This is a genomic window from Bacillus cereus group sp. MG16 (genome assembly GCF_040459875.1).
GTDB lineage: Bacteria > Bacillota > Bacilli > Bacillales > Bacillaceae_G > Bacillus_A > Bacillus_A paranthracis.
The window spans coordinates 4842672-4900342 of the sequence record NZ_JARVHE010000001.1; the positions used below are offsets into that span (position 1 = coordinate 4842672).

The following is a 57671-nucleotide window of genomic DNA, read 5'->3' on the forward strand; positions in this document are numbered from 1 at the left end:
ATGCACCCTTTACATACAACATCATTTTTCTAAATTATACAGGGGGAACGAACATGACCATTGAAAATCAATTTATCCAAAAGGTTTACTATAAAACATTTTTAACAGAAGAAACTTCTACTCCAGTATCAGAAGTACTCGGTGAAGCATATATAAATGAATCTACAAATGAATTCTCCAACATTTCTAATATTCGCTTTGCTCAAGGTGAATTTTATTACCAAAATAAAGACTTTGAAGCAGCGATATTTAAATGGGAGAAAGTAAATAACGAGCTTGCACTTTGGGCAACCAAAAATATTGCAGATGCTTATTTTGAACTAGGATTCTTACCAAAAGCAGAAGAAATGTATCAATCTATCCAAACGGAAGATACAACTCTTACAATGGAAGTTTCCTTACAACTTCTTTCTCTTTATATCGAACAAGATCGTTTAGGTCTAGCATTTAAGACGATTAGTGAAGCTGTTGCATTTCAACCTGACTATCCAAATATTACTTCAATTGCTCGCTCGTTCTATGAAAAACAAGAAGATTGGAATAATGCCATCGAACTTGCCGTTCAAGAAGGAATTCGAACAAAATCATTACACTGGTTCGATACTTTAATTAATTATGTGAATCAAGGATTTACGAAACAAATCAAACCAGAATATTTCTATGAATCTTTAAAAGCTTTATATGCAATTGATCAAGTCCAATTTAAGGAATTTGTTATCGCTCTTTGGAACAGCTATCAAAATGAAAAATCACATCTACCTTGGATTCAAACAATCAATCATTTATTCTTACATATTGAGACAGACAACAATGACGATTGGCATGAAATTGTTGAACGCTATCAAGATACGTACTTTGAATTAATTACTGGTGAACATTTCATGCATGAAATGCAAGGACTTGTACCTGACTTATTAACAAATTGGTTTAGTTTAACGAGAGCAAAAGACGCCCTATTCGTCTCTGCTGCAGTGTTAGCGTGGAATGAAGTTTCACCTACAACTTTAGAGTCATTACTCGTAAAAAGTGCGGGAGCCCTACTCTCTAATTCAACAGCTGAAACAAATGTGAATATGGAAACTGTTTCTCATTTATTCGAAACAATTGCTGTATGGGCTGAAAAAAATGATGTAGATTTAAGTCATCAATTTACGTTACTCGTTCATGAACTATGTGATTTAAATGTTACAAAATTACTAATTTCGGGAACTAGTGACCATGATAAATTATCATTCGTCAATTCAATATTAGGAGAGAACATCTTAACTGAAACTATAACAACTCCTATTCTATTTAAAGATGATAGCCAAACTGAAATAACAGAATTCACTGCGTTAGATGTGCACAATATACCGAACTTTGATGAATTCCATCAAATAATGGCTACACCTGAACAATCAGAACTTGAGAACAAATGTATAGAAATTAAATTACCAAGTAGATTTTTGAGAAAGAATAAATTTGCATTTCTTGTTACACCATCTGTTCGAGGACAAGTGGATAAAAACAGCTCATATTTTGAATACTTACAAGCCGCAGATAGCCTTATTTACGTATTAAATTCTGCTTCATCGTTACATGGTGAAGAACTTGATACATTACTTTATTTACGTGAACAAGTACCAAACTTACAAATTCATTTCGTATTACATACAAATAGTGCGGATACGAATGAAAAACTAATGAGTAAGATGAAAGTCCATTTCCCAAATGCGCAGTTCTTCCCATACTCTCCTTCACAAGAGGGAAGCCAGCAACTTGGGGACGTGACAGAGTCTATTCTTTCTAATCTAGCAGAACGCGATATAGAACAAGAACGTATCGAAAAACTAATATGGTTTACTCAAAAGACAATCGCATACCTTGTAAATGAACGTGTGGAATTAGAAAATACATTAGTCAAATCAGTACGCTGGAATAAACATATCTCAGTAAAACTAAACGGATTTATTAACAATCTTACTGCTCTTGAAAAAGATAAAATTCGTTCTATTACAGAATCTTATCTTTTAACGAAAGAAGAAATCACAAGAGATATCCATTCTCAAATTCCTGAATTATTACAGAGCTGCTCTGACCTTGTTCAAGAAGATAGTGATTTCAAATTAGTTCATGAAGAATTAAATACTGCGATGAACGAACGAATTCAAAAACATGTACAGCAAGTGCTTCTCCCTAAATTTACTGAGTTTATTCAAGAGTGGATTGAAACAGCGCATAATGAATTTATTCAAGCTCAATCTTATTTAGATGAAATGAGTGAAACGTTTAATAAATTATATAAAGAAGAACGTATGAAACTTCCTTGCGATTTCAAATTACTAGATGATTGGCATCGAGATGTTGTACGTATGACAAATAGAATTACAGTATCGAATATCAATATTTTATTACGTTTTACACCGACACAATTTTTCTTAAAGAGTGCAGGAAAACTATTTGGTAACATGCAAAAAAATCAATCTATGCTTGCAAATAAATATAAACAATACATTGAAACGGAAGACTATACGGAAATTGCTCAAACGATTTCAAAACAATTCTTCCTTCAATTTGAAGTATTTGAAGGCGCATTAGAACGAGATATCATGATGTTCTTTAAAGATCCACTTAGCATATTGAAACAAAATGTAGAAGCCGCTCAACTTGAAATACAGGAAGACGAGCAAACATTAGCAACGTTAAGAAGCAATCCAGAAACTTATCACGATCCGTTAGCATTCTTTAAACTGCAACTATTGCAGCACAAATTCGTTTTAAGTACGCACAAAAACAATGAAGACGTCTATGAATTTAATGAGTCTCCTACGATTTAACATAAAAAACCAAGCAAACTGAAGTTTGCTTGGTTTTTTTACTTTAATTTATTATTTTCATATGTTCAAATGGATAATAAATTGCCGCTAATTCTCCTAATACATCAGCCTTATCAATGAGTCCTAAACCATTTCTACTATCTCTGCTTATTAAGCGATTATCTCCCATAACAAAAATCTTATTTTTAGGAACTGTAATCGGTCCAAAGTCTTCTGTTAAATTCATAAGTTTTTTTTCAGCTTGTTTTTTATTACTTTGCAAATACGCTTCCTCTATTACTTCATGATTCACATATAATTGATCATTTCTCACCTCAATGACATCGCCAGGCAAACCAATAACCCTTTTTACATAAAAGTTATCCGTCTTCACAACAATAATATCTTCTCTTCCATAACTTTCAAATTGCTTTGCCAACTTATTCACAATTACCTTATCCCCATCTTGTAACGTTGGCTTCATGGACGCTCCTTTTACAGTCGTAGGAAAAAACACGAAAATTTTTGCCAAAAACACCAACAAACATGCAATTGCAATTGTTCCAAAGAATTCACGCCAACGTTTTTTCTTTTGCATCATTCCACCATCTCATCATCTTTTTACTTTTATTATAAAGACTTCAACCGTATATTTTCCACAAGATTCTGAATTGTTCAATTCTAATATTACAAAAATACAAATAATAATATTCAAGAATGTATTATTTTGATATACTATACCTTGCATTTATCATTATATTTTTAGTTACTTAGGAGGACTTTTTCTATGAAAGTTATGCTTAAAAATGAAAATACCGGTCAAATTAAACAAGCAAAAATTGGTTTTAGTTGGACTGTATTTTTCTTTGGTTTCTTCCCTGCTATATTCCGTGGAGACTGGAAATGGTTTTTAATTATTTTAGTCGCTAGTATGTTTACATTCGGATTCTCTAACTTAGTCTTCTGCTTTATTTACAACAAGCTTTACATCAATGATTTATTATCCCAAGGTTATAAAGCAGCAGATGAATACAGCCTTTCTGCTCTACAACAAAAAAACATTGTAGCATAGTAACAAAAAAGATACTCTTCAAATAGTCTATCCACTATTCGAAGAGTATCTTTTTATATTCCCACATATACAATACACATTTGAGCCGCTACATATGTAAACCAAATCCAAAGTGGTTCATACTTTAATTTGCGCCCTCCAATATCTGTCACGCCAATAATAAAATCAGAAATCACAAATAGTAAACCACCAAAAGCTGGTATCCACCATATTCCTGTATTCTCATAGTATAAGGCGAATGCAAAGCAAGCCATTCCTCCAACCCACAATCCGTAAATTAGCGCTCCTATCGTAAACAATTTATCTTGTTTCTCATTTCGAATAAAAAAGAACCATCCTATAATTAGAAAGAGCCCATATACGAGTAAGCCAATCCAAAAACCATTCCATGAAATGCCTGTTTGCAAAAATGCTTTTACATAAAAACAATGCGCAAGCGCAAAAGTAATCATCCCTCCAATTAGCCTGTGACCAATTGGAATTAAACCTGCCATAAATAAATCCCCTACAGTTGATAACGTCATTCCTAGTGCAACCCACGTACTATAATCTACTGATGGATCTTGTAACCATATCCAAATTGCACTTGCTGTTAAAGAAAAACTAAGAATAAGACGCACCGCTAAAGGTAACGGCATATTATTTCTTTTCTTTTTTGTCTGTCCTATTGCATAAATTACACCAATTAAAAAAAGAATGATTTGTGCAATTAACACCATGTAAAGTAGATTCATAACACGTTCTCCCCAATAAATGCTTTTTGTATCTTTTTTCGTTATACCTAGTCTATTATCCTTTTTCTACATAAAAAAAGAAGAACAGTACTGTTCTTCCATTGTAATCGGTTTCCTGTTATTTATGCTACTTGTTTTTCTTGCTCCATTTTCTGCTTAGCTGGCGTACGATTCACCACGATAATTCCCGCGGCTACACATGCTAAACCAAATAATACAAATGAATGAATTGCTTCTCCTAAAATCATGCTCGATAATAACACACCAAATACGGGTATAAAGAACATGTACATTGATACTTTTCCAACTTTGTTGTACTTCATAATTGTATTCCAAATACAAAAGCCTGCTGCGGATAAGAAAGATAAGTAGATAAGCATAAGTATTGCATGTACACTGAATGTAAATGGCATAACTCCGACTTGCAAACCCCCTATACATAATAGCCCGATAGAACCAAAAATCATTTGGTATGCTGTCATATAGCCAACATCTAATGTTTTACTACCTTCTTTCGCCAATATATTCCCATACGAGTACAACATTGCTGCACTCAGAAGTAATAAACTACCAATTCCGAAATGGAATGACAAACTACCATCACTCGGTACATTTACTAAAACGACACCACAAAATCCGATAGAGACTCCAATTATTTTTTTCATATTGAGCGCATCGTCTTTATATAAGAAGTGCGCAAGTAAAATTTGAAAGAATGATGATGTTCCTGAAATGATAGCTCCTTCAATGCCAGAACTATAACTCATTCCAATATAAAAACATATATATTGAAGAAATGTTTGAAATAAGCCAATTTGTACTAACTGCTTCCCCGTTCCTTTTTTGAAGCTCATATCTTTTCCTAACGCTTTAAAGAAGAATAAAAGCATAACCCCAGATAAGAAGAAACGATAACCAGCAAATAATATTTGCTCCCCAACTTCTTGTGGCTGAATTCCAAGTTCAGCATAACTTAATTTAATAAAAGGGAATGCGCTCCCCCATAAAAAAGTCGCTACTATTGCAGCAATAAATACGCCAATCGGATGGGTAAAAAATTTCTCTGTCTTCACTTGTTGTCTTCCTTTCCGATCTTTTTTACGAACAATATTCATATATACCAAAGGAAGTGTGAAAACACAAGTTTTCAGTTTATATGCAAACAAAAACATATCATCTAACGAAAACATATGCTATACTATAGAATAATTACAACATAATAACTGTTAAAAACAGATTCAACAGAAATGCTGCTATCCATTATGGATGGCAGCTTTCGTCGTTTTATAGGGGTTTCGATTTTGATTATTTTTCTCAATAAGAATTTGGAAGGAGCGAGTAGTAATGAACTCAGAAGTAAAAACATTACAAGTACAAAAGTCTATTTCTCATCCCTCTTTATGGGATACATTAAAGAAACATTATGAACTTATATTTGCAATCGCATCTGGTATTTTCATTTTAGCTGGTTGGTTATTCACAAAGAACGATGTAATGAATGTAGGCATTACTTGCTATATCCTTGCTTATATAGTTGGTGGATATGCAAAAGCAAAAGAAGGTATTCAAGATACAATTGAGGAGAAAGAGCTAAATGTCGAAATGCTTATGCTCTTTGCTGCTATCGGTGCTGCAATTATTGGCTACTGGGCAGAAGGCGCCATTTTAATCTTTATCTTCGCACTAAGCGGTGCGATGGAATCTTATACATTAAGTAAAAGTCAAAAAGAAATTTCAGCGCTTCTTGATTTACAACCGGAAGAAGCATTACGTATTTCAAATGGAACTGAAGAACGTGTTCCTGTTGGACGATTACAAATTAACGACATTATTCTAATTAAGCCAGGTGAGCGCGTTCCTGCTGACGGTACGATTCATAGCGGTGAAACAAATATCGATGAGGCGGCAATTACTGGTGAACCTATTCCAAATGAAAAAAAATATGGTGATGAAGTATTTGCTGGTACTGTAAATTTACGCGGTGCTATCGAAGTTACAATTACGAAGCCGAGTGATCAAACATTATTCCAAAAGATTATTCGTCTCGTTCAAAGTGCACAAAGTGAAAAATCACCATCACAACTATTCATCGAAAAGTTTGAAGGAACATATGTAAAAGGTGTACTACTCGTTGTTGCGCTTATGATGTTCGTCCCTCATTTCTTACTAGATTGGAGCTGGAATGAAACGTTTTATCGCGCTATGATCTTACTTGTAGTCGCATCTCCTTGTGCACTCGTTGCTGCCATTACACCAGCAACGTTATCTGCTATTTCTAACGGCGCAAGAAACGGAATTCTCTTTAAAGGTGGCATACATTTAGAGCGTCTCGCTTCAGTAAAAGCAATTGCTTTTGATAAAACAGGAACATTAACAGAAGGAAAACCTACTGTAACAGATGTATATGTTCGAGAAAATATGACAGAAAAAGAAGTACTTTCTATTACAGCAGCAATTGAAAGTCATTCTACACATCCTTTAGCTGAATCTATTGTGAAGTATGCACAACATGCGTATGACATTACATTAAAAAAACCAGAAAACGTTGAAGATGTAACTGGTTTTGGGCTAAAAGGAACATTCGAAAACAAAGCTTATAAAATAGGTAAAGCTGATTTTATCGGTGAAAAAACAAAGACATTTCATAATGGTATTTCTGCTTCACTTGAAAAAGAAGGTAAAACTGTCGTTTATATTAGTGACGAGGATGGCATCCTTGGGCTTATCGCTTTAAAAGATACACTTCGCCAAGAAACGATAGCTGCTATTCGCGAATTACAAAGCATCGGTGTCGAAGCAATTATGATTACTGGTGATAATGAAGAAACAGCAAAAGCTATTGCCTCTGAAAGTAATATAAAGGAATATTACGCATCATGCTTACCAGAAACAAAGGTTGAAACGATTAAAAAGCTAAAAGAAAAATACGGGACAGTAGCAATGGTCGGAGATGGTATAAATGATGCCCCTGCACTCGCTACTGCTAGCATTGGTGTAGCGATGGGAGAAGGAACAGACGTAGCTTTAGAAACGGCAGACGTTGTACTTATGAAGAACGAGTTATCTCGACTTTCACAAGCAATTCGTTTATCAAAACGAATGAACCGTATTGTAAAGCAAAACGTAATCTTTTCACTAGCTGTAATTGCAATGCTCATTTGTTCAAACTTCTTACAATTTTTAGCTCTTCCATTCGGTGTTATTGGGCATGAAGGAAGTACGATTCTTGTTATTTTAAACGGGTTACGATTATTAAAAGGAAACAATTAAAACGGGTCCCTCATAAAGGACCCGCTTTTTTAATGGTAGCTATTATGTCCGTTCGCACTACCACTCGTCTTATGCTTTGGATGCGAACTGCTCTTTTGTTTATTGTTATTTTTATTGTTGTGATTCTTTTTATTATTACTCATGAAATATCCCCCCTGTTCCTTATTATTATGGAACAAGAAGTCACTTTTCATTACGGGAATTATTGTCACCCGTCCTATAATGATGGAGTAAACCATTAATTTCACCGCCAAGTAAAATTACCCATCCAGTTAAGTAAAACCATAACATTAAAATAATAATACCACCGAGACCACCATATGTATTGGCGTAATTCGCAAACTTATCTACATAATAAGCAAATGAGTACGATACCACAATCCATCCTACAGTAGCAAATGTTGCTCCTGAAATGACTTCTCTTCTTTTTAATTTTCGATCTGGTGCAAATGTATATAAAAAACTAAACAATGCAAATAACACGAAGAAACTCGCTACTAAACGCGTAATACTCCACACGTAAGAAAAACTATCCGATAAACCAATTGCTTTAAATACAGCTGCCCCAATGACTTGTCCAAACACTGGAACAATTAGTGCAAACACAATCATAAAAATAATCGCTAATGTAAATACAATTGATAACGCCCTCGTTTTAATAAAAGAACGTGTTTCTGTTACATCATACGCACGGTTAAAAGCATTCATCACCGCATTTACACCATTTGAAGCAAACCATAGCATTGATAATAAACCAAATGATAATAAACCACCATTTTGCTCATTTACAACTTTATCAACGTTTACTTCAATTAAAGACATTGCATCTTCGGGTACGTACGGTTCTAATAAGTTGAGCACACTTTCTGTTTGAAGGTCAATGAATCCAAGAAGCGTAATTAAGAAAACAAGCCCAGGAAAAATCGCAAGCAAGAAGAAATAAGCGAGCTGTGCTGCCAAGCCCGCTACATCATCGCGCATCGTTCGGTCATATAAATCTTTACCAAACGAATAAGTACGATTTCTTCTCACCTTTTCTAAAATTTTTCTCATATATGTTTAAACGCTTTTCTTCTCTTCTTTATCTTGCTTCAACTCAATGTACGCTTCAGTTTTTTTTTCCTCTACATTGGAGTCTTTCATAAATAGTTCACGCGCTTCTTTCATACCGCCATCTTCAGCAACTACCGGCTCTTCTTCTGCTTTCAGTTCATCTACTTTTGGAGAAACAGCTTGAATTTCAATCGTTTCTGGCTTCTCTGCTGGCTCAACCTTTTTCTTACTAAAAATTTCTTTCGTTTCTTTTAACGTCTCTACAACAGACGGCGTCAATTTTTTAATTTCTGCTACTTTTGCTTTCACTACATTTAAATCAGCAAGTTCGCGTCCTTTATCTGTAACAGTTTGCACTTTTTCTTTGATCTTTGCATTTTCACCAATTTCAATCATCTTTGTTTTTGCTTTTTCTGCAGTATTTTTTACTTTTTCACGGTTTTCTTTCTTCAACATAGATACAGCTACACCTGCAGCTACACCAATCGCAATGTTTCGAGCAATATTATTTTTCTTTGCCATATTCCTTCACCCTTTCATTTCTTATGTTAGAAAGTATTTCTTTCTAAGCTTCCTCATATTCCTTGTTCTTTTCGAATGAAAGCTAATAGCTTTGCACACCCTTCTGTTACAAGGTCATATACTTCTTGGAAATTCCCTGTATAGTAAGGGTCGGGAACGTCTGTCCAGCCACCGTCTGGAACAAAATCGGACAGCCTACCAATATAGCCTCCAGTTTTACCTAAACTTTTTAAATCTGCTATATTCTTGTTGTCCATGGCAATAATATAATCAAACTTTGTTAAGTCTTCTTTTTCTACTTGCCTTGCTTTAATTCCTTCAAAAGTGACTGCATTTTCTTTTAAAATTTTTTGTGTTCCTTTATGTGGCGGATGGCCAACATGCCAATCTCCAGTTCCTGCAGAATCAATGACAATTTTCTCTTCGAGTCCCTCTTTTACGACAAGATCTCGAAAAATCGCTTCTGCCATTGGAGAACGGCAAATGTTCCCAAGACAAACAAACAATACTTGAACCATATTTTTGTTTCTTCCTTTCTTGGTGCATTTCTTTATATATACTTATAGTATAAACAACCAATTATTAAATATAAAGGAAATCCCTACTAATTTAATAGGATTGAAAAGATTCATTAACGAAAATGATAAAAAATGTTAAGATAGCCTTATGTTATTTTAAAGGGGGACACTTCGGTGGATTTATCCGTAAAGTCAGAAGAAAACGTTGAATATATGGTCGAAGCTATTAAAGAAAAATTACGTATGGTTAATGCTGGAGCGATGAGAGCTGCTAGCTTTAATGAAGAAATGTACGAAGACTTACGTGACATTTATGAGCATGTTATGAAACGTGAAACATTCAGCATTAGTGAAATGCAAGCTATTACAGAAGAATTAGGTACATTAATTAAAAAGTAAAGGAGCCTCGTTTATGAGGCTCTTTTTTATTTCCAACAAATTCATGACAACTCTTCTCTTTCCCTCAAGCAACCGTAAAATATTGTACAATAGAAGTAGAACCTCACCTTAGATTTTTTCTCCATACATACTACTCACAAATAATAGCAACACTACCATTGCTAACTGTTTTTACTGGAGGTGCTTACTTATGAGCAATTGGTACAGTAAGACGAAAGATCAAACATTAATCGACTTAGAAACAAATGAACAACACGGTTTAACAGAAGAAATTGCAAGTGAACGTTTAAAGCAATATGGTTTTAATGAATTAGCTACAAAACAAAAACGCACTTTATGGCAACGTATTTTCGCCCAAATTAATGACGTCCTCGTATATGTCCTTATTATTGCTGCTCTTATTTCAGCCTTTGTAGGTGAATGGGCTGATGCAAGTATTATTGCACTCGTTGTAGTTTTAAATGCTGTTATCGGTGTCATCCAAGAATCGAAAGCAGAACAAGCTTTAGAGGCATTGAAAAAGATGGCGACACCTAAAGCTATCGTCAAGCGAGATGGTGAACTAAAAGAAATTCCATCTGAGCACGTCGTTCCAGGTGATATCGTTATGCTCGACGCCGGACGATATATCCCATGCGATTTACGCCTGATCGAAACCGCAAATTTAAAAGTTGAAGAATCTGCTCTAACTGGTGAATCTGTCCCTGTTGATAAAGAGGCAATCTACCACCCTTCCATGCAAAGTGATGAACAAGTACCACTCGGTGATCAAACAAACATGGCCTTCATGTCTACCCTTGTAACATATGGAAGAGGCGTCGGTGTTGCTGTTGAAACTGGTATGAAATCACAAATTGGTAAGATTGCAACCCTTTTACATGAAGCAGACGATGATATGACACCACTTCAAAAAAGCTTAGCACAAGTCGGAAAATATTTAGGATTTGTCGCTGTAGCGATTTGTATCGTTATGTTTCTCATCGGCTTTTTCCAAGGCCGGGATACGTTAGAAATGTTTATGACTGCTATTAGTTTAGCTGTTGCAGCTATTCCAGAAGGTTTGCCAGCTATCGTTTCCATCGTTCTTGCAATTGGTGTGCAGCGTATGATTAAACAAAATGTTATCATTCGGAAGCTACCAGCTGTTGAAGCCCTCGGTTCTGTTACAATTATTTGTTCAGATAAAACAGGTACGTTAACACAAAATAAAATGACCGTTACTCACTTTTATAGTGATAACACATACGATCACTTAGAAAGTTTAAATGTAAATAATGATGCACAACGTCTATTGTTAGAAAATATGGTGCTATGTAATGATGCGTCTTACAACAATGAATCACAAACAGGGGACCCGACTGAAATTGCTCTTCTCGTTGCCGGAAGCACTTTTAACATACAAAAAGATCATTTAGAAAAAATACATGAACGTGTTAATGAGCTACCTTTCGATTCAGATCGTAAAATGATGTCAACCGTGCATACATACGATAAAAGCTACTATAGCATGACGAAAGGTGCTATCGATAAACTCTTACCTCTATGTACCCACATATTTAAAAACGGTAAAATCGAGGTTCTAACAGATTCTGATAAAGATCAAATATTAGAAGCTGCCGGGACAATGTCTCAAGAAGCTTTAAGAGTACTTTCATTCGCATTTAAACCATACAATTCAAACGATGTGGATATAGATCATCTCGAAGAAAATCTCATCTTTATTGGGCTTGTCGGTATGATTGATCCACCGCGAACTGAAGTAAAAGATTCAATTACAGAATGTAAAAAAGCCGGTATTCGCACAGTTATGATTACTGGTGACCATAAAGATACCGCCTTTGCAATTGCCAAAGAACTTGGCATCGCTAAAGAAACATCTGAAGTGATGATTGGAACTGAATTAGATAACATTTCAGATACAGAACTAGCAAGCAAAATTGATCACTTACATGTATTTGCTAGAGTCTCTCCAGAACATAAAGTAAAGATTGTAAAAGCATTACGTGCAAAAGGCAATATCGTTTCTATGACTGGTGATGGCGTCAATGACGCTCCATCTTTAAAACAAGCAGATGTTGGCGTAGCGATGGGCATTACAGGAACAGACGTTGCAAAAGGGGCAGCGGATGTCGTATTAACGGATGATAATTTCTCATCTATCGTGAAAGCTGTTGAGGAAGGTAGAAACATTTATCGTAACATAAAAAAATCAATTCTCTTCCTACTCTCTTGTAACTTCGGAGAAATTATCACTTTATTTTTAGCCATTTTACTCGGCTGGGCAACACCACTACGACCTATTCACATTTTGTGGGTAAATTTAATTACAGATACGCTGCCTGTATTATCACTTGGGGTTGATCCTGAAGATCCTGATGTGATGAAGGAAAAACCGCGACATGCGAAAGAAAGCTTATTTAGTGGTAGCGTTCCTTTCCTTATTTTCAATGGGGTTGTCATTGGACTTTTAACGCTAATAGCCTTTATTGCCGGAGCAAAGTTCTATACTGGAGATACAAATTTATTCCCTCTTTTCCCAGAGCGAATTGATGAGGACGCTCTATTACACGCTCAAACGATGGCATTTGTCGTTCTTAGTTTTTCTCAGCTCGTTCATTCATTTAACTTGCGTTCAAGAACGAAATCAATTTTTTCAATTGGGATTTTTACAAATAAATATTTAGTCTTCTCCCTTCTTATCGGTGTTCTTATGCAAGTTTGTATCATCTCCATCCCGCCCCTTGCAAATATATTCGGTGTGCATGCATTAACGCTGCGAGATTGGGGATTTGTTCTCTTATTAAGTATCATTCCGCTTGTTGTGAATGAAATCATTAAATTAGCGAAGAAAAACTAAAAGGCAATGAGGACTATTCCTCATTGCCTTTTCATTTATCCCACTATTCACCGGGCAGTAAACATCCGATCGGTGAAGGCTAATAATCAGCGGGAATGAACAAAACCCCACTGATTAAAGTTTCACTTTATCCTTGTAATTCTTTTTTAATGTTCTCAGTTAATGTAGCCATACGTTTGCGACTTTCTTCACGCTCACGTTTGTTTTGCTCTTCAATTTGTTGTGTTTCTTGCATACCTCTTGAAATAATGTTCCAAGTTTCCTCAAGCGTTTCCATCTTAATACTAGAAGAACCTGATAACCTCGCTACTTCCACACTTTGCGTCGCGATATTTTGTGCATTTTTCTTCAGTAATTCATTTGTACGGCGATCAAGTTCAGCCATAGAATCTGCAACAAGCTTTTGACGCTTCGCATTTACCGCTTGAATGATACCATTTTTAAAGATAGGAATCGTCGTAATAAATGCTGTATTGATTTTACCAATTAATTTATTATTACCACGTTGAATCATACGAATTTGTGGTGCTGTCAGTAACGCGACCATACGTGCTTTTTCTAAATCATCGATACGTTGTTCTAAAATTTCAACAGAGTTTTTAAGCGACTCTAATTCAATACCTGCTAATTGATCATTATTACTTACACGCTCTTCATACATCGGAACTAACTCTGTATTTAAACGCTCTAATAACATTTCTCCTGCTACTACGTATTTTTCTAAGTCTAAATAATATTTTAAGTTTTGCTCATATAAACCATCTAACGTACCAATTGATTTTTTCATTTCATCTTGATACTTCGTAATTTCCACATACACCTTGTCAATTTCACGGCCCATCGTTTGATACTTGCTAAAGATTTGTTCAATCATTTTATCCGCTTTTTTGAACATACGTGAGAAGAAACCACTTTTCTCTTCCGCAAAGTCTTTACTATCGAATCGGTCCATAATTTTACCAAGTTGTTTTAATAATTCACCCGAATCTTCTATTTTTGATAATGACATTGTATGTAAAATTTGATCAGCAAAACGTGAAATTTCCATAGAAGGTTCTTTTCCAAGTTCAATTAATTCTAATTGATCTTTAATATCTACCGCATTATAAATACGTTGTACATCCGCATCCTGTCTAAGCTGCAAGCGAACATCTTGTGCTGTTTGCTCATTTAATTCTGTTTTCGAATCTAGTACGACTGGGTTATTCATATGGTATTCTCCCTTTCCTTATAAAAATGGACGAAATAGTCCTTTTATTGTTTGTGATAAATTTTTATAGGCTGATGAACCATGAAACTCAAGATCGAAATTAACTTCTTCAAGCCAATGTGAATCAAATGCCTCCGCTTCAATATACGGTTCAATGTCGTTTCTTCCTGTTGGATTGAAGTGGAATACATCTACTCCTATTTGATTTAAAAATAGTAATAAAACAGCATCAGAACGAGTCAATTCTCCACTCTTCTCATTATTAAATATAACAATTTTTGGTACATCTTGTGAATAATCAAATTTCTCAAGCTGCTCTAAAATATTCGGTGGTATTTGAGAAAGTTGTGCAAAAACATATAGCGCTACATCTTGTTTCGTCTCTTTTGCAATTGGTTTACACATTTCACTTTCACACGTATGGATGATTGCCTCTGCAATACCATGTTGTAATCCTTCTGGCAATCGTTTATGCGGCCACCAATGACTATTCATAATTAAATCTGGATGTAATTTCCCCCCGCGGTCTAACGCGTCTCGGTAATGATATTGGAAATTTGCTTTCTGTTCTTTCGTAAACGGAAATGTATTAATTAATAAACTATTATCAAATGATGTAACAGCCTTTAATCGTTGAAAATACTCTTTATCATTCTTTGAAACACCTGATATTTTCGCAAATAGAGATGGAATATAAATGTGTTTATTTTCAACAAAGAATGTCGGGCGTACGAACGCCTTTTCCTTCGTAATTAAAAAGAGTTCATCGTATGTTGTTTTTAATGTACGAGCTACAGGCGTATAGGAACGAAATTGCCACGGCTTGTACAGCAGTGAATTATCGTGGTGAAGTACTTGCTCAATTTCTTTTGAAGCTTGATACGCTACTGTTGCCACACGCTCGCGACGGCGGTCTGGAAATGGTTCAAGAGAAATGCGACCTGGATGAGACACAATAAAAGTTCTTCCTTCTTCATCAACATTCTCAAATCCATCTTTTCCTTCTGGATGATAATAAAGTACATCGCAGCCGAGCATAATAAGAAAATATAAGAAATATATACGGCTTTCTTGTGCATCACCGTACCAAACGATACGCGGCATTTGTTTCCTATAGTTAATCGTAGAGAACCACTTCGCTACGTAATTTTCGCTTAATTTAATCATGTCGATTAAGAAACGACGGAAGCCTTCTGTCTTTAAAGATTGATTATGTTGTTTCTCATATAATTTCAATACAGAAATAAATGTTGTATGTATATAATGTTGTAAATCAGGATTGTCTACTTTCGGCAAAAGTTGTTTCCCAGATAAGTGTGCCACTAGCCTATTTACTGTCAGACCATTCGGTGCTTCTTGATGTAATCCGAACACTTCTTGAATGTGACGAAGTTTTTCCGAATCAATCACTTTGTTTAAATTTTGTTCATGTAAAACTTCGATCCCTTTCGCTTCACTATAATCAAACAGCTCATTAAAATATTCATCTACATCATTAGGAACGCCAAGGATTCGACATGCTATATAACTAAATTTCATCTCATTCTCTGTCAGCTCATATTGTGGACGTTTTTCTAAAAGTGTTTCAAATTGCTTTACATCTGATTCATCTTTTAATGCATATGGTTGAAGTGTAAAACGTGAAAACACAACAGTTCACCTCCAAAAACATTTACGTTTTTTCTAAGTCTTTCTTCTATTATAAACTATTTTTGGTTATAAAAAATGGGCGCTCGTAAAACGAGCAAACCCATTTCAATTATTTATTGTCTTCCTTAGTAGCTGCAACTTCTTCTTTAGCTTGTCCAGAATTCTTCATGTAGTGAAGTATAAATGTTGCTCCAAATGCTACAACTAAAATAATGAAGAACACTGTATGGCTTATTTCAATATGAATAACAGACAATAACATTTTTGCTGCGATAATTAAGATTAAAATATATGCTGTCGTTTCAAGTTCTGGAATACGCTCTAACAACTTTAAGAATACACCAGCGATACCACGCATCATTAAAATACCGAGCATTCCACCTAATAATAGAATCCAAACTTCATTTGATACACCAAATGCAGCAAGTACGCTATCTACAGAGAATGCGATATCCATTAATTCAACCATCGCAACTGTTCCCCAGAAGACACCAAACATTCTGAAGAGAATACTGTTTTGGTTCATACCATGAGCTTCCTCTTCTTCTGCATTACCTTTTCGTTTATCAATAAAGTATTTAACTGAAAGCCATGCTAAGTAAAGTGCACCTAACACTTTTACCCATGCTAATTTAATTAAGAACATTCCAATTCCAATTGCGATAAATCGAAATACATAAGCTCCAATAAGTCCATAGAATAATGCTTTTTTACGTTTTTCTTCCGGAAGGTGTTTTACCATTACCGCTAATACAAGTGCGTTATCAGCAGATAACAATCCTTCAAGTACAACAAGTGTACCTATTAATCCCCAAGATACTGGATCCTGCAACACTTTAATCCACATGTCCAAATCGAAAAATTGAGCATACGTATCAAGGATTCCTTGCAAAATACTCATCTTACCTATATCCCCTATTCTTTGCTAGATTTATAGAAAGGTCAAAAAAAGGAAACGAATGTCGTTTCCTTTCTATGCATCCAAGCCATACGCTCTTACAAGCGCACCTAAACCACCTTGGAATCCACTTCCTACTGCATTAAACTTCCACTGTCCATTATGACGGTATAATTCACAAAAGACAACTGCTGTTTCAATGGAGAAATCTTCACCTAAATCAAAACGAAGAACTTCTTCATTCGTTTCTTCATTCGCTAAACGAACGAACGCATTTCCTACTTGTCCAAAGTTTTGACTACGGCCTTCCGCATCATAAATCGTAACTGTAATAGCAATTTTGTGCACATCTGCTGGAACTTTCTTCAAATCTACAACAAGTTGCTCATCGTCGCCTTCACCTTCACCTGTACGATTATCTCCTGTATGTAGAACAGATCCACAAGGAGACTGTAAATTGTTATAGAAGATAAAATCAGTTTCCTTCGTACATTTTCCGTTCACATCTAATAAAAAGGCAGATGCATCTAAATCGAAATCAGCTCCACCATCATAAGACTTAATATCCCACCCAAGACCAATTACCGCCTTTGTTAAACCAGGGCTTGTCTTACCTAAATCAATCTTCTGTCCTTTTTGTAACTGAATAGCCATTTATGTTCACCTCTATATTTTTATCTTAAAAAATATATCCATCAGTAAACATCTGTTTTACCGATGGATATATCAATCTATTACTCTACATCTAAACCGAAATTATTACATAGAGACGCTAATCCACCTTGGAATCCACTTCCGATTGCATTGAACTTCCATTCACCTGCATGACGGTATAGTTCACCTACTACTACCGCTGTTTCAATAGAGAAATCTTCTCCTAAATCGTAACGAATTAATTCTGCATTCTTTTCTTCATCTAAAATACGTACGAAAGAGTTAGAAACTTGTCCAAAGTTTTGGTTGCGTCCTTCTCCATCGTAAATTGTGATTGTGAAGCAAATACGTTCAATATGTGCAGGTACGTTTTTCAAATCCACTTTGATTGATTCGTCATCGCCTTCACCTTCGCCAGTTCTGTTATCTCCTAAATGCTCTACAGCACCATTCGCACCTTTTGGGTTATTATAGAAGACAAAATCCTCTGCTCCTGAAACTTTACCGTTAGCACCTACTAAAAAGATACTAACATCTAAATCAAAATCAGCTTGTCCATCATAACGATTCGTATCCCAACCAAGTCCTACAAGAACTTTTGAAAGACCTGGATTCGTTTTTGTTAAGTCTACCTTTTGTCCTTTTTTCAATGAAATTGATGCCATATACAATTCCTCCTCAGTTTATATTATTGATAACGTGATACAATCTCACTTAAGTTTTTATCTTGCGTGCCTTCTCCAACAGCTGAAAACTTCCATTCACTTCCGTAGCGATACATTTCACCTGCAATTAGAGTCGTTTTGCCAGCATAATTATCCGATAAATTATAGCGTGCTAATTCTTCGCCTGTTTGCGGGTTTTGAATACGAATATATGCATTACGAATCATCCCGAAATCTTGACGACGATTTACACAGTCATAAATATTTACAACGAATACTAAACGATTAATACGGCTCGGAACTTTATGTAATTCTACGAAAACTGTTTCGTCATCACCAGCGCCTTCGCCTGTTAAATTATCTCCTGAATGAATAATACTACCACAAGTAGAAAGCTTGTTTCCGAAGTAAACTAAATCGTTTTTATTTAAAAAACGATCCCCTTCTAACATAACAACAGATGCATCACAATCTACATTTGGTTTACTTCCAAATAATGAAGACAGAAATCCACCTGATTGCCCAATTGGATCCCAGCCTAAGCCAACCTGTAGTTTTGCTACTTTTGGTTGTCCTTTCGTTAAATCGATCTTTTGACCTTTTTCTAAAATAATAGGCATGCAGTTTCTCCCTTTCTACAAAGCATTTTCCAAATCGGAAAATATTGTATTCTTCCCTTATATTGTAGCATTATTTACCTAGTGATAAAAAGGATAAATTCTCAGTTATATGAAAACATTCATATAATTTACTTATGATGATGTAAGAAGTGGTAAATAGCACCAACCATTCCTGCACAATTACCGTTTTGCGCAAGTTCAATCTCACAATTACTATAAATCTCTTTATTTAAGTATTTACTAACCTCTTCTTTTACTTCTTTTAAAAACTCATTTCCTCTAGCTGTAATTCCTCCACCAATAATAATTGTTTCTGGATTAAAAATATAAGCAAGATTACTAATTCCAATCGCTAAATGTTTAAAGAACACCTCAACTACTTGCGTAACTTCCCTATCTCCTTCATCATACAGTTCGAAAATCGTTTTCCCATTCCAATCACCTTCTCCTTTATATTTTCGGACAAGATGAATTAACCCTGAAACGGAAGCAACCTCTTCAAACGCTTTTCCTTCTATTAACATATTTCCCCACTCACCAGCACTAAACGAATGCCCTCTATATAACTCTCCATCTATAAAAATCGCTCCTCCAATACCAGTTCCAAGGGTGAGCATAATAAAGTTTCCTTTCTCTCTTCCACTACCATTCCACTTTTCTCCAAACGCTGCACAATTCACATCATTATCAATGGATACAGGAACTTTTAATACATCTTGCAATCTATTCATAATAGGAATCATACTATAGCCCGGAATATGATCCACACCTCCCGTCACAATCCCTTTATTAACGTCAACAATTCCCGCCGTACTAATACCAATTCCCCAAACCTTATGTTCCCCCATTAATTTTTTTGATAAAAGAATGAGTTTTTGAATGATTTGTTCTCCGCCCAAATGAATTTCTGTTGGAACTGTTTTATGCTTTAGTACTGTTCCTGTTTCTGAAACAATTCCATATTTAATGTGTGTACCACCAATATCAAATGCAATATACTCTTTCATCTGCTGTCACTTCCTCTACTGTAATGGGTGTGAAATTCCCACTACTCTACTATTATAAAGAATTTACACTAGCTCTTTTCTCTCTTTAGAAATACACCACCTTTTTCTATATATAGTTTTTTTTGTATAAAACTCTTTTTCCTATGAAATATTACAAAGGGATGTATTTTAGATGGAATATTAATTTTTCAGGAGGAAATCAATGACGAAAATTTTCATTTTAGCATCAACTCTTTCTTTATCTTTTTTTAGTGGTTTAAATATTGGTAATGCAGCAACAGAAAACTTCTCTCCAGTAACAAATGCGATTGTACAAAATAACGATCATTTCGCAGAAGGTAACTCAAAAGATAATAATAAACCACCAGGAAACGGTGGTTCTCAGGACGATAGTGGTTCTGGTGGCAATGGTTCTGGTGGCAACGGTTCCAGCGGTAGTGGTTCTGGTGGCAGTGGTTCGGGTGGCAATGGTTCTGGCGGCAACGGTTCTGATGGCAATGGTTCTGGTGGCAATGGTTCCGGCGGTAGCGGTTCTGATGGCAGTGGTTCTGGTGGCAATGGTTCTGATGGCAGTGGCTCTGGTGGCAACGGTTCTGATGGCAGTGGTTCGGGTGGCAATGGTTCTGGTGGCAACGGTTCTGATGGCAGTGGTTCTGGTGGCAACGGCTCGGGTGGCAACGGTTCGGGTGGCAATGGCTCTGATGGCAGTGGTTCGGGTGGCAATGGTTCTGGTGGCAACGGTTCCGGCGGTAACGGTTCTGGTGGCAACGGTTCGAGTGGCAATGGCTCTGATGGCAGTGGTTCGGGTGGCAATGGTTCGGGTGGCAACGGTTCGGGTGGCAATGGCTCTGACGGCAACGGTTCTGATGGCAGTGGTTCTGATGGCAATGGCTCTGGCGACAATCATGGTAAAGGCGATAGCAGTTCTCAAGGGGGAAATGACTCTCATGGAGGTAACCGTGTTAAAGGCGATAGCAGTTCTCAAGGAGAAACTGACTCTCAAGGTGGTAACGTAAAAGATAACGCGAAAAAACAAGGCGATAAGTTACCGAATACTGCAACACATTATCCTGCATCTATTTTAATGGGACTTTCAACATTCCTAATTGGTATGTTACTATTCATTCGCCGTAAAAACGCAAAATAAAAACATATCATTCCATCTTAAAAATACATGAAACAAATTATAAAACTAAAAAGGACTTTGGATTGCATTTTATTATGCAGCCCAAAGTCCTTTTCATCCTTCCTATCCAAAAGAGCATTAATACGCTTTTCCCCAATACACCATTTGTTTCGCTTCTTTACCACAACAAATACATTCGTCAGCTAAATGCTCTTGCTCAAAAGGCATACAGCGAGAAGATACTCCGACTTCTTCTTTTAATTTCTCTTCACAAGCTAGTTCCCCGCACCACATCGCCTTAATAAATCCTTGCTTTTCATCAGCTACTTTTTTCATCTCTTCAAACTTCGTCACACTATACGTATTTTCATCACGAAATACTTTTGCTTTATTAAATAAAGACTTATGAATTTCCTCAAGTAGTGCTGGAATGCGTTCTTCTAATTGATCCATTGCTATAAACTCTTTTCCCTTCGTATCTCTTCTTACGAGTACAACTTGATTCTTTTCAATATCTTTCGGACCAACTTCTAATCGAATTGGAATACCTTTCATTTCATACTCATTAAATTTCCAACCTGGTGTTTTATTGCTAGCATCTATTTTTACTCGTGCAACGTTTTGAATACGTCCTTGTAATTCTGTTGCCTTTTCTAACACACCTTCTTTATGCTGAGCAATCGGTACAATAACAACTTGCACTGGTGCGACTTTAGGAGGCATTACAAGCCCATTATTATCACTATGAACCATAATCAGTCCACCTATCATTCTCGTTGATACGCCCCAAGATGTTTGGTGTACATATTGCCACTTACCGGTACGATCTAAAAATTTAATATCAAATGCTTCAGAGAAATTCGTTCCAAAGTTATGGGATGTTCCTGTTTGAAGTGCTTTCCCATCATGCATTAAGCTTTCAATCGTATAAGTTGCCTTTGCTCCCGCAAATTTTTCTTTTTCTGTTTTTTGTCCTTTAATTACTGGTATCGCTAAGTAGTCTTCACAGAAAGAAGCATATAGGTTTAAAATATTTAACGTTTCAGCTTGAGATTCTTCTGCTGTTTCATGAATTGTATGTCCCTCTTGCCATAAGAATTCCGTTGTGCGAAGAAATGGCCTCGTTGTCTTTTCCCAACGAACTACTGAACACCACTGATTATATAACTTTGGCAAATCATTATAGGATTGCACAATTTTTGAAAAGTGCTCACAGAATAAAGTTTCAGATGTAGGGCGTATACAAAGTCTTTCTGCTAATTTTTCATCCCCCCCATGTGTCACCCATGCTACTTCAGGAGCAAATCCTTCTACATGATCCTTCTCTTTTTGTAATAAGCTCTCTGGGATAAACATTGGCATATACACGTTTTCATGACCGGTTGCTTTTAACTTCTCATCCATAACTTTCTGCATATTTTCCCATAAGGCATAGCCGTACGGGCGTAGAATCATACATCCTTTTACACTTGAATAATCAACAAGTTCTGCTTTTTTTACAATATCTGTGTACCACTGTGCAAAGTCCTCTTCCATCTTCGTAATCGCTTGTACTTGTTCTTTTTCCATAGCCCGTCTTCCTCCTTCTAGAAAATACAAAAAAGCCCGCGTCCCTAAATAGGGACCGAGCTTTGCCGGCGTTACCACCCTGATTCATGCACAAAATTGCGCATGCTCTCTTTTTGATAACGGGAAATTCCCGCTGCATATGCAGAACGCAAAGGTAGGTTCCATGTTGTCTTTTTAAGAATCTTTCAGCCTGACGGATTCTCTCTCTGCTAAAAAGGTTGAACATATACTAGTCCTTTTTCATCGTTATAACAAAATAAATTTGTTGAATATCATAATATAAATTTCACTTCAAAACAAGAGTGAATTTTCTTATTTTTATATATTCTTTTCATTTTTTACAGTTTTATACGTAGCTTTTTCGTGATATTTTTAAAAGTTGATGTGCAATCATACCAATAAGTGTACCAAGTAGGACGAAGAAACCAATAAACCCATACCCCATTCCTTCCCATCCACCAATAACCATCATTGTAACAGGAAAGGATGCTAAACAAAGAAGTATTAAACTAAGTGAAAATATAATATCAAACTGCTTGTCTGAAAACCGTTTTTTTAGTAAATACGAAATAGCAAATACAAGAATAATCGTAATTCCGCCAATGATGTAAAAGATACCAAATCCATCTAGCAGATCCACAGTATTCCCTCCTTTCATTCATTCCCTTATACTTAATTATATGTTTAACTTTTCTGAAAATAAATAATAAATTTTATTTAAAAACATATTTTTATTACTAGGTATTAATAGTAATATATAGTAATAGGTTTTATATAATTAGGAGGATTACTTTATGGATAAAGCATTAACGAATCGTGTCATCATTTTATCATTCGACTGTTTATCAGCTTTAGATTTTCCTATACTACAAAAATTACCTCACTTCCAATCTCTAATCAAAAAGGGCACGGTTGTCGAAAAAGTAGAACCAATTTATCCTTCTGTAACATACCCAAGTCACTCAACAATCGTAACTGGTAATTACCCTAATAAACATGGTGTTGTTAGCAATACGTTACTTCAACCTGGACGTGAATCACCCGATTGGCATTGGTACCGAAAATCAATACAAGGAACAACGTTATATGATGAAGCACATAAAGCAAATTTAACGACTGCTGCCCTTCTATGGCCTGTTACCGGCAGAGCAAATATTGATTACAATTTACCAGAAATCTTTCCAAATAGACCGTGGCAAAATCAAGTTTTAGTTTCATTATTTAGCGGTAGCCCGCTATATCAATTAGATTTAAATCGTCGTTTCGGTCATATACGAAATGGACTGTCACAACCTGAACTTGATGATTTCGTACTTGCTTCTGCTGTGCATACAATCCAGACGAAAAAGCCTAATGTCATGTTTGTACATTTCACCGATTTAGATACCCAAAGACACTATCACGGCTTTGAATCCAAAGAAACAATAGCCGCAATTCATAGACATGATGAGCGACTAGGGAAAATTATTCAAGCTTTAAAAGACAGTGGACTATACGAAGAGAGCACTATTATCGCTCTTGGTGATCATAGCGCTTTAAGTGAAAACAACGCCATTCAATTAAATGTACTATTTCATCAAAAAGGGCTTATCTCTATAAATTCAAAAGGAAAATTAGTAGATTGGAATGCTTATTGCCAAAGTTGCGATGGGTCCGCCTATGTATATGTGAAAGACAAAAACGATACCGATACAATTCGAGAAATACAACTACTCCTTGAAGAACTGCTTCAAAATAAACAAAACGGTATTGAATTTATACTTCATGATGAGGACGCGAAGGAATGCGGTGCAGATGGCAATTGTTTATTCATGTTAGAAGCACGAGAAGGGTATTATTTCACTGAAAACTATACAGGAGATTTTATAAAAGAAATTACTGAAAAAGATGTTACGCCTAGTAAAAAATATACATTTGGTACGCATGGATACTCTCCAACAAAACCTAACTATGAAACAATTTTTATAGCTGCCGGGAAAGGAATAAAAAGCGGCATTACCATACCGTATATGAGACTTATTGATGAAGGCCCAACTATCGCTAGACTACTCGGTTTACACTTAGGTGAAACAGACGGATCAATTGTAGAGGATTTACTCCAATTGTAAAGAACTGTGTATATATGTAAAAGTTATGTAAAATTCATCATTGTTTCTCTTTTTATAATTTTTATTTTTGTACACTGTTAGTAGAACAAATTTGAGGGGGAACATTATATGAAAAAAATGTCCAGACAAGAAAAAAGCTGGATATTATACGATTGGGCGAACTCCGTATATTCGCTCGTCATTACAACCGCATTATTCCCAATTTACTTTAAAGCAGCTGCAAAAGAAGCCGGGTTATCTGGTGCAACTTCAACAGCATATTGGGGATATGCAAACTCGTTCGCAACACTTTTAATTTCTATACTTGCTCCTATTCTCGGCACAGTTGCTGATTATAAAGGATTTAAAAAACGATTTTTCACATTCTTCTTTGGACTCGGTATCGTATTTACAAGTATGCTAGCAGTCGTTCCAACATCTCAGTGGTACTTATTACTAGGATGCTATATGCTCGCATTAGTCGGTTTTGCTGGTGCAAATATTTTTTATGATGCATTTTTAGTAGATGTCACTTCTGAAGATAGAATGGATCGAATTTCTACGAGAGGTTTCGCTTTAGGCTATATTGGGAGTACTATTCCATTTATCGGTTGTATCACTCTTATCATTCTTGCTCAAAAAGGAACTATCCCTTTATCAGTTGGCATTGCTAGTCAAATTTCATTTGCGATCACAGCTCTTTGGTGGGGATTATTTACAATTCCAATGCTAAAAAACGTAGAACAAACGCACTATATTGAACGTCACCCAAGACCAATTACAATGAGCTTCAAACGCCTTGCTGATACTTTTAAAAATATTAAAGAATATAAAACGGTCTTTATGTTCTTAATTGCTTACTTTTTCTATATTGATGGGGTCGATACAATTATTACTATGTCCACCGCTTATGGAACAGATCTCGGCATTAGTGCAACAAATCTATTAATCATATTATTCGTCACACAAATTGTAGCTTGTCCATTCGCTTTATTGTACGGAAAACTATCGGAGACATTTACCGGTAAAAAAATGCTATATGTCGGTATTATTATTTATATCATTATCTGCACATATGCTTATTTCTTAAAAACGACACTCGATTTCTGGATTTTAGCAATGCTAGTTGCTACTTCTCAGGGCGGGATTCAAGCACTTAGTCGTTCCTATTTTGCAAAACTAGTACCTAAAGAATCTGCAAATGAATTTTTTGGATTTTATAATATATTTGGCAAATTCGCCGCGATTATGGGTCCAGTATTAGTCGGTGTTACAACGCAATTAACGGGAAAAACAAACGCTGGTGTCCTTAGTATTATTGTGTTGTTTATTATCGGTGGATTTTTATTAACTAAGGTCCCTGAAAATAATACATCCGTTACACCACCTAGTCCAAAAACTAAAACGCTATAAGAAAAAGATCCTCTTCATGCAAGAAGAGGATCTTTTTTATCTATAACGTCTTACAATTAAAAACTCAACAGCCGGCTTTACAACTATCGCAGCACATAACGCAAACAAAAGCGGTATGTTATGAAAATCAATCCATCTATTAAACCCTACCGATGCGAAAAACAAGCCAAAAATTAATACAACGAGTACATAATATGTAACATTGGCACTTGTTTTTAATACATGTTTTTCTAAATCCTCTTTCTCCTCAGTATCCCCTTCGACGCTATGTGATGCCAAACTTTTAAATAGATAATGTAACGCGATGCTACAAATAAATAGTGCATACCAGTTTACTTGAAGTTCAGTTAACCAATAGTAAAGTGCATACACTAACGTACCTATAGCAACTAATATAGTAACGAAAAGGCTTATCTTTTCTTTCCCCAACAACTACTCCCCCTACTGCTTGTACAAAAATAGTTTATCAACAGTTGTTCCTAATACTTCAGCTAAACGAAAAGCTAACGCTAAGCTTGGATCATATTTATTATTCTCAATTGCATTTATCGTTTGTCTAGAAACCTTACATTTATCAGCTAATGCGCCTTGTGAAATATTATTTTCAGTGCGTAATTCATAGATTTGATTTTTCACACCATTTCTCCTAACCTGTAAAATCGTTTTTACATCATCAGTATATAATTGGCTCATATAGTTGTCAAAAGTTCGCCAAAGAAAAAGGGAGCACTTCTGCTCCCTTACAATAGTTATTTCGACGCTAACGAATTTGTTAGTTCCTCTTTATTAGTGACATCTTCTTTCTTTATTTGCATGCGTAGAACTGGCCCTATTGCTAATAAAATAAGTGCCATTGCTATACAAAATACTGTAACTATTGAGGTCAGCTCCTTCAATCCTCCAGCTATTGAAGTTCCAATTAACATTGCTCCCATAAACAGCGGTAAAATTGTTCCATTTACTCTTCCAACCATATTTTCTGGTACAAGTTGAATCATAAGCGTACCGACAACGATATTAACACAGGCTAAACAAATACCTGTTCCAAATCTCATGAAACTAGTAATCCAAAATGATGTAGATAGCCCTTCTACTAAAAATGACATCGCTAATATGCCCATACCGAATACGAACATCTTTTTCGGGTTCACTTTTGAAGCGAAAATCGCAGCAACAATACCACCAATTAACATACCTATTCCATCAGCTGCAGCTAAATATTGAACTGCTTCCTTTTCCATTCCAAGGCGTTCTATTACAAGAAACACTTCTAATGGCGTTGTTAATCCAACAGCTAAGCCTATAATGGTGAAAGTAATTGTAATCATACGTAAATTTTTCGTATGAAGAACGTATTTCCAACCCTCTTTTATATCATTTTTTAATGAATCTCTTGCCACTTGCTCTTGTTCAACCCATTTCGGTAAAAATGAAAGAGCGATAGCAGATAACAAAAATAAAATGATTAAGCTATATAGCGACGTAAATAAACCAAGTTGTGTATACACAAGCGATCCTACCACTGGTCCAAAGATCAAAAATAATGACTGTAATGTTTGGTTAAATGCAATCGCATTTGCTATCTGTTCTTCTTTCACGTAGCGCTTAAATATACGCGAAGATGATGGCTGAGAGAACTGACCTACAATTGCGGAAATGAGTGTTGCAAAAAATATAGCCTGCCAATAATCCAGTTTTAACAACAAGACAATACCTATAATAGATAGTACACTTAACACATCTCCAGCAACCATCGTTCTTTTCGGATTCCAACGATCAGCTAGCGCACCACCGATAAACGAGAAAATAAAAATAGGTGCATATTCCATAACCGATAACAATGAAACGGAAACTGGATCATTATTCGTTCGCTCCATTATGAAATACAAAAGGGCCATATTTCTAATCCAAATTGCAAATTGTTGTAAAATATCAGACGCCATAACGAGCATAAATGCTCGGTTTTTAAATAAAGCGTTCATTTTCATTCCCCTTTCATAAACCGACCGTTCGGTCTAATTTATTTTATAGAAAAGCAACTGACTTATTATTCAGCTGCCATTCCTTTTAACAATACATCTATTGCCTTTTTATAAATACGTTTCAACTCTTTATAATCTAACTCGTAGTAAAGTACTCCAAGCCCTGATAATAATCCATGCACAATATACATAAGATCGCGCGTATTATCTTCACGAAACTCTCCAGACTGTATGCCTGCTTCAATTAGTTTCTCAAACATAACATATGATTCTCTAGTTAAATCTAATAGTTCATCCAAAATCTCTTTACTTACAACTTGGCTCATAGAGAATTCCTCTATTGCATTTGAAATTGGTTGCTGTATGTCCTCTACATGATATTCCGCGAGACCATATAATTTTTCAGTATTCGTACTATACGACTTCTCTTTTTCATTCCATTTTTCAAGCCAATCATACGTATGCTGTTTTACCACAAATAAAAATAATTCTTCTTTACTTTTAAAGTGATAATAAATACTTCCTTTACTTCGCTCTGTAATTTCACAAATCTCTTCCATAGATGTAGCTGCATAGCCCTTCTGTGAAAACAGACTTTCTGCTTTATATGCAATTTCTTTCTTTATCTCTTCTGCACTTCTTCTCATATTCACACCTCTTTAAACCGACCGTTCAGTCTAATAATAACAAATTAAAAACCTCTATTACAAGAGGCTATATTTCTTATTTAAGAAAACGTACTCTCAAACCACGTTCGAATCATATGTATAATTCCAATTTTAAATCCTAATTTAACAAGAAATACGCCTCCCGCAGCTAATAAAAATAACATTACTTTCCCCTTGTTTTTCACTTTCGGCTCCCTTTTCATTTCCATTCCCCTTAGTATATTAAAAATATTTAAACAAACGTTTGTTTAACTGTTTTTATGCATATGTAAGCCAACTAATTAAACGTTTGTTTAAAAAGAAATACGCCTATATAAGGCGCATTTTCATCAATCACCGCCACCTCCGCCACCATCGCAACTGCCTCCGCTATCTCCACCAGAAGACCCTCCACAATCATGTGAACCTCCATGCGAGCTATCATTATCAGATCCCGCAAAGAAAAATAATGGTGATGAGTTGTTAGATGAATTATGAATGTTATTTTGTTTTGTAAGATTTACCTTCTTTTTGTTTGATCGAACTGCTGTTAAGATTGTTCCAACTACAACAAATAATAGTATGAAAATAATAAATTCCATATAAAAGCCTCCCTTATTCCTCGAATAATTGAATGGTTCTCTCTAGATTTTCAAGCGAAATGAAGCGCGATTCACGAAGAATCTCTTTTCCATTATGAAATAATAAAATTGTCGGTCCAGTAAATACTGCATATCGCCCTGCAACCTCTTGCATGTCTTGCAGTAATATCTCTATTTTCTCTACGTAATCATAATTCTCTAATACGTAATTTACTTTCCTTAACATGACATCACAAACACCACAATTTTCCGTTTTAATAAACAGAAGTACTAATTGTTGTTCTTCAATATATGTTACTAATTCTTCTATTGTTTCAAAGTTTTTCATCTTATCCCTCTTAACGTAGTTTATGAAATACTTTATCTTGATACATACGAAATGCTGAACTATCTTTAATCTTTCTTTTTTCCATTACTTGCTGAAAACGTAGCGTTTTTGCCGTTAACTCTTCTTTTAATTTTTTTCTCTCTTCTTCATCATAACAGCAAGCAATTAAATCCTCTATTTTTAATATATCTTTTTGTAGTTCCATTTCTGGTGGAATCATGCCCGCGTTTTTTAAAATTTTATAACTCATTCTAAGTTCTGGAGGTACCATTGAAAGGTCTTCTAATTGTAGTGGTTTTCCTTTTCCCGGAATATGATCAAGGTCTCCATTCCGTATTGCTTGTCGAATTTTTTCTTCGGCAATATTCAAAAACACATCCACATTACTCCCTCCCTTACATATTTTTACTATTATTTTACATGAAATTTCATTATCTTGCTACGCTATTACAAATTGACCTCATACAATTTTTTCTCAAATTTAACTCCAAGAAGCCCTTTCCTCTCTAATCGATATTTTATTTTCATGTGTAATCTGTATTAGAGCCATTTCATATTGAGAAAGTCTTTTCGAATTCAATAAAGCGTTTACACCAAATCTTACATTTGATACGATTTAATCAGCTTCAGCTCCTTGTATAGACTTCGTGATGTCTGATCATTTTTTTCTAGATTCATTTTGATTTATTGGCGCATGCCTTTAAATATATCTTTTATTTTGAAAGACCTGCGGTAGTATGTCAACTGAAAAACAACAGAATTTTTAGTTATCAAAGTACTATTTATTTAAAAAAGACATCACGAAACTAGACCAGTAATACATGTAATTTACTGGAAATTAATTGAAAGGTAGCGATGACAAGTTTTATGTCACACTTTCACGCACCTTTCTGGCGTAAAGAGTTGGTGACTACGTAGTAGCGCATCCACCAATCGCACAAGTTTTCTTGCGGTTAGAACGAGTGCACGTTTGTGTTGATGTTTTGGTACTTCATTATATTTTTTCACGTAATATTCTTGGTAATCAGATACATGCCTTCTTACAGAGTTGGCGGCTTCAACTAAGTAATACCGCAAGTAATGATTTCCATTACGAGATAATGAAGTGTTTTCTGCGGTGAATCGACCAGACTGGTGCGTACGCCAATATAATCCGGCATATTTTGCTACCTTGGTTTCATCATCAAATCTTTCGATTTGACCAATTTCAGCGAGAATACCGGCGGCGAACACAGGTCCGACTCCAGGAATGGATTCAAGTGTTTGAGGCAATCCAGCCATGATTCGCTTAATGGATTTTTCTAGTTCTTTGATTTGTTGTTGATAGGTACGAATGACCGCAATAGATGTTCCGAGAAGGACATCGATGGAGTCTTCCACAACCTTATCCAAACGATAGGAAGAGCGAACAGCCTTTTGAATGGTTGATGCCACACATTTTGGGTCACCAAATCGGTTTTTTCCTTTCACTTGTAGGAACTCAGCGAGTTCCTCTAAAGGCATGTTGGCTAGCTCTTCTAGACTGAATTTTTCAAGGAACAATTCCATCATGGCGTTGCCAAATATAGAAGAGTCCACCTCTTGTGAGAACGTATTACATTTATAACTTAGGTGTTGTAAAAAATGTTGTTTTTCCTTTGTCAACATTCTAACGAGCTGATAACGAGATCTTGTCAATTGCTGTAGTGCCACATACTGGCTTTCTTTTACGATAGACATTTGATTTCTTCCGAACCGTAAATAGTCAGCGATGACGAAGGCATCAATCTCGTCTGTTTTATCCATGTCAGAATAGCTTTTCTTGAAGTTTGCAATTTGTTTTGGATTCATTAGAAAGACTTTTGCTCCAAAGCTTTGTAAGTCTTCATCATAGTGAAGAAACATAGATGGATGAAAACTATAAACAGATGTGGATTCTAAGCCGATTTTAAAGGTTTCAACCTCTTGAGTGGCTATACGTTGTAATAATCGCTCTTTAAGCGCTGTGGCACCTGGTAAATCATTATTGACTGAAAAGGAGTCTAGCTTTTCTCCTTCACCATTTAGAATACAAGCTTTTATATCAAACGAACTTACATCTAGACCAACAAATAATCTCACGTAAGAGACCTCCTTTCGATTTAGAATCATTTCTTGGACGCCTCGAGATATCTCTAGTGTGTACGCCGACCAACAACCTCGTGTATGAGAGCTTGTCCTGAATCGAAAGCCGCCCTAGAGCTACTAACATCTAGGTTCGAGGGTCAGGCTGCTCAGCCTGCGAGTAGGGAGTCCCGCACGTTCACTGAGAAACACTCTTTTTTATGTGGTATATCCACAGGAGAAATTAGAATTGTCCCAAATGATCCTACAATCATTATCTAGAAATATCTTGAGACATCCAAGTATTAATTTACGGGTCTCTTATTAAGGGAATTTAAAGCTGAAATAACAGCTTAAATATAATATACGAGGAGAAATGGCTATGAAATCAAAAAAATTCACACTGCTATTACTATCCCTACTACTCTTCTTACCTCTTTTTCTCACAAACTTTATTACTCCCAATGTCGCATTAGCAGATTCACAAAAGCAAGGTCAAAAAATTGTTGGGTATTTTCCTTCATGGGGCATTTACGGACGTAATTATCAAGTTGCAGACATTGATGCATCAAAGCTAACTCATTTAAACTATGCTTTCGCTGATATTTGCTGGAATGGAAAACATGGAAATCCTTCTACTCACCCTGATAATCCAAATAAACAAACGTGGAACTGTAAAGAATCTGGTGTACCACTGCAAAATAAAGAGGTCCCTAATGGTACTCTCGTACTCGGTGAGCCATGGGCTGATGTCACAAAATCTTATCCTGGCTCAGGTACAACTTGGGAAGATTGTGATAAATACGCACGCTGCGGAAATTTCGGCGAACTGAAACGATTAAAAGCTAAGTATCCTCACCTAAAAACAATTATTTCCGTTGGTGGCTGGACTTGGTCTAACCGCTTTTCTGACATGGCCGCTGATGAAAAAACAAGAAAAGTATTCGCTGATTCTACAGTCGATTTCCTACGAGAATATGGATTTGACGGCGTTGATTTAGATTGGGAATATCCGGGCGTAGAAACGATTCCTGGTGGTAGTTATCGTCCTGAAGATAAGCAAAACTTCACCCTACTCCTTCAAGATGTTCGAAATGCATTAACGAAAGCTGGTGCAGAAGATGGCAAACAATATTTACTAACAATCGCATCAGGTGCAAGCCAACGTTACGCTGATCATACAGAGCTAAAAAAAATCTCTCAAATACTGGATTGGATTAATATTATGACATATGATTTCCACGGTGGGTGGGAAGCTACTTCTAACCATAATGCAGCTCTATACAAAGATCCAAATGACCCGGCAGCAGATACAAAATTTTACGTAGATGGTGCGATAGACATTTATACAAATGAAGGGGTTCCAGCAGATAAACTCGTATTAGGTGTACCATTTTACGGACGCGGGTGGAAAAGTTGTGGAAAAGAAAATAACGGACAATACCAACCTTGTAAACCAGGTAGTGATGGAAAGCTCGCTTCTAAAGGTACTTGGGATGACTATTCTACCGGCGATACAGGTGTGTACGATTATGGTGATTTAGCAGCTAATTATGTTAATAAAAATGGCTTTGTTCGCGGATGGAACGATGTGGCGAAAGTACCTTATTTATATAATGCAACTACAGGTACATTTATTAGCTATGATGACAACGAATCTATGAAATATAAAACAGACTATATAAAGACAAAAGGTTTAAGTGGCGCAATGTTTTGGGAGCTTAGTGGTGACTGTCGCACAAGTCCAAAATATAGTTGTAGTGGACCAAAATTACTTGATACGTTAGTAAAAGAATTACTAGGTGGACCTATTACTCAAAAAGATATTGAGCCACCAACAAACGTAAAAAATATTGCTGTAACAAATAAAAATTCAAACTCAGTTCAATTAAACTGGACTGCATCTACTGATAACGTAGGAGTTACGGAATATGAAATTACTGCTGGAGAAGAGAAGTGGAGTACAACAACAAATAGCATTGCAATTAAAAACTTAAAACCTAATACAGAATACACATTTTCAATACTAGCAAAAGATGCTGCTGGGAATAAATCACAGCCTGCTTCTATTATTGTAAAAACAGATGATGCTAACACAACACCTCCTGGTGGAAATAGCAATGCTACCTTTTCAGTCACTTCAAATTGGGGAAGTGGTTACAACTTCTCGATTGTAATTAAAAATAGTGGAACGACCTCTATTAAAAACTGGAAATTAGAATTTGATTATAACGGCAATTTAACACAAGTTTGGGATTCTAAAATTAGTAGTAAAATAAATAATCATTACGTAATTACGAATGCAGGATGGAATGGTGAAATTCCTCCTGGTGGATCGATTACAATCGGAGGAGCAGGAACTGGCACTCCTGCTGAACTTGTAAATCCATCCATTAGCGAAAACTAAACGTAACTTCCAATAATTATTTCACTAAAGTTTGAATTTAGGTTTGATTCCTCTCTCCTAAATTCAAACTTTTAATTTTATGAAAAATCACAAATTAACATCATAATAACCTATTATAACTATATTTAGTTTACAATATGAAGTTCATGTGAAGTTCACCTGAATTTTACATGAATTTCCTTTAAGCTCTATTGTCTTCCTATACTAATCACATTATCCTTTACATATAGGAATTATTTTCATTCCATTTCAAACTATCTATATATATAAAGAAGGATAGTCGCCTATTAGGGAAAGGCATCTAGTATTATTATAAATATAAACATAACAAAAGAAAAAGCACGCTTATAAGCGCACCATAAGAGTGCTTCTTCATACAATTCTCATGTAAGAGTTCTCGAAAATCATGTTAATCACAAAGAAAAGGCATTAGCTTATTACAAGCTAATGCCTTTTCTTTATTCATATTGTTCAGCGTTCCATTCTTCTATATTCCACACTTTTGTTATCCATGCTTCATAAAAAGAAGGCTCATGTGATACAAATAAAACGGTTCCTTTATATCGTTGTAGCGCTTCCTGCAACGCCTTCTTTGTTTCTATATCCAAATGATTAGTTGGTTCATCTAAAATTAAAACATTACTTTTCTTTACGATAAGTTCACATAAACGTACTTTCGTTTGTTCTCCTCCGCTTAATAAACGAATAGGTTTTAATACATGTTCTTCTTGCAATCCACACTTTGCTAATGCTTGGCGCACTTCTTTCTTTGTCATATCTGGTCGCTCTGCCCAAACTTTCTCTAAGGGTGTTGTTTCTGAAGCAAACTCTTCCTGGGCAAAATACGCAGGATTTACTCGTTCTCCAACAGAAATTGAACCGCTTAGCGGCTTAATTTGACCTAATAATGTTTTTAACATCGTCGTTTTTCCAATTCCATTATGACCAATAATCGCTATCTTTTCTCCTTTTTTCACTTGTAAATTCAACTCTGGACATAAAGGATCACTATAACCTATCCTTAGTTTCTCAGCTTGCAATATACGACTCACCGGCTCCTCATAAACATTGAAATCAAAACGGGATCGAGTTACAGAATGAATCTTTTCAATCCTTTGCATTTTCTCTAATACTTTCTCTCGACTTTTAGCCTGTTTCGCTTTTCGAATTTTATTTTTTTGAATAAATATTTCTAACTGAGAGATTTCTTTTTGTTGTTTCGCATACGCCGATTGTAATTGTTTCTTTTGCACTTGGTAACTTTGCACAAACTTTTCATAGTTTCCTACGTATCGCTTCACTTTTCCTCCTTCTAGATGAAAAATAACATTTGTAATACTGTTCAAAAATAATTCGTCATGCGAAATGATCACATAAGCTTTTTCATATAGTCTCAAATATGATTGCAACCATTCTATATGAGCTGTATCTAAATAATTTGTTGGCTCATCTAGTAATAAAACATCAGCTTTTTCTAAAAGAAGCTTCCCAAGTAATAACTTTGTTCGCTGTCCCCCACTTAACTTCGATACATCCTTTTTCAAACCTATTTCAAATAAACCTAAACCGATTGCTACTTCTTCAACTTCTGTATGAATGTGATAGAAATTAGAGCTTTCCAATATAGTTTGTAATTCTCCATACTTTACTAACAGTTTTTCTACTTCTCCTGCTCCATTCATTTCTTCAGCAATTTTTAACATTTCGTATTCAATCGCATACAAATCAGCAAATGCACTTTGCAAGTATCCCTCAATTGTCATCCCTTCTTGTAAATCCATATGCTGCTGCAAGAAACCTACCTTCACATGCGGAAACCATTCAATGTTCCCATCATCATGTATAAGTTCTCCTGTTAAAATCCTTAGCAATGTTGATTTTCCAATTCCATTTTGCCCTACTACCCCAACATGCTCGCCCTTCAATATTCGAAAACATGCATTATATAAAATGGTTTTCTCACCATACGAATGACTTAAATTTTCTACCGTTAATATACTCATTATTTTCTCTCCTTTACTTATGATTCATAAGCTAAATAAAGAGAGCAACAGTATAAAGCCTTATTTAATTGTGCATATAAAAAATGGGTAAGGTGAATACACCTTACCCATTACATATTATCGTAAGAAAGGATTAAGGTTCTTTACCTGCTGTCTTCAATTTAGCTTAATCGATAAAAATGGGCAGACTTCTCCCATATCAAGCTAAAACCATTTGAAGAACAGTTGATAAAGCCATTTTATCCTTTCACTCCTTTAACATTTGTTATATTAAGAGTATAAACTACTCTGTTATATTCTATTCTCTACTTTTCCTTTTGTTCCTTCTCCCCTATATAAAAAAAGCCTCTTAACAGTAATTATACAAAAAACTGTTAAAAGGCTTTTTCTATTTTTTCATATAAGGAGCTAATACTCTCAAAATTTCTTCCTTATCCTTCTTTAACTCAAGTGATGTTAACATATCCATCGTTCTCGGCCTAGGTAATTTCACTTGTACCTCGCCAACTATTGATGCTGGTCTTTGAGATAAAATAAATACGCGATCCGAAAGTAAGATTGCCTCATCTAAGTCGTGTGTAACCATAACGATTGTTTGCTTCTCTTGGTGCCAAGAGTTTAAAAGCCAGCTATGTACTTCCATTTTTGTAAAAGCATCTAATTTACCAAAAGGCTCATCAAGTAGCATAATTGGCTTTTCACATAAATATGTGCGCAGAAAACTAATTCTTTGACGCATCCCTCCAGACAATTCATCCGGATAATGGTCTGCATATTCATCTAGTTCAAACTGCTTTAATTCTTCCATTCCTTCTGTCAGCCTTTGTTTTTTCGGCTTCCCTTCAATTTCTAACGGAAGAACGATATTTTGTAAAGCTGATCGCCACGGTAGTAATAAATCCTGTTGCGGCATATAACTTACAACATCTTGCTCTTGCATTTGCTTATCGTTATACATTACACTTCCACTTGTTGGATTTTCAATATTTGCGATCATATTTAATAGTGTGCTTTTCCCACAACCACTCGGTCCTACAAAGGAAACGAACTCTCCCTCTCGTATAGAAGCACTAATATTTGCTAATACATTCTTGCCATCGAAAGATTTCACAATATCTTTTATTTGTAATCCACTCATTTTTCACTTGGAAGGAACTCATTTGTAAAGGCATCTTTCACATCAATTTTCTTCTTAATAACTTTGTTATCATATAAGAAATTCATGTAATTCGTCCAAACTTCTTCCTTCTGTACTCCCCACGCTTTTGCATCATCTTGATACTTCGTACTTAGCCATTTTTGACTTTCTTGTACTAAATCTTTATTTACATCTGGAACAGCTTTAATTAAAATATCGGCAGCTTCTTTCGGTTCTTTAATTGCAAAATTATAACCCTCTGTCGTTGCACTCATAAACTTTTTCACAAAGTCTTTATCTTGCTTCGTATGTTTTTCACTCGTAATCATAACAGGACTATAGAAATCAAGTGCTGGATCTAAGTCTTTCACCATAATCGTATTTAACTCTTTTCCTTGGCGCTTCGCTTCAATTCCATCCCATCCGTAATAAATCCATTCAAATTCTGCATCACGACCAATTGATTTAAAGAAATCTGTTTGTCCTAAAATGATTTTTTCAACTTTATTAAAATCGGCTTGGTGCTTATCCATAATTGTCTTTAATGTCGCTTCTTCCGCTGGTCCTCCCCAGCCACCGTAACGTTTCCCTTCAAAATCTTTCGGTGACGTCATATTATCTTTCTTAAGCGATGCAAAAGCTGAAGTGTTATGCTGAATAATCGCACCTACAGATACAACAGGAATACCTTCCACACGAGCCAACGTTACATTTTCTTGTGCGCTTATTGCGAAGTCAGCTTTTCCTGAAGCTATCATTTGCTCCGCCGTCACATTATCACCAGGCTGAATGATTTCTACATCTAAGCCTTGTTTTTTATAATAATCTTTCGCTTGTGCTACATATAAGCCAGTATGATTCGTATTCGGAAACCAATCTAATACGACTTTTACTTTTTGATCTTTACTTGCACTTTCTTCTTTCTTCGCCGGATTACATCCAGCTACACCTACTGCTAATAAGGCAGCCAACATAACTTTTAAACCTTTTTTCATTTTCTGCCGTCCTTTCTATATATCCATGGTGCTGTTATTCTTGCCATAAACTCCACGATAAAATACAGACATAATGTCACCATTACAATAATTGCTGCAACACCAAATACTCGGGCTGTTAAAAAGGATTTCGTAGCCCTTGTAAGCATAACTCCTAATCCTTCACTGGCACCGAGCCATTCTCCAATAATCGCTCCCATTACGCTATATGTAACTGCAATTTTTAAACCGGAGAAAAAGTATGGAAGCACTGCTGGAAACTTTACTTTCTGGTAAACTTGCCATTTCGTTGCCTTCATCGTTTGCAACAACTTCAACATATTTTTATCTACCGTTTGAAAACCTTCTAAAATGCTAAGCGCAATCGGGAAGAAACAAACGAGTATGACTACCATTACTTTCGGTAGCATTCCATATCCAAACCAAATAATAAATAACGGTGCAAGTACAACGATTGGAATCGTTTGCGAAATAACAAGCAACGGATTTATTAAAATACGAAATAAAGGGATAACGTCCATAAGAATTGCAATGCTTGTCCCAATTAAAATCGCAAAGAACAGTCCAATTATAACCTCTTGCAGCGTCTGCATCGTATTCGGTAATAGTAAATCTTTCATTCCAATTAATTCTTGAACAATGGCAGAAGGCTTCGGTAAAATCCACGGTTCAATTTTAAATAATGAAACAGATCCTTCCCATATCGCAATGAGAAGGATAAGCCAAATTGCTGTAATTATTTTAGATTGCTTCTGGTTTTGCATATTCATCACGGTACTTCCAAACTTTTTCATCTATCGTTACACCAGTGCTTGGACGATAATGGATTTTAATAGAAGTAATCACTTCTTCTGCTCCAGCGTCCACACAAGCTTGTTGTGCACGTTTAATGATATCAAGAAGTACATCTAATTCTCCTTCCAGCGTCGTTTCCATTGCCCCTACTTCATAACGAACTCCCGATTGTTGTACAACCTCAATCGCTTTATCAACAACAGAATACACATCTTTGTTCTTTGCTTGTGGTACTACTGAAAACGAAATTGTAACTTGTTGTGACATAATAAAATCCCCCTTATGAAATTAAATTTTAAAACAAGAAAAGGCTTTCCTACTGCGTAGGAAAGCCTTGTATGCAAGTTATTATAGAATAACATATGCTACATCACTTTAAGTAACTCCCTACGCTGGCATTATCCAGATCAGGTTGAGGGTCGATGTTTGCTCACATCCTCTCAGCCAATTGGCTCCCCGGTCCTTAATTCGTTTTCATTGTAGCATGATTTATTTTATTGAACAAACAAAAGCATGTATAATCATTTCATTTAACTTTTGAATTCCCCAATTAACTCTTGTAACTCCTGTGAGAGCCAGCTTAAAGAACTGGCTAATTCAGCAATATCCTGTACAGACATTTCCTGTTCTTTCATGATTTCTTCAACATTACTACTACTATTCGCATACTTATTTGCAATAAGTGATAGTTCATTTACAACACGAACAATATTTTGGCTATTTTGCAATATATTATTTGAATTGCTAGAAACAACTCCAACTTGATTAGTAACAGTTTGTGCTGATTTCGAAATTTTTTCAAAGAAAGCACCACTACTTTCAACAAGTTTCATTCCAGACTCTACTTCTTTTGAGGTTTTTTGCATTGAAACAACAGCTTCTTCCGTTCCTGCTTGTGTTTCCCCTATTAATTTTGCTATATCTTTTGCTGATGCTTCCGTCTGCTCTGCTAATTTACGCACTTCATCAGCAACAACGGCAAATCCCTCTCCAGTTTCCTCAGCACGTGAAGCTTCAATAGTAGCATGTAAAGCTAGCGAATTCGCTTGATTTGAAATACTTGTAATTACAGTTACAATATCACTAATTTCTTTTGATCTTACTTCCAAAGAATAAATGATAGAAGATAAATCTTGTACTGCATTTTGTATTATGTTCATTTGATTCATCGTCTGTTCAATAATACCATTTCCTTTTTCTGAATGATGCTTCGTACCTTCAGACTCTTTCGTCATTTGTTTTGCAATATTAGTTATCTCTTCCATCCTATCTTCCATTTCATATACAATATCTAAATACTTTGGTACTGACGTTTCTTGCAATTGAACGCCAGCCCTTAACTCAACTATAGAACTTACGATTCCTTGGACTGCCATGCTATTTTCTTTCGTACTCACTGACAATTCTTGTGAAGATGAGGAAACCTGTTCTGCTGTCTGCTTCACTTTATCTATAATTCCTTTAAACTTCTCGATGGTATTATTAAAATACGCATTAATAATACCAATATCATCTGGTCTTTCCTCTAAGTTAATACTTAAATCACCTTCACCAACTCTGCGTAATCCTTCACGTAAATCCCGCAAGGGAGCAAGTGCGTTACGTACGATTAAGAATTGAATAACAGTTGCAATTAAAACAGAAATACAAATAAACATTAAACCTTGTATAATGAATTTTTCCTTTGTAATAGGAACAATAGAAGCATCTACATCGGCTGCAACAATTGCCACAATATTTCCGTCTCCATCTTTAATTGGCTCTAATATCGTTACCCATGATCCTAATAGATCTTCATATACTACTGTCATGTTTGCTTTTTTCGTGCTCATTACCTTATCGTATGCTTTCATCCAAAGATCTGGTTGTTTATAATATTCTCCCGGCCTTACTTCAACAACATTTGCTAAGTCTGTAGACAAGTCGACGATTAGTAACTCACCTTTTTCATTTTTTTTTGCTCCAACAATATACGTTTGTCCAACACTATTCAATTCTTCCGTTGCTTCATCTAATTTCTCTGTTAACTTCTCTCTCTTTTCTCTTTGTGCCACTGGGTCTTTTGTAACATCTCTCACTATTTCTTCGTCTAATTTATGTAATACCGTATCTCCTGTTTCAAAAGAATGCCTTTCAAATATAGACATCATGCTATTTTGAAACATGTTAAAACTTAACGCTCCCATAGTACCAACAAGCGTCAAAATAACTAACACAGTTAACAATACATTCTTTTGAAGAAATGATAGCTTGTGCCAATACTTTTTCATTCACATCACCTTTCTTAATTAACTTAATATAAAGGAAAACTATTAAAATAGAAACCTTATCAACAACTGATAAGGTTTCTCATTTGTTTGCAAATAAAAAAAGACCAATGAAAAAGCATTGGTCAAGACCAACCCTATCCGTCCGGTAACTGGCTAGCGTAGCCTTTCGGCCTTAGCTCCTGTAGTTTTGCGTCCTAATGTTTCCATCAGTTTGCCTTTCTCGCTGAACGAGTTGAACGATATGGGAGTTCTATGAGAATTACATTATTCTCTATCAAAGATTACAACATAAAAATTAAAATGTCCACCTATTTAGAGATACAAATGTAAAATTTGGCTGTATTATTTTTTCAAAATAATTTAACAAAGTACGTGAATGTTACATTTCTTGTGTTATATAATAAAAAATGTATATAACACAAGGATTGTTTTGAATATTTATTTTAATTTTCTTTTAAATTAAATTATTCGAATATATCTTAACTAATGAATTTCGGAGGTAGTTTATCATGTTTTGGCTACAATTTCTTACGTTACTACTCTGCATTTTTATTGGCGCACGTCTAGGCGGAGTTGGTCTAGGAGTAATGGGTGGCGTTGGTATGGCAATACTTGTTTTCGTCTTCCACTTACAACCTACAGCTCCTCCTATTGATGTCATGCTTATGATTTTAGCAGTAATTACAGCTGCTGGTGCACTCCAAGCCGCTGGAGGAATGGACTACCTTGTTCATCTGGCCGAGAAAGCATTACGAAAAAATCCAAAACGCATTACATTCTTTGCTCCAATTGTTACTTATCTATTTACACTTTGTGCAGGAACTGGTCACGTTGCTTATTCTGTACTTCCTGTTATCGCAGAAGTCTCTCGCGAATCTGGAATTAGACCGGAACGACCAATGTCAATTGCCGTAATTGCTTCCCAACAAGCAATTACAGCTAGTCCTATATCAGCTGCAACAGTTGCAATTTTAGCAATGTTAGCTGACTATAAAATCACCTTATTAGATATTTTAAAAGTAAGTATCCCTTCTACTTTTATCGCTTGTATGATAGCTGCATTTGTTGCTAGCAAAATGGGGAAAGAATTAAATGAAGACCCTGAATACTTAAAACGATTAAAAGAAGGAATGATTCCTAAGATTGAAGAGAAAAAAGAATTTGTTGGTGTAAAAGGCGCTAAATTATCAGTTATCCTTTTCTTAGTAGGAACTTTCCTTGTCGTACTTCTCGGTTCATTTGAAGCACTTCGTCCAGGATGGATAGTTGATGGGAAGTTAGCCCGTCTTTCCATGCCAAACACAATTGAAATGGTTATGTTAACGATCGCAGCTCTTATTATTATTTTCTGTAAACCAAATGTAGAAAGCATCGTGTCTGGTAACGTCTTTAAAGCGGGGGCAACAGCAGTTGTTGCTATTTTCGGTATCGCTTGGATGGGAGATACTTTCTTTAACGGAAACTTAAATATGATTCAAGGATCAATTCAGCATCTAGTAACAAGCGCGCCATGGCTATTTGCCATCGCATTATTCATTCTATCTATTTTACTATATAGCCAAGCCGCAACAGTACGTGCTTTAATGCCACTTGGATTATCACTCGGTATTCCACCAGCACTACTAATCGCGATGTTCCCTGCAGTAAATGGATATTTCTTCATTCCAAACTACGGAACAATCGTTGCTGCCATTAACTTTGATCGCACTGGTACAACTGGAATCATAAAGCTATGTTTTAAATCATAGCTTTATGATTCCAGGCCTAATCGCAACATTCACTTCTATCGGGATTGGAATGCTCTTAATATCAATTATGTTTTAAAGAAAAAGCACAAACCTACAAATTTACAGGGTTTGTGCTTTTTTAATCAAACGTTTGTTTAAATATTTTTAGCTGTCCATTCTGTTCTTTACTATTTTTGTGAAGTTCCCTTTTCCTACAAACTCCTACTTACTTCCTCTACTAATTTCTTCGTACTTTCATAGGCAGATTCCGCTAAACTAATCGCAGAAATAACTGAAACACCGTCCGCACCTGCTTCTATAACCGAAGCGGTATTTTCAATTGAAATGCCTCCAATTCCGACAATCGGTATTGTAATTCCTTGTTCTCTAAAATGAGCTAAACCTTTCGTTCCTTGCACCGCTTTCGTATCTTTTTTCGTACTCGTTGGGAAAATAGGGCCAACGCCTAAATAATCCGCTCCGTTTTCAATTGCCCAGCGCGCTTCTTCAATTGTATGTGTAGATACACCGATAATTTTATCCCCCATTTTTTCACGAACAGAAGTAATTCCTTCATCATCTTGCCCTACATGCACACCATCCGCATCTAACTCGAGTGCTAGTTCCACATCATCATTTACGATGAATGGTACACCATACTCCTTACAAATTGCTTGTAATTCTTTTGCGAAACAAATACGTTCTTCTCCTGTTAAAGCCCCTTCTCCCTTTTCACGAAATTGAAAAATTGTTATACCGCCTTCAAGTGCATCTTTCAATATTTGTAGTGGATCCTTCGTACAATTGTTACTTCCCATAATAAAATATACTGATAACAACCTAGACATTTCTGCCTTTGAAATACGCGACATTTATTTTCCCTCCTTACTATATAACCTCAATCTTCCCATACTTCTCTATATCACCCGAAGTGGTATTCGCTAACTGATTTAAAAATTCAATTTGGAAACTACCAGGTCCTTTTTCTACTGTCTTAGCAGCTGCCAGTTCCGCTGCTACCCCATAAAACGTTAATGCCGCTACCGCTGCCTTTACATAATCCTTTTCTACCGCTACAAATGCTCCTATTACAGAAGTTAGTAAACAACCAGTTCCCGTAACTTTCGTTAAAATAGAGTGACCATTTCGAATAACAATCGTTCTCTCTCCATCTGTAACAACATCTTCTTCTCCAGTAATTACTGCAACTGTATTTAGTTCATCTGCTGCCTGCTTTGCAATACTTACGACATTACCATTTCCAGCACCAGCGTCTACCCCTTTAATTTCCCATCTCTCATTAATAACGTTCGCTATTTCAGCTGCATTTCCGCGAATAATCGCTAATTCAATTTCAGCCGGAATATGTCTCGCAACTTCTGTTCGATACGATGTTGCTCCTGCACCAACTGGATCAAACAGTACTGGTACACTGTTCACATTTGCTGATTTACCGGCAAGTAACATCGCTTCTACTTCTTCCGGACGAAGTGTTCCCATATTTAATACTAACGCTCCAGCAATGCTAGCCATTTCTGCCACTTCTTCTTTTGCGTACGCCATTACAGGCGATGCCCCTAACGCTAACAAACCGTTAGCTGTAAAATTTGTTACAACAACATTTGTAATATTATGAACGAGCGGATTAGATTCTCTCACCAAATCCACTACTTTACTAATTTCTTTCCTATTCATCCTTCTCATCTCCTAACTATAGTTATGGGAGATACACAAAAAGGCACTTTGCGCGTACGCAAAGTGCCTGAACATGTGCTTTTACACTCTCCCTACGCTGGCATTATCCAACAGGTTCAAATGGTCAATGACGGACTAGTCATACTCTCAGTTTGTATCCACAAACTCCCATGTGTTTAGTATTCTTCTACTTCAAAGTCTACTCTTATTCTAGTAAAATAACAAGTTCTTTACTTTTCTATTTAATATAAAATCAACTAATAAAACAATACGCATAATAACTATCTATTTCTCACAGTCCCATCATGGTGCATATTATGTTCTGTCACGATCATTCACTTTCAAACAGATGTTATCCCATTAAAAAACGTTCAAATCTGGAGCGAAACTGAATCTCAAGAAGATGTATGCTATAGTTAACGTATGGAAATTTGAAAGGATGTTTTAAATATGTCAAAAAGCGTTGTAATCGCTGAAAAGCCTTCCGTTGCACGTGATATTGCTCGCGTACTGAAGTGCGATAAAAAAGGAAATGGCTACCTTGAAGGTAGTAAATATATTGTAACTTGGGCTTTAGGTCATCTCGTTACATTAGCAGATCCAGAAAGCTATGATGTGAAATATAAAAAGTGGAATTTAGAAGATTTACCGATGCTACCTGAGCGTTTGAAATTAACTGTTATTAAACAAACAGGGAAACAATTCAATGCTGTAAAAAGTCAGCTACTTAGAAAAGATGTAACTGAAATTATTGTAGCGACAGACGCTGGTCGTGAGGGTGAATTAGTCGCACGCTGGATTATCGATAAAGTTAAACTGAATAAGCCCATTAAACGTCTATGGATTTCATCTGTTACTGATAAAGCAATTAAAGATGGTTTCGCAAATTTAAAACCAGGTAAAGCATATGACAATTTATACGCTTCAGCTGTCGCACGTTCAGAAGCTGACTGGTATATCGGTCTTAACGCGACTCGAGCTTTAACGACTCGCTTTAATGCCCAACTGAATTGCGGCCGTGTGCAAACACCTACTGTCGCAATGATCGCTAATCGTGAAGATGAAATAAAGAATTTCAAAGCTCAAACTTACTACGGCATTGAAGCACAAACAACAAATCAATTAAAACTAACGTGGCAAGATGCAAATGGCAATAGCCGCAGTTTTAATAAAGAAAAAATTGATGGTATTGTAAAAGGTTTAGATAAACATAATGCTACTGTTTTAGAAATTGATAAAAAACAGAAGAAGTCATTCTCTCCTGGTCTTTACGATTTAACTGAATTACAACGTGATGCAAATAAAAAGTTCGGTTACTCTGCGAAAGAAACATTAAACATTATGCAGAAATTGTATGAACAACACAAAGTGCTAACGTACCCTCGTACAGATTCACGCTATATTTCATCTGATATCGTTGGAACACTTCCAGAACGTCTAAAAGCATGTGGGGTTGGAGAGTACCGTTCCTTAGCACATAAAGTATTACAAAAGCCTATCAAGGCTAATAAATCATTTGTTGATGATAGTAAAGTAAGCGATCACCACGCAATTATTCCGACAGAAGGCTACGTTAACTTCTCAGCCTTCACAGATAAAGAACGTAAAATTTATGATTTAGTTGTAAAACGTTTCTTAGCTGTTTTATTCCCAGCATTCGAATACGAACAACTAACGTTACGCACAAAGGTCGGCAATGAAACATTCATTGCACGCGGAAAGACAATTTTACATGCTGGTTGGAAAGAAGTATATGAAAATCGCTTTGAAGATGATGATGTAACTGATGACGTAAAAGAGCAACTTTTACCTCGCATCGAAAAAGGCGATACATTAACTGTAAAGTTAATTATGCAAACATCAGGTCAAACGAAAGCACCTGCACGTTTTAATGAAGCGACTTTACTTTCAGCAATGGAAAATCCTACAAAATATATGGATACGCAAAATAAACAACTTGCTGATACGTTAAAATCAACTGGTGGATTAGGTACTGTAGCAACGCGTGCTGATATTATCGATAAGCTATTCAATTCATTCTTAATTGAAAAACGTGGTAAAGATATTCATATTACTTCAAAAGGCCGTCAGTTACTTGATTTAGTGCCAGAAGAGTTAAAATCGCCTACACTAACTGGTGAGTGGGAACAAAAGCTAGAGGCAATTGCAAAGGGTAAACTGAAAAAAGAAGTATTCATTTCCGAAATGAAGAACTATACGAAAGAAATTGTTTCTGAAATTAAATCGAGTGATAAAAAATATAAACATGACAACATTTCAACGAAGTCTTGTCCTGACTGCGGTAAACCAATGCTAGAGGTAAACGGCAAAAAAGGAAAAATGCTTGTATGCCAAGACCGTGAATGTGGTCATCGTAAAAATGTATCTCGTACAACAAATGCTCGTTGTCCGCAATGTAAGAAGAAGTTAGAATTACGCGGTGAAGGTGCAGGACAAATCTTTGCATGTAAATGTGGCTATCGCGAAAAATTATCCACATTCCAAGAAAGACGTAAAAAAGAATCTGGAAACAAAGCTGATAAACGTGACGTTCAAAAATATATGAAACAACAGAAAAAAGAAGAAGAACCATTAAATAACCCATTTGCAGAAGCATTAAAGAAATTAAAATTCGATTAAACAAAAAGGTTCCTACCTCTATCGGTAGGAACCTTTTATGTTAGTGAATGATTTTACTTCCTTTTGCGTTCTCAACAAATTTTTCACTTGATTTGTTAATTGGTGTTTTCAGTAATAACGCAGCAACAATCATAACTACTACGAAAGCACTTAATACAAGTAAATCTCGCGTTACAATATCCCATAGCATTCCGCCTACTGTTTCACGAATTGCACTAATTGCATATGTGAACGGTAAGAACGGATAAATTGCTTGGAAGAATTTCGGTGTCATTTGAATTGGGAATGTTCCGCCCGACCCTGCTACTTGTAGTACAAGTAAAATGATTGCCATCGATTTCCCTACGTTTCCGAAAATAGAAACGAGTGAGTATACGATACAAACGAAGACTCCACCAATAAATAAACTAAATAATACAAACCAGAACTTATCGACTACGTACGTACCGAGTAAGAATATATCTCCCATTGATACGATAAACGCTTGTGAAAGACCTATCGTTAAGAATGTTAATAAACGTCCGAAGTAAATTTCATGGCTCTTATAATTCGCGCCCTCTTCATGTACTTCTACTGTTAATAATGAAACCATTAATAATGCGCCTACCCATAATGCAAGCACTGTATAGAATGGTGACATTGCTGAACCGTAGTTCGGCATTGCAAATAATTTATTCTCTTTTAAATTTACTGGATTCGCAAAATAATCACTTTGCTTCTCAACATCGTTTTTCAATAAGCGTATGATATCTTTTAAATCCTCTTCAGATTCAAAATCACGAATTTTATCTGCCAATTCTTTAATCTTTTTCTCAGTAGCTGGCATTTCAGCTTTAATGTCTGCTAATTTCTTTTTACCATCTACTAAGCCTTTTGATGAATCTTCTAGTATTTTTTTAACATCCGGAAGCTTTTTGTCTGCTTCTTTTAAAATTTGAGATGTGTTTTTAGACATCTCTTTCGTACGAGCAATAGCCGCATTGAAATTTGGAGTGATTTCTGAATCATATTTAGCTAAAATGTCACCAATTTGACCCGAAACACTCTTAGATACTTCATTAATACTCTCAATAACATCTGCTGCTGGTTTTTGCCCTTTATTAATAGAGTCAATTCCTTTATCAGTTAAATTGATTCCTTTTTGAAGACCATCTTTTACTTTATTTAATTTAGAAATAGTGTTATTCGTGTTCTTATCACTATTTACATCTGCTAAAACTTTATTTGTATTTTCCAGAACTGGAATCATATCATTAACTAAATTCCATGCTGCTTTGAACTGTCCATTTAAATCATTTAAGGCTACTTTTGTAGAGTCTAATCCATTAACACCTGCGTTGCTTAAGTCTTCTCTTGCTTTTCCAAGTTCTGTTTTTACTCTGCTGTAATCACTTACAGCCTTATCGTACTTTTCTCTACCACTGTCTAATGCCTCATTTGTTTGATTTACTAACTCATTCGCTTTTTTTATATCTTGATTTAAATTACCTCTAAGTTGTTGCGCATCTTCTTTTACACCTTCAGCCTTATCTTTCAATTGCTCGGCTGTACTTACTGCTTTTTCAAAATCAGTTACGAATGTTGCATTATAATCTGCTTCTGCTTGATTTACCAAGTTATTTATTGCATCTAACTTTTTATTAGTAGCATCTCTTACATCTTTTTTCACTTCTTGCCCTGTACCAATAATATTAGCAATATCTTTAACGCCACCATTTGCATTTTCGATAGCTGATTTAAGGTTTGTTAATCTTTCTATTCTCTTTTGGAAGAATTCTTTTCCAAAATCAGTTGATGCCGACTCTTTAAATTTAGTAAAGACATCAATTACATATGAAACACTATCCGCACGTCCTTGCAGCGTCTCAGAAACATTATTAAGATCTTGTTTCGCTTTTTCTGGATCAAAATTACCATTTTGTAACCCGTTTATAACACCTTGTGCATAAGTTGTTCCAACACGTATTGAGCTGAAAACATTATTTACAGTTTGATCAATATTTTTAGCAATATTCTTATACCCATCACCATTCACTTGCGGTAACGCTGGAATTTCTGGTATTTGCGGTATTTGTGGAAGAGTTATATTAGGTAACACTGGGAATTTAGCTGGATCTGGAAGTGTCAGATTAAAATCAAATGAAGGATTTTTTAAGTAATCCGTAATTTTCGCTGCAGCATCCAAGCCCTGCTTCGTTACAATTAAATTATTCTTAATAGTTCCCGGAGCACGATTCAATGTTTCATCATTTCTCGCAAAGAACGCATCTAAACTCTTAAGTGTATCCTGCCCATCATTAATAACACTTTCCACAACCGGCAATTCTTTCTGCGCTACTTTCACAACATCCTCTGCTCGAGTCGCATCATCTAACGCCTTATCCATCAGTGTATTCATTTCTGGGAACTGCGCTTCTAACTTAAATACAAGATCTTTTACTTTCTCGATACTTGGTAAGTTTGTTTCTAAATCGATTCCAAGGTCATTGAAGATTTTAAAAATCTCACCGTTCGCTGTTTTAACAAAGTTTTTACTAATTTCTTCTGTAATACCTGATGCACCTTTTGCTGTAATTTTCGGTGCAATCGCATTTACCTTTTCATTTACATAGTAATCAAGTTCTGGTTTCTGTGGATTTTCATCCAGAACAGTTGCAATCTTTCCAGAGAAGTCTTTTGGGATTGTAATGCTTGCATAGTAATCCCCGCGTTCAACTCCGTAAATTGCTTGTTTTTCATCTACAAATTTCCAGCCAAGATTTTTGTTTTTCTTCAGAGAATCTACAATCTCGTTCCCGATATTGATATCTTTTCCTCTTAAATTAGAGCCTGCATCTTCGTTAGAAACTGCAATGGGAACTTCTTTTGTATTTCCATATGGATCCCAAGAAGCTTTAATGTTAAACCATGCATATAACGATGGTAAAATCATTAACCCTACAACAATAACAATTGCAGCCCAATGTTTTGCTACATTCCGTAAATCTGTCTTATAAATACGCCAAATTTGTTTCATAGAAGTTATCACCTAATTATATATTTTTCCTTCTTTAGAAAATGATACATACATTTTGCAATTATATCACTTTCTACATCGTGGATTAACCAAAAACGAACTATTTTTTCCCATTAACTTTGACTTACTACATTATATAACGAAGTAAGTCAAAGTATGAATACAAAATGACCAAATCGGTTTTACATTCAATAATAACAAATATATAGGAAATGTCATAAAAAATACAAGTATTTTCTCTTGGAAATACTTGTATTCCTCAAAAAAATCCTCACAGCTTTTTATCATCTGTGAGGATTTCTTCTATTATATATCTACTTGTACTTCTACACCGAAATGATCTGAAATTACATTTCGGTTTGTACCATTAAAAATAACTTTTGAAGAACGAACTTTTTCACTTCGGTTACACAATATTAGATCGATTCGTAAATTATGTTTATTTTCATCCCAACCAGCAATCTCACCTTGGACAGTTGTTCCCTCATCCTTCTCTATTGCTAGTTCATATGTGTCGTACAAACCTTTTTGCATCATATATTCATAACCCTCCCCTTGCAAACGAGCGTTATTATTAAAATCACCCATTAAGAAGGAAAGTTCATTGCTATCTACACGCTCCATTAAACGATTCACTTGATCTTTAAATGATTCTTCTTCATCATTCCACCAACCGAGGTGGCAAGAGTAAAACGTGATGTTCTTACCATTGTAAGCAATTGTTGCACTTACAATTTTGCGTGTTTTCCAATACGTTGTATCCTTATTTTCTGAAATAAAGAACGTATCTTCTTTTACAACATTATGCTTCGTTATAATCGCTAATCCTTCTTCATACACATCATAACCAATATGAGAGAAATCCCAAGTAATATTGTAATCTTTTACATGTAACGCTTTTAACTCTTCTAATAGTAAAAGTCCAAAATTATCTTCTTTCTTGTTACCGCATACATTTTTAGCTCCTATCGACTGACTTACTTCTTGCAATGCGATAACATCGTACTCTTCTTCTTGAATGACTTTAGCAAGATATTTTATCTTTTCTATTTGATTTTCTTCTTGCCAAGAGTGACAGTTTAAAGTTAGCAATTTCATATTATTACGCACCTAACATATCTTGAATGTCTGACTTTAATACGTCAGCTTTCGGGCCATATACCGCTTGTACACCTTTATCTTTTACGATAAGTCCTAAAGCACCATTTTGTTTCCACTGCGCTTCTGGTGCAACAACATCTAAATCTTTTACTGTTACACGTAAACGTGTCATACAAGCATCTACGTCAGCAATATTTTCTTTTCCACCTAATAAATCAATAACCTTTGTTGCTAATGAACCATCTTGTACATTTCCTGTTCCTTCTGATGCCTCATCTTCATTATCAATATAGTTACCTGCACGTCCTGGTGTTGGTAAGTTGAACTTTTTAATTAAGAAATTGAATAATGTAAAGTTCAGACCGAAGAATACTAATGAAACGATAACGAAATTGATTAAATCTCTAGTTAATCCTGCATTAACCATCATCGGTGTACGAGTAATTAACTCAATGAATCCGAATGCGTGAACACGTAAGTTAATTAAATCTGCTAATGCGAATGCAAGTCCTGTTGTAATTGCATATACAACATATAATACTGGAGCAATAAACATGAACATGAATTCAATTGGTTCTGTTACACCTGTTAAGAATACTGCTAATGCTGCTGATAAGAACATTGGTTTATATTTTGCACGTTTTTCTTTATCAACATTACGGAACATCGCGAAAGCAATACCCATTAATGCTGCTGTTGAACCGATAACTTGTCCAGCTTTGAAACGAGCTGGTACAACATTATTTAATAGATCGTTATATGCTTTTGTATCTCCATTTGCTAATAAGTTATTTAAATCTGTAATCCATGCAAGCCATAAAGGATCTTGTCCTGCTACAACTTGTCCAATTTTCGAACCAGTTAACATCGTATATGTTCCACCTAGCTCAGTATAGTTCATCGGAATTGTTAACATATGGTGTAAACCGAATGGTAATAGTAAACGTTCTAACGTTCCATATACAAATGGTGCAACAATTGGTGCACTATCTTTTGAAGCTGCGATCCAGCGACCAAATTCATTTAATCCACTTTGGATGAATGGCCATAAAAGTGATAATACAATTGCAGTTACTGTAGACCAAACAATTACAACGAATGGTACGAATCGTTTTCCGTTAAAGAATGCTAATGCTTGTGGCAGTTTGTTATAGTTATAATATTTGTTATATAAAGTAGCTCCTAAGAAACCTGTGATAATCCCTACGAAAACCCCCATGTTTAATGCTGGTGCACCAAGTACAGAAGTAAAGTAATCTTTTACAATTAAGTCCCCTGCTAATACTGAAGAAACTTTCGCTTTTGAATCCGCTAACATTTCAGCGTTTACGCCAAATATAGCTCCTGTAATTCTGTTTGTTAAGACGAATGCTAATAGCGCTGCAAATGCACCACCTGCGCGATCTTTCGCCCAAGATCCCCCAATTGCTACTGCGAATAAGATGTGTAGATTAGTAATAATTGCCCAACCGATGTCTTCCATTACGCGAGCGATTGTATGAACTGCGTTAATATCCCCAGCAGACATTCCAATTAACTTACCGATAGAAATCATTAAACCAGCTGCTGGCATTACAGCTACAACAACTAATAACGCTTTCCCGAACTTTTGCCAAAAATCAAAAGACGTAATTTTCATCTGTTCTTCCTCCCCTTTATTTATAACAACATAATGATTTAAATTATAATTTCTGTTCCCTTTATGAAAACGATTCCTCATTTTAATTTGTTTTTATCCCTTTACGCAACCGTTTTCATAAATCTATTTTAATAAAAGCGTTTTCACTTTGCAATAGAAATTTATTTTTTTTATAAAAAAAAGATGCTCTAAGAGCATCCTTTTTTATTATGAAATGCGATAAACCCTTGTTTCATAAGGCTTTAAAGCAATTGTTGTTACTTCTTCATGTTCCGAAACTTCATAGTTATTTAAAAGCAAACGTTTGCGTTCTAGTGCAAATAAATCCTCATTATACACAGCTTCCTCTTTTGAGATATTACTAATTACGACTATTTTTTCATCGTTTAATGTACGAGTATATGCATAAATTTGCGGATCATCTTCTAAAAGTAAATCGTACGTACCATAATTCAGTACATCATGCTCTTTTTTCAGGGCAATCATTTTCTTATAGAAATTGAAAATAGAGTTCTCTTCATTCTTTTGCTTTGCAACATTGATTTCTTTGTAGTTTGGATTCATACCAAACCAAGGCGTACCTGTTGTGAAACCAGCATTTATCTCATCGTCCCAATGCATAGGCGTACGTGAATTATCGCGGCAAGAAGCCCATATAATTTCCATCATATCTTGATGGGATACGCCCTCTGCAATTTTCTCGCGATATAAATTTTTAATTGCTACATCATCGTAATCTTCAATGTTTGGGAATTGAACATTTGTCATCCCAATTTCTTGTCCTTGATAAATAAACGGTGTACCGTGCATAAAGAAATACATTGCTCCTAAAGCTGTCGCACTTTCACGCCAATATTGTTTATCATCTCCCCAAGTTGAAACGATACGTGGCTTATCGTGATTCTCAATATATAAAGCATTCCATCCTTTATTTTCCAACCCTTTTTGCCATTTCGTTAATACCTTTTTCAGCCCTACAACATCAAGATCTTTCTTCTTTTCTGCATCCCATAAACTTAAATGTTCGAATTGGAATACCATATTGAACTTACCTTGCTCTTCTCCAACCCAAAGCTCAGCATCTTCAATCTTAACACCATTCGCTTCACCAACAGTCATAATATCGTACTTAGAAAACGTATTTTCTTTTAATTCTTCTAATAAAGGTTGAATACCATCCACATTCATATGTTTATCAAAAGATGGAACATACTTTAGTCCTTTTGGATTTGGCATATCTTTAAAGCCATCTTCTTTTTTAATATGGCTGATTGCATCTACTCGGAAACCATCAATTCCTTTATCAAGCCACCAATTAACTGTATCGTATAGCACTTCTCGAACTTCTTTATTCTCCCAGTTTAAATCTGGTTGTTTACGCGAGAATAAGTGTAAATAATATTGTCCTGTTACTTCATCATACTCCCATGCCGAACCATTAAAAATACTTTCCCAGTTGTTTGGTTCTGCACCATCTTTACCATCATGCCAAATATACCAATCACGCTTCGGATTGTCTTTAGATGAACGAGACTCAATAAACCATGGATGTTCATCACTTGTATGATTAATAACTAAATCAATAATAAGCTTCATATCACGTTTATGAACTTCATCTAGTAAAGCATCAAAGTCTTCCATCGTCCCAAACTCATCCATAATATCTTGATAATCACTAATGTCATAACCATTATCATCATTAGGTGACTTATACATTGGACAAATCCAAATTACATCTATTCCTAAATCTTTTAAATAATCCAGTTTCGCAATAATACCTTGTAAATCTCCAATACCATCACCATTTGAATCCATAAAGCTACGTGGATAAATTTGATAAGCAACCGCTTCTTTCCACCATGTCTTATTCATAGTCATTCTCTCCTTTTGCATCCCATCGGAAATTTTATGCAAACGTTTTCGTAACACTATCATAACAAAATATGAATAGTTTGCAACTGTTTTCATTGAACTCTATGTAGTTTCTTTATTCTTATGCTTTATTTATTTCTCACAAAGGCAAATCTCATTCTCCTCATCTCCTTGTCCACGCACGTTACATATACTTTTCATATATTAATAAAAAGCACCGCTTATTTTAGAAAGGAGTGATAAATTGAAACAAACAAAATTAACAGGTCGTATCGTTGTTCCTTCAGACCCTGACTATGACGTAGCCCGAATGAACTTAAATTTAAGTATTCCAAAACTCCCTTGTATTATTGTGTTTTGCCAAAATAAAAATGATGTGTGTAACGCCTTAAAATGGGCACGCGAGCGTCATGTACCATTTCGCTTAAGAAGCGGACGTCATAGCTATGAAAATTTTTCTCTTTTAAATAGAGGACTTATTATTGACGTGAGTGAAATGCATCGTATTACTGTTCATACAGATAAATTAACAGCAACAATTGAAGCTGGTGCAAACCTTGGCACTGTTTATAAAGAGCTTTGGAATTATGGTGTGACAATACCGGCTGGTACAAGTGCAAGCGTTGGAATTGTTGGATTAACACTTGGCGGGGGCATCGGTATGCTTTCACGCTTATTTGGATTAACATGTGATCAATTAATAGAAGTTGAAATGGTACAAGCATGTGGTAAATTTGGAGCAAAAATCATTCGTGCAAGCGAACATGAAAACCATAACTTATTTTGGGCATGCCGCGGTGGCGGTGGTGGAAACTTCGGAATTATTACTTCTTTGACTTTTCGCGTACACCCTATAAAAAATGTATCAATCTTCTCCATTACATGGGAATGGGAAGATTTTATCGCTGCCTTTCAAGCTTGGCAAAACTGGGCGCCTTATGTAGACGAACGTCTCACTTCATCAATTGAATTATTCACAAAACAACAAAACAAAATTGAAGCACAAGGTGAGTTTGTTGGCTCTCCCTCTGAACTCCATTCCTTATTATCTCCTCTTCTTGAAACTGGTACCCCCTCTCTCTTTATAGATGAAGTTCCTTATATAAAGGCTGTTGAATTTTTTAACAGTGGTAACATCCCTGAAAACTTCAAGCGCTCCGGTTCCTACGTATATAAACCTATTCCTCTTAAAGGAATTCAAATCATGCAGTATTTTCTTTCACATGCACCAAATAAAGATGCGAGTATTTGGCACCAATCGCTCGTAGGTGCTGTTGAAAATATTCCGCCTACTGAAACAGCTTATTTCCATCGCAAAGCAATTATTGCGCAAGAATACATTACCTCTTGGAAATGTGATGATGAAGAAAATCGAAATATACGCTGGGTTAAAGATTTACGAGAAAGCTTAGATCCTTATACACTAGGTGACTATGTCAATTGGCCCGATATCGACATTAAAAATTGGCAAACTAGTTATTATGGCCCTAACTTTCAAAGATTACGTAAAGTGAAAACCATATATGATCCTTGCAATGTATTTCGCTTTCAACAAAGTATCCCACCCTTTCATACGTAAAAAGGAAGAACAAAATACCGTTCTTCCTTTCTACATTGAAAATCTTTCAATTGTCTGTTTCAATTCTGTTGCTTGCTTCTCTAAATCCTTTAATAATTGATCGATCGCTATCATATTTTTAGATTGTTGCAACGTTACACGTGCTACTTCTTGTGAACCAGCTGACGTTTCTTCAGCAATTGCTGCTACAGCCTTCGTCTGTGCACCTGTTTGATGAATGTGACTCACTTGTTCATTCATATAGCTACTAATTTGCTTCGTTGCATCCGCTACTTCCATAACACTTGATGACATTTCTTTTAAAATTAATTCGGTAGCTTCCCCACGTTTCGCCTCTTCTTTAGCTATTTTCACTTGTTCTGTCATTTTCGTTGCAACTTGTTGCACTTCCTCTTGCATATTCCGTAATAACTGCGATATATTTCTTGCAGAATGGTCACTTTCATCTGCAAGTTTACGTACTTCTTCAGCTACAACGGCAAAGCCCCGTCCATGCTCTCCAGCACGAGCAGCCTCAATAGAAGCATTAAGTGCTAATAAATTCGTTTGGCTAGCAATCTCACTCACAACAGATACAATATGTTCTACTTGTTTCATTCTTTCCTCTAACTTCTGTACATTTTGCATTGAATCTTCATTTTCTTTCGCCAATGTTTGAATACCTTGAATTAAAGACGTAAAGACACGCGTACTATGCCCTAAAGCTTGAACCATTTCTGAAGACAACTCATCAGACTGTTTTGCTTTCTCTTCTACTTCACTTGCAATAGAAGTTGTTGTATCAACAGCGGAAACAATCGCTTGAATTGATGCCGCTGATTGCTCAGCGCCAGAAGAAATCTCTGCAAGAGTTTCAGAAACACCTTGTGCTTGTTTCGTTGCTTCGCCTGTTTGTTTTCTAATTTGCTGTACTTGATTGTTTGTATACGAAAATGTTGTATCAATATTTTTTACCATGCCCCTTAAGTTCCCAAGCATCATATTAAATGCAACACTTAAAGATTTAATTTCATCATCAGTCTTCGGTAACGGAA

General features: G+C 35.6%; 48 protein-coding genes, 1 pseudogene, 3 riboswitches and 1 other annotated feature (1 of these 53 only partly in view). Of the genes and pseudogenes, 12 read left to right on the forward strand and 37 right to left on the reverse strand.

What is annotated here, in order from left to right; genetic code table 11:
* The first annotated feature begins 53 nt into the window (after positions 1-53).
* On the forward strand, positions 54-2816 hold the full coding sequence (locus QCI73_RS25220) for a tetratricopeptide repeat protein (protein ID WP_200730810.1): 2763 nt from the start codon (positions 54-56) through the stop codon (positions 2814-2816).
* Between the two features lie 43 nt (positions 2817-2859).
* Here the strand turns inward: QCI73_RS25220 and lepB are convergent, their stop codons facing one another.
* Positions 2860-3396: a signal peptidase I gene (gene lepB, locus QCI73_RS25225; protein WP_003304469.1), complete on the reverse strand. Its 537-nt coding sequence runs from the start codon at positions 3394-3396 to the stop codon at positions 2860-2862.
* A 186-nt stretch (positions 3397-3582) separates the two neighbouring features.
* On the opposite strand from lepB, the gene QCI73_RS25230 reads away from it, so the two are divergent.
* Positions 3583-3867: a hypothetical protein gene (locus QCI73_RS25230; RefSeq protein ID WP_000867043.1), complete on the forward strand. Its 285-nt coding sequence runs from the start codon at positions 3583-3585 to the stop codon at positions 3865-3867.
* A 53-nt stretch (positions 3868-3920) separates the two neighbouring features.
* On the opposite strand, the gene QCI73_RS25235 is transcribed toward QCI73_RS25230, so the two are convergent.
* Both QCI73_RS25235 and QCI73_RS25240 read right to left on the reverse strand, forming a co-directional pair.
* Positions 3921-4601, reverse strand: a complete 681-nt coding sequence (locus tag QCI73_RS25235) for a lysoplasmalogenase (protein ID WP_001051052.1) — start codon at positions 4599-4601, stop codon at positions 3921-3923.
* A gap of 122 nt (positions 4602-4723) precedes the next feature.
* A complete protein-coding gene (locus QCI73_RS25240; protein WP_262724594.1) occupies positions 4724-5674 on the reverse strand; it encodes a DMT family transporter in 951 nt (316 codons plus the stop codon).
* Between the two features lie 271 nt (positions 5675-5945).
* On the opposite strand from QCI73_RS25240, the gene QCI73_RS25245 reads away from it, so the two are divergent.
* Positions 5946-7871, forward strand: a complete 1926-nt coding sequence (locus tag QCI73_RS25245; RefSeq protein ID WP_353823962.1) for a heavy metal translocating P-type ATPase — start codon at positions 5946-5948, stop codon at positions 7869-7871.
* A gap of 183 nt (positions 7872-8054) precedes the next feature.
* Here the strand turns inward: QCI73_RS25245 and QCI73_RS25250 are convergent, their stop codons facing one another.
* The 3 genes from QCI73_RS25250 to QCI73_RS25260 are packed head-to-tail and all read right to left on the reverse strand — an operon-like array spanning position 8055 to position 9964.
* Positions 8055-8924 carry a YihY/virulence factor BrkB family protein gene (locus tag QCI73_RS25250; protein ID WP_001226530.1) on the reverse strand — a complete coding sequence of 290 codons (870 nt, stop codon included), beginning with the start codon at positions 8922-8924 and terminating at the stop codon, positions 8055-8057.
* Between the two features lie 6 nt (positions 8925-8930).
* Complete coding sequence (locus QCI73_RS25255; RefSeq protein ID WP_001085393.1) at positions 8931-9446, reverse strand: DUF4075 domain-containing protein; 516 nt, start codon at positions 9444-9446, stop codon at positions 8931-8933.
* A gap of 53 nt (positions 9447-9499) precedes the next feature.
* Positions 9500-9964 carry a low molecular weight protein-tyrosine-phosphatase gene (locus QCI73_RS25260; RefSeq protein ID WP_000250909.1) on the reverse strand — a complete coding sequence of 155 codons (465 nt, stop codon included), beginning with the start codon at positions 9962-9964 and terminating at the stop codon, positions 9500-9502.
* 174 nt (positions 9965-10138) lie between these two features.
* Between QCI73_RS25260 and QCI73_RS25265 the strand changes: the two genes are divergently transcribed.
* On the forward strand, positions 10139-10363 hold the full coding sequence (locus QCI73_RS25265) for a DUF1128 domain-containing protein (RefSeq protein WP_000366197.1): 225 nt from the start codon (positions 10139-10141) through the stop codon (positions 10361-10363).
* A 190-nt stretch (positions 10364-10553) separates the two neighbouring features.
* Positions 10554-13220, forward strand: coding sequence for a cation-translocating P-type ATPase (locus tag QCI73_RS25270; RefSeq protein ID WP_353823963.1), 2667 nt, complete (start codon positions 10554-10556; stop codon positions 13218-13220).
* A 127-nt stretch (positions 13221-13347) separates the two neighbouring features.
* Here the strand turns inward: QCI73_RS25270 and QCI73_RS25275 are convergent, their stop codons facing one another.
* From QCI73_RS25275 to QCI73_RS25305, 7 genes are all read right to left on the reverse strand, one after another.
* The gene (locus QCI73_RS25275; RefSeq protein ID WP_353823964.1) at positions 13348-14430 is read right to left on the reverse strand and encodes a toxic anion resistance protein; all 1083 of its coding nucleotides are present in this window, start codon (positions 14428-14430) and stop codon (positions 13348-13350) included.
* Positions 14431-14448: 18 nt separating this feature from the next.
* Positions 14449-16080, reverse strand: coding sequence for a YceG family protein (locus tag QCI73_RS25280; RefSeq protein WP_353823965.1), 1632 nt, complete (start codon positions 16078-16080; stop codon positions 14449-14451).
* A 109-nt stretch (positions 16081-16189) separates the two neighbouring features.
* Positions 16190-16981, reverse strand: coding sequence for a TerC family protein (locus tag QCI73_RS25285; RefSeq protein ID WP_000025694.1), 792 nt, complete (start codon positions 16979-16981; stop codon positions 16190-16192).
* 72 nt (positions 16982-17053) lie between these two features.
* Positions 17054-17632, reverse strand: a complete 579-nt coding sequence (locus tag QCI73_RS25290) for a TerD family protein (RefSeq protein ID WP_001007531.1) — start codon at positions 17630-17632, stop codon at positions 17054-17056.
* 80 nt (positions 17633-17712) lie between these two features.
* On the reverse strand, positions 17713-18297 hold the full coding sequence (locus QCI73_RS25295; RefSeq protein ID WP_353823966.1) for a TerD family protein: 585 nt from the start codon (positions 18295-18297) through the stop codon (positions 17713-17715).
* Between the two features lie 23 nt (positions 18298-18320).
* On the reverse strand, positions 18321-18917 hold the full coding sequence (locus QCI73_RS25300) for a TerD family protein (protein WP_001121591.1): 597 nt from the start codon (positions 18915-18917) through the stop codon (positions 18321-18323).
* A gap of 128 nt (positions 18918-19045) precedes the next feature.
* Positions 19046-19924: an ROK family protein gene (locus QCI73_RS25305; RefSeq protein ID WP_327923712.1), complete on the reverse strand. Its 879-nt coding sequence runs from the start codon at positions 19922-19924 to the stop codon at positions 19046-19048.
* A gap of 202 nt (positions 19925-20126) precedes the next feature.
* Between QCI73_RS25305 and QCI73_RS25310 the strand changes: the two genes are divergently transcribed.
* Positions 20127-21071 (forward strand): LPXTG cell wall anchor domain-containing protein, encoded by a 945-nt coding sequence (locus tag QCI73_RS25310; protein ID WP_353823967.1) that lies wholly within the window; start codon positions 20127-20129, stop codon positions 21069-21071.
* A 117-nt stretch (positions 21072-21188) separates the two neighbouring features.
* Here QCI73_RS25310 and proS read toward each other — a convergent pair whose 3' ends face one another.
* Together proS and QCI73_RS25320 are read right to left on the reverse strand one after the other, a co-directional pair.
* A complete protein-coding gene (gene proS, locus QCI73_RS25315; RefSeq protein ID WP_353823968.1) occupies positions 21189-22619 on the reverse strand; it encodes a proline--tRNA ligase in 1431 nt (476 codons plus the stop codon).
* A gap of 47 nt (positions 22620-22666) precedes the next feature.
* Positions 22667-22872: a binding site (T-box leader), on the reverse strand.
* 93 nt (positions 22873-22965) lie between these two features.
* The gene (locus QCI73_RS25320) at positions 22966-23259 is read right to left on the reverse strand and encodes a YesK-like family protein (RefSeq protein WP_353823969.1); all 294 of its coding nucleotides are present in this window, start codon (positions 23257-23259) and stop codon (positions 22966-22968) included.
* Between the two features lie 154 nt (positions 23260-23413).
* Between QCI73_RS25320 and QCI73_RS25325 the strand changes: the two genes are divergently transcribed.
* Positions 23414-24727, forward strand: a complete 1314-nt coding sequence (locus QCI73_RS25325) for an alkaline phosphatase family protein (RefSeq protein WP_353823970.1) — start codon at positions 23414-23416, stop codon at positions 24725-24727.
* A gap of 108 nt (positions 24728-24835) precedes the next feature.
* On the forward strand, positions 24836-26119 hold the full coding sequence (locus tag QCI73_RS25330) for an MFS transporter (protein WP_262724585.1): 1284 nt from the start codon (positions 24836-24838) through the stop codon (positions 26117-26119).
* Positions 26120-26155: 36 nt separating this feature from the next.
* Here the strand turns inward: QCI73_RS25330 and QCI73_RS25335 are convergent, their stop codons facing one another.
* The 9 genes from QCI73_RS25335 to QCI73_RS25375 form a co-directional block, all read right to left on the reverse strand.
* A complete protein-coding gene (locus tag QCI73_RS25335; protein ID WP_000514011.1) occupies positions 26156-26548 on the reverse strand; it encodes a hypothetical protein in 393 nt (130 codons plus the stop codon).
* 12 nt (positions 26549-26560) lie between these two features.
* Entirely contained in the window at positions 26561-26812 is a 252-nt protein-coding gene (locus QCI73_RS25340; protein WP_001996603.1) for a helix-turn-helix transcriptional regulator, read from the reverse strand.
* 56 nt (positions 26813-26868) lie between these two features.
* Positions 26869-28101, reverse strand: a complete 1233-nt coding sequence (locus tag QCI73_RS25345) for an MFS transporter (protein WP_353823971.1) — start codon at positions 28099-28101, stop codon at positions 26869-26871.
* A gap of 65 nt (positions 28102-28166) precedes the next feature.
* On the reverse strand, positions 28167-28748 hold the full coding sequence (locus QCI73_RS25350) for a TetR/AcrR family transcriptional regulator (RefSeq protein ID WP_353823973.1): 582 nt from the start codon (positions 28746-28748) through the stop codon (positions 28167-28169).
* Between the two features lie 80 nt (positions 28749-28828).
* Positions 28829-28972, reverse strand: a complete 144-nt coding sequence (locus QCI73_RS25355; RefSeq protein ID WP_000817976.1) for a hypothetical protein — start codon at positions 28970-28972, stop codon at positions 28829-28831.
* A gap of 126 nt (positions 28973-29098) precedes the next feature.
* Positions 29099-29350 (reverse strand): hypothetical protein, encoded by a 252-nt coding sequence (locus tag QCI73_RS25360; protein WP_074542698.1) that lies wholly within the window; start codon positions 29348-29350, stop codon positions 29099-29101.
* Positions 29351-29363: 13 nt separating this feature from the next.
* Entirely contained in the window at positions 29364-29678 is a 315-nt protein-coding gene (locus QCI73_RS25365; protein ID WP_000787596.1) for a thioredoxin family protein, read from the reverse strand.
* Positions 29679-29688: 10 nt separating this feature from the next.
* Positions 29689-30060 (reverse strand): DnaJ family domain-containing protein, encoded by a 372-nt coding sequence (locus QCI73_RS25370; protein ID WP_000382354.1) that lies wholly within the window; start codon positions 30058-30060, stop codon positions 29689-29691.
* Positions 30061-30548: 488 nt separating this feature from the next.
* On the reverse strand, positions 30549-31778 hold the full coding sequence (locus QCI73_RS25375; protein ID WP_127063753.1) for an IS110 family RNA-guided transposase: 1230 nt from the start codon (positions 31776-31778) through the stop codon (positions 30549-30551).
* A 364-nt stretch (positions 31779-32142) separates the two neighbouring features.
* Between QCI73_RS25375 and QCI73_RS25380 the strand changes: the two genes are divergently transcribed.
* On the forward strand, positions 32143-34167 hold the full coding sequence (locus QCI73_RS25380; protein WP_353823974.1) for a glycosyl hydrolase family 18 protein: 2025 nt from the start codon (positions 32143-32145) through the stop codon (positions 34165-34167).
* A gap of 458 nt (positions 34168-34625) precedes the next feature.
* Here QCI73_RS25380 and QCI73_RS25385 read toward each other — a convergent pair whose 3' ends face one another.
* The 6 genes from QCI73_RS25385 to QCI73_RS25410 form a co-directional block, all read right to left on the reverse strand.
* Positions 34626-36170, reverse strand: coding sequence for an ABC-F family ATP-binding cassette domain-containing protein (locus QCI73_RS25385; protein WP_353823975.1), 1545 nt, complete (start codon positions 36168-36170; stop codon positions 34626-34628).
* Positions 36171-36558: 388 nt separating this feature from the next.
* Positions 36559-37308: an ABC transporter ATP-binding protein gene (locus tag QCI73_RS25390; protein ID WP_353823976.1), complete on the reverse strand. Its 750-nt coding sequence runs from the start codon at positions 37306-37308 to the stop codon at positions 36559-36561.
* Positions 37305-38303: an ABC transporter substrate-binding protein gene (locus QCI73_RS25395; RefSeq protein WP_353823978.1), complete on the reverse strand. Its 999-nt coding sequence runs from the start codon at positions 38301-38303 to the stop codon at positions 37305-37307. The genes QCI73_RS25390 and QCI73_RS25395 overlap by 4 nt, the downstream gene beginning before the upstream one ends.
* Positions 38300-39073 (reverse strand): ABC transporter permease, encoded by a 774-nt coding sequence (locus tag QCI73_RS25400; protein ID WP_001057149.1) that lies wholly within the window; start codon positions 39071-39073, stop codon positions 38300-38302. Before QCI73_RS25400 ends, QCI73_RS25395 begins: the two co-directional genes overlap by 4 nt.
* Positions 39045-39365 carry an MTH1187 family thiamine-binding protein gene (locus QCI73_RS25405; protein WP_000082897.1) on the reverse strand — a complete coding sequence of 107 codons (321 nt, stop codon included), beginning with the start codon at positions 39363-39365 and terminating at the stop codon, positions 39045-39047. The genes QCI73_RS25400 and QCI73_RS25405 overlap by 29 nt, the downstream gene beginning before the upstream one ends.
* Positions 39366-39465: 100 nt before the next feature.
* A riboswitch (TPP riboswitch) is annotated at positions 39466-39567 on the reverse strand.
* A 61-nt stretch (positions 39568-39628) separates the two neighbouring features.
* Positions 39629-41368, reverse strand: a complete 1740-nt coding sequence (locus QCI73_RS25410; protein WP_327923706.1) for a methyl-accepting chemotaxis protein — start codon at positions 41366-41368, stop codon at positions 39629-39631.
* A 141-nt stretch (positions 41369-41509) separates the two neighbouring features.
* Positions 41510-41594, reverse strand: a riboswitch (cyclic di-GMP riboswitch).
* Positions 41595-41877: 283 nt separating this feature from the next.
* On the opposite strand from QCI73_RS25410, the pseudogene QCI73_RS25415 reads away from it, so the two are divergent.
* Positions 41878-43192, forward strand: a pseudogene (locus tag QCI73_RS25415) (anaerobic C4-dicarboxylate transporter family protein).
* Between the two features lie 115 nt (positions 43193-43307).
* Here QCI73_RS25415 and thiE read toward each other — a convergent pair.
* Together thiE and thiM are read right to left on the reverse strand one after the other, a co-directional pair.
* Positions 43308-43967 carry a thiamine phosphate synthase gene (gene thiE, locus QCI73_RS25420; RefSeq protein ID WP_074608151.1) on the reverse strand — a complete coding sequence of 220 codons (660 nt, stop codon included), beginning with the start codon at positions 43965-43967 and terminating at the stop codon, positions 43308-43310.
* A gap of 16 nt (positions 43968-43983) precedes the next feature.
* The gene (thiM, locus tag QCI73_RS25425; protein ID WP_353823980.1) at positions 43984-44790 is read right to left on the reverse strand and encodes a hydroxyethylthiazole kinase; all 807 of its coding nucleotides are present in this window, start codon (positions 44788-44790) and stop codon (positions 43984-43986) included.
* Positions 44791-44862: 72 nt separating this feature from the next.
* A riboswitch (TPP riboswitch) is annotated at positions 44863-44972 on the reverse strand.
* Between the two features lie 268 nt (positions 44973-45240).
* On the opposite strand from thiM, the gene topB reads away from it, so the two are divergent.
* Positions 45241-47430: a DNA topoisomerase III gene (gene topB / locus QCI73_RS25430; protein WP_353823982.1), complete on the forward strand. Its 2190-nt coding sequence runs from the start codon at positions 45241-45243 to the stop codon at positions 47428-47430.
* 40 nt (positions 47431-47470) lie between these two features.
* Here topB and QCI73_RS25435 read toward each other — a convergent pair whose 3' ends face one another.
* The 4 genes from QCI73_RS25435 to QCI73_RS25450 all read right to left on the reverse strand — a co-directional run bounded on the left by QCI73_RS25435 (position 47471) and on the right by QCI73_RS25450 (position 55058).
* On the reverse strand, positions 47471-50446 hold the full coding sequence (locus tag QCI73_RS25435; protein ID WP_353823983.1) for a YhgE/Pip domain-containing protein: 2976 nt from the start codon (positions 50444-50446) through the stop codon (positions 47471-47473).
* 306 nt (positions 50447-50752) lie between these two features.
* A complete protein-coding gene (locus tag QCI73_RS25440; RefSeq protein ID WP_242261748.1) occupies positions 50753-51544 on the reverse strand; it encodes an endonuclease/exonuclease/phosphatase family protein in 792 nt (263 codons plus the stop codon).
* Between the two features lie 4 nt (positions 51545-51548).
* The gene (locus tag QCI73_RS25445; protein WP_000705535.1) at positions 51549-53186 is read right to left on the reverse strand and encodes a PTS transporter subunit IIBC; all 1638 of its coding nucleotides are present in this window, start codon (positions 53184-53186) and stop codon (positions 51549-51551) included.
* Positions 53187-53393: 207 nt separating this feature from the next.
* The gene (locus QCI73_RS25450) at positions 53394-55058 is read right to left on the reverse strand and encodes a glycoside hydrolase family 13 protein (RefSeq protein WP_353823984.1); all 1665 of its coding nucleotides are present in this window, start codon (positions 55056-55058) and stop codon (positions 53394-53396) included.
* A gap of 244 nt (positions 55059-55302) precedes the next feature.
* Here QCI73_RS25450 and QCI73_RS25455 point away from each other — a divergent pair, with 244 nt between their 5' ends.
* Positions 55303-56637: an FAD-binding oxidoreductase gene (locus tag QCI73_RS25455; RefSeq protein ID WP_262724571.1), complete on the forward strand. Its 1335-nt coding sequence runs from the start codon at positions 55303-55305 to the stop codon at positions 56635-56637.
* Between the two features lie 30 nt (positions 56638-56667).
* Here the strand turns inward: QCI73_RS25455 and QCI73_RS25460 are convergent, their stop codons facing one another.
* Positions 56668-57671, reverse strand: the 3' portion of a protein-coding gene (locus tag QCI73_RS25460) for a methyl-accepting chemotaxis protein (protein ID WP_327923699.1). It continues 289 nt past the right edge of the window; the window shows 1004 of its 1293 coding nt (coding positions 290-1293); its start codon lies off the right edge, out of view; its stop codon occupies positions 56668-56670.

Excerpts from the sequence above, each read along its gene's own strand:
- QCI73_RS25360 (WP_074542698.1), bottom strand. The coding sequence starts at position 29,350 with ATGGAATTTATTATTTTCATACTATTATTTGTTGTAGTTGGAACAATC.
- QCI73_RS25275 (WP_353823964.1), bottom strand. The coding sequence starts at position 14,430 with ATGAATAACCCAGTCGTACTAGATTCGAAAACAGAATTAAATGAGCAA.
- QCI73_RS25385 (WP_353823975.1), bottom strand. The coding sequence starts at position 36,170 with ATGAGTATATTAACGGTAGAAAATTTAAGTCATTCGTATGGTGAGAAA.
- lepB (WP_003304469.1), bottom strand. The coding sequence starts at position 3,396 with ATGATGCAAAAGAAAAAACGTTGGCGTGAATTCTTTGGAACAATTGCA.
- QCI73_RS25380 (WP_353823974.1), top strand. The coding sequence starts at position 32,143 with ATGAAATCAAAAAAATTCACACTGCTATTACTATCCCTACTACTCTTC.
- QCI73_RS25310 (WP_353823967.1), top strand. The coding sequence starts at position 20,127 with ATGACGAAAATTTTCATTTTAGCATCAACTCTTTCTTTATCTTTTTTT.
- thiM (WP_353823980.1), bottom strand. The coding sequence starts at position 44,790 with ATGAATAGGAAAGAAATTAGTAAAGTAGTGGATTTGGTGAGAGAATCT.
- QCI73_RS25325 (WP_353823970.1), top strand. The coding sequence starts at position 23,414 with ATGGATAAAGCATTAACGAATCGTGTCATCATTTTATCATTCGACTGT.
- QCI73_RS25340 (WP_001996603.1), bottom strand. The coding sequence starts at position 26,812 with ATGAGCCAATTATATACTGATGATGTAAAAACGATTTTACAGGTTAGG.
- QCI73_RS25260 (WP_000250909.1), bottom strand. The coding sequence starts at position 9,964 with ATGGTTCAAGTATTGTTTGTTTGTCTTGGGAACATTTGCCGTTCTCCA.
- QCI73_RS25410 (WP_327923706.1), bottom strand. The coding sequence starts at position 41,368 with ATGAAAAAGTATTGGCACAAGCTATCATTTCTTCAAAAGAATGTATTG.
- QCI73_RS25365 (WP_000787596.1), bottom strand. The coding sequence starts at position 29,678 with ATGAAAAACTTTGAAACAATAGAAGAATTAGTAACATATATTGAAGAA.
- QCI73_RS25450 (WP_353823984.1), bottom strand. The coding sequence starts at position 55,058 with ATGAATAAGACATGGTGGAAAGAAGCGGTTGCTTATCAAATTTATCCA.
- QCI73_RS25270 (WP_353823963.1), top strand. The coding sequence starts at position 10,554 with ATGAGCAATTGGTACAGTAAGACGAAAGATCAAACATTAATCGACTTA.
- QCI73_RS25345 (WP_353823971.1), bottom strand. The coding sequence starts at position 28,101 with ATGAACGCTTTATTTAAAAACCGAGCATTTATGCTCGTTATGGCGTCT.
- QCI73_RS25305 (WP_327923712.1), bottom strand. The coding sequence starts at position 19,924 with ATGAAAGAGTATATTGCATTTGATATTGGTGGTACACACATTAAATAT.
- QCI73_RS25285 (WP_000025694.1), bottom strand. The coding sequence starts at position 16,981 with ATGAGTATTTTGCAAGGAATCCTTGATACGTATGCTCAATTTTTCGAT.
- QCI73_RS25255 (WP_001085393.1), bottom strand. The coding sequence starts at position 9,446 with ATGGCAAAGAAAAATAATATTGCTCGAAACATTGCGATTGGTGTAGCT.
- QCI73_RS25405 (WP_000082897.1), bottom strand. The coding sequence starts at position 39,365 with ATGTCACAACAAGTTACAATTTCGTTTTCAGTAGTACCACAAGCAAAG.
- QCI73_RS25290 (WP_001007531.1), bottom strand. The coding sequence starts at position 17,632 with ATGGCTATTCAGTTACAAAAAGGACAGAAGATTGATTTAGGTAAGACA.
- QCI73_RS25445 (WP_000705535.1), bottom strand. The coding sequence starts at position 53,186 with ATGAAAATTACGTCTTTTGATTTTTGGCAAAAGTTCGGGAAAGCGTTA.
- QCI73_RS25400 (WP_001057149.1), bottom strand. The coding sequence starts at position 39,073 with ATGAATATGCAAAACCAGAAGCAATCTAAAATAATTACAGCAATTTGG.
- topB (WP_353823982.1), top strand. The coding sequence starts at position 45,241 with ATGTCAAAAAGCGTTGTAATCGCTGAAAAGCCTTCCGTTGCACGTGAT.
- QCI73_RS25220 (WP_200730810.1), top strand. The coding sequence starts at position 54 with ATGACCATTGAAAATCAATTTATCCAAAAGGTTTACTATAAAACATTT.
- QCI73_RS25355 (WP_000817976.1), bottom strand. The coding sequence starts at position 28,972 with ATGAAAAGGGAGCCGAAAGTGAAAAACAAGGGGAAAGTAATGTTATTT.
- QCI73_RS25390 (WP_353823976.1), bottom strand. The coding sequence starts at position 37,308 with ATGAGTGGATTACAAATAAAAGATATTGTGAAATCTTTCGATGGCAAG.
- QCI73_RS25440 (WP_242261748.1), bottom strand. The coding sequence starts at position 51,544 with ATGAAATTGCTAACTTTAAACTGTCACTCTTGGCAAGAAGAAAATCAA.
- QCI73_RS25300 (WP_001121591.1), bottom strand. The coding sequence starts at position 18,917 with ATGCCTATTATTTTAGAAAAAGGTCAAAAGATCGATTTAACGAAAGGA.
- QCI73_RS25350 (WP_353823973.1), bottom strand. The coding sequence starts at position 28,748 with ATGAGAAGAAGTGCAGAAGAGATAAAGAAAGAAATTGCATATAAAGCA.
- QCI73_RS25230 (WP_000867043.1), top strand. The coding sequence starts at position 3,583 with ATGAAAGTTATGCTTAAAAATGAAAATACCGGTCAAATTAAACAAGCA.
- QCI73_RS25330 (WP_262724585.1), top strand. The coding sequence starts at position 24,836 with ATGAAAAAAATGTCCAGACAAGAAAAAAGCTGGATATTATACGATTGG.
- proS (WP_353823968.1), bottom strand. The coding sequence starts at position 22,619 with ATGGAAAAAGAACAAGTACAAGCGATTACGAAGATGGAAGAGGACTTT.
- QCI73_RS25395 (WP_353823978.1), bottom strand. The coding sequence starts at position 38,303 with ATGAAAAAAGGTTTAAAAGTTATGTTGGCTGCCTTATTAGCAGTAGGT.
- thiE (WP_074608151.1), bottom strand. The coding sequence starts at position 43,967 with ATGTCGCGTATTTCAAAGGCAGAAATGTCTAGGTTGTTATCAGTATAT.
- QCI73_RS25295 (WP_353823966.1), bottom strand. The coding sequence starts at position 18,297 with ATGGCATCAATTTCATTGAAAAAAGGACAAAAGGTAGACTTAACAAAA.
- QCI73_RS25235 (WP_001051052.1), bottom strand. The coding sequence starts at position 4,601 with ATGAATCTACTTTACATGGTGTTAATTGCACAAATCATTCTTTTTTTA.
- QCI73_RS25245 (WP_353823962.1), top strand. The coding sequence starts at position 5,946 with ATGAACTCAGAAGTAAAAACATTACAAGTACAAAAGTCTATTTCTCAT.
- QCI73_RS25435 (WP_353823983.1), bottom strand. The coding sequence starts at position 50,446 with ATGAAACAAATTTGGCGTATTTATAAGACAGATTTACGGAATGTAGCA.
- QCI73_RS25250 (WP_001226530.1), bottom strand. The coding sequence starts at position 8,924 with ATGAGAAAAATTTTAGAAAAGGTGAGAAGAAATCGTACTTATTCGTTT.